Genomic DNA, 56,570 nt, shown 5'->3' on the forward strand with positions numbered 1-56,570 from the left:
GCGACGCTGCCTGCGATCAAATCGGCAGCATGATTGCCTCGGCCGCTCCACTTAAAAATCTCAGAAAACTGTCCGAACGAGTGAGGCCACCTCTATTCCTTCTTTTGTCCGAAGAGTCGCGGTCGTACAACGGGGTAGAGTGGACTGAGACCGGCCACGACCTGGACTTTATTTTCGAGAAGGGCGGGACGGGCTATGGCGTGGAGGTAAAAAACACGCTTGGCTACCTAGACGTAAGTGAGTTTGTGGCCAAGATCCGTATGGCCCGTCACATCGGCGTGCGCCCTGTGTTTGCCGTTCGGGCGCTTCCTAAGACTTGGGCCGAGGTACTAATCCGGGCTGGTGGGTACGCCATGATTATGGGCTTCCAGTTTTATCCATGGACCCACAAGGACTTAGCTGACTCAATTCGCGAGAAGTTGCTCCTACCCGTTGACACTCCCAAACGGATCGAGCTTGGGACAATGCAGCGGTTCGAACGATGGATCGACTCACCGCCTTCCATATCAAGGACGGACAGCGCAAAGGTTAACGCGATGCTGAAAAAGATCGAAGAGGCTCCAGCACGCAAGTAAGGAAACACGTGAATTCTGCTGCCAATTCACATACATGGATGTGCAAGCTATTGTTTTCCAAGGGTTTCCCACGCACCCCCATGAATACATATTGTCTAGTGGCATCCGAGTACTGATCGACGCGATGCCCTTCCTTTGGCGGTGCTTGCCGCTAGGGGTCTGCATGTGAGTGCTTTACATCGTTGTGCCGAACTTGCGATCCGCAGTCCCCCTCACCGCACGGTGGACTCCGCCAGCACACTAGGAAGTCGCGCCAAAACGACAAAGCCGGCACATGGCCGGCTTTGTCGTTGAAGCATAAGATTGCACTTTGTCAGAGAAGCATATCTTTGCACTCAAGGCAAAATTATCCTTCCTGTCTCACTGTCTCAAGCCGATCAAATTCCGTTGGTGGAGCGGAGGAGGATCGAACTCCCGACCTTCGCATTGCGAACGCGACGCTCTCCCAGCTGAGCTACCGCCCCAACAGACAACCATCATACACACGCATTTCCGCGCTTGGCAATAGGGGTTGAATCGCCCCTGAAACCTTACTTTGACGGCGCGCCAGCCAGCACCCATTCGACCACCGAACGCACGTCGGCGTCGCTCATGCGCGGGTGCGCGGGCATCGGAATGGCGCCCCAGACGCCCGAACCGCCCTCCTTCACCTTCTTCGACAGCTTCGCCACGGCCTGCGGATCGGCCTTGTAGCGGGCGGCGATATCCTTGAACGACGGGCCGACAAGCTTGCGGTCGACCGCGTGGCAGCCCATGCACGCGTTGCCGCGCGCGACCTTCAGGCCGTCGCCGACATCCGCGTGCGCGGCGCCCAGCGTCCCCACCACGAGCGCCGCGGCCGCGACGCCCTGCACCATCCACTGTTTCATCTGCTTCATCTGCATGCTCTTCATTGCGACGGGGCCTTCGGGTTACCCGGATGCACGCTCGACGAATTCGAGATCGGCGCGGGCGACTGCAACGGCGTGGATTGCACCGACGCGTCAGGCACGGCGCCCACCGTCGCGGTATCCGCCGGCGCGGCGGCAGCCTGCGCGCCGGATGCGCCGCTCGCGGGCGATGCGTTCTGCAGCGCCTGCGCGTCCTGCGGCTGGATGTACTGGAACACCTTCACGACCTTCTCGACGCCCGGCACCTGGCTGGCCGCTTCCGCGCCGCGATTGCCCTCGTCGACCGTCACGAGCCCCATCAGGTAAAGGTTGCCGCGTTCGCTGACGACCTTGTAGTAGTTCGCCGAGATGCCCTTCGTCGCGATCAGCTCGGACTTCACGCGCCCTTCGAGGTACGAGTCGTTCGCGCGCGACGACAGCGACGACGCCGGCTCGACCGACAGCTCGTTGACGATGCCGTTCACGTTGTTGATGGCGCGCACGATTTCCTCGGCGCGCTGCTTCGACGCATCGTTCGGCACTTCGCCCGTCAGCAGCACGCGGCGGTTGAACACCGTCACGTTCACGTGCGACTGGTCGGGCAGCCCGTTGTTGATCTGCGAAAGCGCCTTGACCTGGATCTCGCGATCCTCGGTCTGCGCGCCGAGCGTACGGCGATCGGTCGCGATCAGCGCGCCGCCGCCGGCCGCTGCGCCCACGACCCCGAGCACACAACCCTGCAGCGACACGGCGAGGCCCGCCGTCAGTGCAGCCAGCAGCGTGGTTCTGACGAGCGTCTGTTTGACGCGGCTTTGATTCATCGACGGCTCTCCTTCGTTCAATCCTCACCCAGCAGCATCGCGTCGATGCCGTCGCACAGGCAGTGGATGGTCAGCAGATGGACTTCGTGGATGCGCGCCGCGCGAACGGCGGGCACGCTGATCGGAATATCGGTATCGGACAGCGCAGCCGCGACCGCATGGCCGTTGCCGCCCGTCAGCGCGACGACGGTCATCTCGCGCTCGTGCGCTTCGTCGATCGCCGCCAGCACGCGCGGCGACGCGCCGGCCGGATCGAGCACCAGCAGGATGTCGCCAGTCTGGCCGAGCACGCGCACCTGCTGCGCGAACAGTTGCTCGGCGGACACCGCGCCCGCGAGGCCGCCCTGCGACGCGTCGGTGGCCAGCGCGATCGCGGGTAGGCCCGGGCGCTCGCGCTCGAAGCCGCCGACGAGCGACACGGCGAGGTAGTGCGCGGCGGCGGCCGACGGGCCGTCACCGCAGGCGACGATCTTGTTGCCGTTCGCCAGCGCGGCGAACATCGCATCGACCGCGGCTGCGATCGGCAGCGACAGCGCGTCGGCCGCTTCGGCGTGAAGCGTGGCGCTGTCGCGGAAATGTTGCTGAATACGTTCGACTGACATCGATTCCTGGTGAACTGGGCGCGTGGCACGCATCGCGCGACATCGTGGGTGCGGCGAGTTTACCGTACTCCGGCGCCCTCTCCGGGGGTCCGGCAAGAACTCTTTACATCTCGTCACAGCTCGCCGCTACGCATCGTCGGCACGAAATGCATCGCGCAGCCACGCGAGCCGGCCGGCCTCGAACGCGACGACGTCGAAGCGGCACGCGGCGCCTGCGCCGTGCCGCGCCCAGAACTGGAGCGCGGCCGCGACCAGACGCCGCCGCTTGCGCCAGCCGACGCTCGCGGCCGCGCCGCCATGCCGGATGCTGCGCCGCGCGCGCACCTCGACGAACACGAGCATGCCGTCGGGCTCGCGCATCACGAGATCGAGCTCGCCGCCGCGCATCGTCACATTCGCCGCGACGAAGACGAGGCCACGGCGTTCGAGAAACTGCCGCGCGCGCTGCTCGAATGCCGCGCCGACCGGTTTGGATCGTGCCGCACCGGAAAAGTTGTCGCCCGCGCGCGGCAAACCGCGCCCGTCATCCGGCCGCGCCGCCTCCGCGTGGCACAATGCCGTCCTTGTTCCGCCTGCGCCGCGATTGCGCGCATTGCCTGCCATGACTGCCCTCCTCGAACTCGCGCATACGCAGCACTACCCGAGCGCCGCGCTCTACGTGGTCGCCACGCCGATCGGCAACACCGCCGACATCACGCTGCGCGCACTGCACGTGCTCGGCCTCGCCGATCGCATCGCGGCCGAAGACACCCGCAACACGGGCCAGCTGCTCGCCCGCTACGGGATCTCGAAGCCGCTCGTCGCCGTGCACGAGCACAACGAACGCGAAGCTGCGCAACGCGTGGTCGAACTGCTGCGCGCCGGCGAACGCGTGGCCTACGTGTCGGACGCCGGCACGCCCGGCATCTCGGACCCCGGCGCGCGGCTCGTCGACGCGGTGCGCGCCGCCGGCTTCGCGGTGATCCCGCTGCCGGGCGCGAGCGCGGCGGTGACCGCGCTGAGCGTGGCCGGCGACTGGGCCGGCGCGTTCACGTTCGCGGGCTTCCTGCCGCCGAAGGCCAAGCAGCGCGCGACCGCGCTGCAGGCGCTGGTATCGCACCCGTATGCACTGGTGTTCTACGAAGCGCCCCACCGGATCACCGAAACCGTCGCCGCGCTTGCCGATGTGTTCGGCCCCGCGCGCCGGCTGCTGATCGCGCGCGAACTCACCAAGCTACACGAGCAGTTGTTCCAGGGCACCCTGGCCGAAGGACAGACCTGGCTCGCCGGCGATGCGAACCGGCAGCGCGGCGAGTTCGTGCTGGTCGTCGAAGGCGCGCCGGCGACGAGCGGCGAAGCCGACGTCACCGCGCACGACGCGCTGCTCAAGCTGCTGCTGGAAGAGGTGCCGGTGAAGAGCGCGGCCAAGCTCGCGGCCGCGCTGACGGGCGCGTCGCGCAACACACTGTATGCGCGAGCGCTTGCGCTGAAGGATGAGCGCTGACGCGCGAGCCGGCCGGCACCGGGAAACCGGCGCCGGCATCGCGCGTCGCTGGAAAGACAAAGGGCTGCCCGAGGGCAGCCCTTTTGCATGAGCGGACGGATCCGCCGCGTTACTTCGTCGAGACCGACGCGAGCATCTCGTCGCGTGCCTCGCGCGCTTCCTGCGGCGACAGCCCTTCGATCTTCACGCGGCCCGTGCCGGCGTGCACGAGGCCGATCAACTTGGCGGCCGCATACGACAGGTCGAGCACGCGGCCGCGCTTGAACGGCCCGCGATCGTTGACCTTCACGACGACCCACTTGCCGGTCGACGCGTTCGTCACCTTGATGTACGACGAAAGCGGCAGCGTGCGGTGCGCGGCAGTGAGCGCGTTCATGTTGAAACGCTCGCCGTTCGCGGTGCGGCGACCGTGGAAATCCCGCCCGTACCAGGAGGCGCGCCCCGTCTGGCGGAAGTCGGACACGTCCTTGGCGTCGATCGGCTCGGCGTCGGCCAGCGACGGCTTCTTCGCGTCCTTGCTGTCGGCAGCCGGCATCGATGCCAGCGCGGAATCGAAATTCAGTTGCTGCTTGTCGTTGTCCGCCTTGGCGGCAGCGGCCGTCTTGTCGACCGCGTTCTTCTGGTCCGCGCTACCGGTGGTCTGGCTGGGTGGCACCGCACAGCCCGTCAACGCAAAAAATAATGCAATGGTCCCGAATCGACTCGGAAATCGTACGTTCATCGACGTGTCGCCTTCTGGTGCGGGCCGCTGCTTCATCACGCTGCTTCACAGCGCAGACACGCGGCCCGGACGGCAAATGCGTGCACGCCCCGCTCGAATGCGAGCAGGCGGCTAGCATGGGCGCGGCTTTCGTCTATGCCGCAACCGTCCTGATTAGCTTTCACGTCTGGCGCAACCTGTCCCCAACAGCCTGACCAGACCCCACATGCCGCCATCGAACATGGCTTCACGTTCGCGCGCGTCGATACGACCAACGCACAGGAACGGCGGCACAGGCCTCATCCGGCGGCGCGGCAGCAGGGCCGCAGGCGGGCGCGCAGCACCCGGCCGGACAAGACGTGAGCACCGAATGCTCGGTGCTGGATACACCGCCGGACTCCCCGGCGGCTGATGCTTGACGGTGATTTCGATGCCCCTTTTAACGGGGCCGAAACACCAGCGAATTGCGTGAAATCCACGCGCAATGGGGCGCATTATACATAAATCAAAACGCCATCTCGAAAAGCGGCCCGGCCGGACCATTGATTCTCTCTATGGCGGTAACAATCGACATGCTCCGGGATTGCCCTGAGACACGCGTCGCGCGATGCGCCACGCGAGCGGCAGGCAGCACGCGCGACCGGTACAATCGCTCCTTTTAGCCGCCGGTGCCTCCATGAAAGTCACGCTCATTCCGGTCACGCCGTTCCAGCAGAACTGCTCGCTGCTCGTCTGCGAAAAGACGGGCCGCGCCGCCGTCGTCGATCCGGGCGGCGACCTCGACCGGATCGAACAGGAAGTCGCGCGACAGAACGTGCAGGTCGAGAAGGTGCTGCTCACGCACGGGCACATCGATCACTGCGCGGGCGCGAAGACGCTCGCGACGCATTACGGCGTACCGATCGAGGGGCCTCAGGAAGAAGAGCGCTTCTGGATCGAGAAGCTGCCGATGCAAAGCGAACGCTTCGGCTTTCCGGCCGCCGACACCTTCGAGCCCGACCGCTGGCTGAACGACGGCGACACCGTGCGGTTCGGCGACGAGACGCTCGAGGTCTATCACTGCCCCGGCCACACGCCCGGCCATGTCGTGTTCTTCAGCCGCGCGCATCGCGTCGCGATCGTCGGCGATGTGCTGTTCGCCGGCTCGATCGGCCGTACCGATTTCCCGCGCGGCAATCACGAGGATCTCGTCCGGTCGATCAAGGAGAAGCTGTGGCCGCTCGGCGACGACGTGACGTTCGTGCCTGGCCACGGCCCGGTGTCGACGTTCGGCGACGAGCGCCGCACGAACCCGTTCGTGTCCGACAAGGTATTCGGATGAACCAGACCGCTATCCCGGAAATCTACGTCAGCACCGATGTCGAGGCCGACGGTCCGATTCCCGGCCCGCACTCGATGCTGAGCTTCGCGTCGGCCGCCTACACCGAGGACAAGCAGCTGATCGCGACGTTCTCGGCCAACCTCGAAACGCTGCCGGGCGCGCAGGCGCACCCGGTGCAGGAAGCGTGGTGGAAGACCGAGCCCGAAGCATGGGCCGCGTGCCGGAAGGATTTGCAAGCGCCCGACGCGGCGCTGCTCGCGTACGTCGACTGGGTCGAGGCGCTGCCCGGCAAGCCGGTGTTCGTCGCGATGCCGGCCGGCTTCGATTTCACGTTCATGTTCTGGTACATGATGCGCTTCGCCGGGCGCTGCCCGTTCTCGTGGTCGGCGCTCGACATCAAGACGCTCGCGTTCGCGATGACGGGCCTGCCGTACCGCAAGGCGATCAAGCCGCGTTTTCCAAAGCATTGGTTCGACGACCATCCGCACACGCACGTCGCGCTCGACGACGCGATCGAGCAAGGCGCGCTGTTCTGCAACATGCTCGCCGACCTGCGCCGCCAGCAGGCCGCGATCGCGGGCCTCGCGGTATCGGACACCGATCGATCGGAAAACGCAGGGGCGGGACAAAACCCCACGGATCCGCGAGCAAATTAGCGAATCTTGCTCAACAACGCGACGCCTGATTGCCTTTCCTTTCCCGGCCCTCTAACATTCAGCGTGTTGTAGTTGCCGCATGGAGGCGCAGGTGACGCTCGATTCCTTTTCGCAAAAAATCCTTCGCCTGTTGCAGCTCGACGCGCGCCGTTCGGTCCAGGAAATCTCGGACCAGGTCGGCCTGTCGAGCACGCCGTGCTGGCGCCGCATCAAGGACATGGAACAGTCGGGCGTGATCCAGCGCTACACGGCGCTGCTCGATCGCGAGAAGCTCGGCCTGCACGTCTGCGCGCTCGCGCACGTGCACCTGACCCGCCACAACGAAGGCGGCGTCGAGCAGTTCGAGCGCGAGATCGCGACCTGCCCGGAAGTCACCGAGTGCTACAGCACGACCGGCGAAGCCGATTACATCCTCAAGATCGTCGCGCCGGACATCAAGGCCTACGACGTGTTCCTGCACGAACGCATCTTCAAGATCCCTGCCGTGTCGCAGGTGCGCACGAGCGTCGTGCTGCGCGAAATCAAGTTCGACACGCAACTGCCGCTGTAACGCACCGGCACGCGCTGGCGGCCGGCCGTCGCGCGTGCCCGCGGCGGGTCACGCCTGCGCGGGCATCGTGCGCGTGAAGCCGATCCGGCGCGCGCCGAACTCGCGCTTCAACGCGTCGGCGTCGAGCCGGCCGGCCAGCGCCGCGTCGGTGTCGTGCGGATCGCAGGCAAGCGTCACGTCGATCTCGAGCCCCGTACTCAGGTAATGCAGGTTGATTGCCGCCGCACGCAGCCCGCGCTGCGCGAGCGCCGCCTCGAGCCGTGCCGCGATCTCGCCGCGCGGCGGCAGCGCGAGCGCGGGACGGCGCGCCGCGTCGTTCTCCGGGTCGACGTGGATCAGCGCATCGAGCACGCGCGAATCGGTCAGCACGCGCGCACGCGCGGTCTCGGCGATGTAGTGCCCTTCGGAGACGGAGATTTTCGGGTCGACCAGGATGTGCGCGTCGACGAGTGCGGCATCGCCCATCTTGCGCGTGCGCAGGTCGTGCACGTCGCGCACGCCGGGCGTCGCCGCGAGCAGCGCGCGGATCTCGGCCGTATCGGTCGTATCGAGCGCACGGTCGGAGAGGTCCTGCAACGCGTCATAGCCGAACGTCCAGCCCATGCGCGCAACCATGAAGCCGACGATCGCCGCCGCGATCGGGTCGAGCAGTTTCACGCCGGCCAGGCTGCCGACGATGCCGATCGCGACGACGAGCGACGATGCGGCATCCGAACGCGCATGCCACGCGTTCGCGACAAGCATCGCCGAGCGCACGCGCCGCGCTTCGCGCAGCATGTAGCGAAACAGCGCCTCTTTCGACACGAGCACCGTCAGCGCGACGACCAGCGCGGAAAAATGTACCGCCGGAATGTTTTCGAGATTAACGAGACGGTCGCCGGCCCGCCAGAGCATGCCGACGCCGACCGCAATCAGGATCGCGCCGAGAAACAGCGATGCGACGGTCTCGTAGCGGCTGTGTCCGTAATTGTGGTCGGCATCCGGCGATGCGCCGCTATGCCGATTCGCAGCCAGCACGACAAAATCCGAGATCAAATCGGAAACCGAATGCACCCCGTCGGCAATCAATGCCTGCGAATGCGCAATCACGCCGACGACGATCTGAAATGTCGCAAGCACGACATTCAGCACAATACTGACGAACGTGCTCTTGCGTGCAACCGCGTGTTTATCTGCGCTCTGCGCGTCGCCGGAAAACGTGGACATGAAATATGGGATATCGGTGTGCGATACCCGATTCTATCAAGGCGCCCCGCGAACCCCGCCAATACCCACAAATTTCTTATTTAAATCAACCGCTTATGCGAACGTGTCGCATTTCCATTCACACCGGATCATTACATTTTCATGACAACTCGATGTGCGTGGCGACCGCTGAAAACAAAAAAGCCGCGCTCCTTAACGGACACGCGGCTCTTTTGAAGAGCAGGTAATTTAAACAAACGTTTAAATTGCGAACTGCTCGCGGTTCTTGCCCGCGATCCAGCGCGGCGGCTTGCCGCGGCCCGACCACGTCGCGCCCGTTTCCGGATCGCGGTATTTCGCGGCAACGCCTGCACGCGGACGGCCAACCTTGCCTGCCTTCGCGCGGCTGAGACCGAGTTCGGCGAGCGAAAAGCCATAGTCGGCAATTTTCTGCTTCACGTCATTCAGCACTTCAGCGTATTCACGCGACTTCGCTTCTTCGATTTGCTTCTCCAGCTTCTCCCGCTGGGCCAGCAGGTCCTTGTAAGAAGACATAGTTTCCCTTTCTATCTGACCAATGGCGCCGGTCTGCAGCCAGCTCACCATTCATGAAATATATGTGCCTCGGATTTTCGAAGGCAGAGATTAGCACAAAAAAGATTTGATAGAAGCGAGATTCATGAAAATCCCGAGCTCAATTGAAATTCACCTGTGTCATTTTGACCGGTCGCGGCCTTTTCTCAAATTTCCACGTTCCTACACAGAGATTAGGACATTAGCCATTTCCTATTAAGTCTATCAACATACGCAATTACCCTGCATTCAAAAAAATCGAAGCTTTCATCAGACGACAGCTTTGCGAAAATCGGATGGCGCGACTCGCCAAACGAACAAGGCGCGGACAAGCCGGCATCCGCGACGTCAGGTCACGTCTCGCGCGCGTGCAATCAGCCGCTCGCGCAATGCGCCCGCATCGGCCAATGGCGTATCGAACGGCGTACGCACGCGGCGGCCGCCATGTCGCCAGTCGGCGCCGTGGCGATCGACACCGAGCAATTCGAGCCCGTCGCGGCGCGCATCGCCTGCATCGTACGTGTCCCATAACGCCCGTTCCTCGTCGAACGCGAGCGGCGGCAGCCCATCGAGATGCGTGCCGTCGACCCAGCCCATGCGCCCGAAACCGCCGATATAGCGCAGCCGCTCGACGTCGAGCGCCCAGAACGTGAAATCGCCGAGCGCGAGATAGCGTGCGGCGTCCGGCTCATAACGACAGTAGCGCGCGGTGACGTGCGGATCGTTGCCGAGCGGCACGAACCGGCCGAGCAGCGTCGCGCGCTCGGCATTCAGCACGTCGCCGCCGGGTGCGTCGACGACGAGGAAGCCCGCGCGCGGATCGGCGGCCAGATTGCGCGTGTGCTCCGCGAGGCCGCTCACGAGGATCACGGGACGATGGCTTGCATCGGGTGCAAACGGGACGACCGTCGGATACGGGAAACCCTGCGGATCGCGCGAATGGGTGGCGAGCGTGCCGAGCGCGCAGCGGTGCAGCAGATGCACGGCGAGAGCGGGATCGATGTTCAAGAGGACTCCTGCGGTCGAAAGGTGGCGCGCCGGGCACGCCATGCGCTTCGATGTTACCCGCGGGCGCGGCTCGCCGCGCATCGGCCGAACGGCCTGTCCGGGCGAACACGGGTCAGCGGGGAATCGCCGGCTCATCGGCCAAACGGCCATCGCCCGGCACGATCGTAAGCGGTTCGATAGAATCGGACGGATCCGACGGGCGCCGCGTGCGTCCGTGCATGACTTTTGATGAGCGTTACCGTGTCCGAATCCTCCTCCCCCGAATCATCGTCCCCGTTCGCCATGCCGCCCGACGCGCATCGCGTGCTGTCGCTTCCGGCCCGCCAGCGGGCGCGCGCGGCGTCGATGGCGCTGTTCTTCGTCGCCGGCATGATGTTCGCGTCGTGGGGCGTGCACGTGCCGACCGTGCGCGACAAGTTCGCGCTGAGCCCCGGGCTGCTGTCGATCGCCCTGTTCGCGGTCGCCGTCGGCTCGATCGCCGCGATGCTGACCATCGCGCGCTGGATCGCGCGCGTGGGCTCGCGCACCGCGTGCCTCGCGGGCGGGCTCGTGATGTCGGCCTGCGCGGCGCTGATCCTCGTCGTGCCCGGCTACCCGATGCTGCTCGCCGTGCTCGCGCTGTTCGGCTTCTCGATGGCGACGCTCGACGTCGCGATGAACGCCGAGGCCAGCGCGGTCGAAATCGCGATCGGCAGGCCGATCATGTCGTCGCTGCACGGCATGTTCAGCATCGGCGGGATGGCAGGCGCGGCCGCCGGCGGCGCGCTGCTGTCGGCCGGCATGGCGCCGGCCGTGCATCTCGCGCTCGCGGCGGCGACCAGCGCGACGGTGCTCGTGGTCGCCAGCCCGGCCGTGCTGCCGCATGTGCCGCACCACGAACACGCGCACGGCGGCGGCAACCGCTGGCGCTCGCCGGCGTTGTGGATGCTCGGCGGCATCGCGCTCGTCGCGCTGATCGCCGAAGGCGCGATGTACGACTGGGCGACGGTCTACATGCGCGACGTCGTCGTGGCGAGCCCCGCGCTCGCCAGCGCCGCCTATGCCGCGTTCTCGGGCGGGATGGCCATCGCGCGCTTCGCGGGCGACGCCGTGCGCGCCCGCTTCGGCGCCCCGCAGCTCGTGTTCGCGAGCGCGTCGCTCGCCTGCGCGGGGATGATCGGCGCGCTGCTGCTGCCGTATCCGGCCACGGTGCTGACCGGCTTCACGCTGATGGGTCTCGGCCTCGCGAACATGATGCCGGTGCTGTTCGCGGCCGCCGCGCGCGTGAAAGGCATCCACGCGGCCGAAGGGCTCGCGCACGTGGCCGGGCTCGCGTATTTCGGCATGCTGTTCGGTCCGGTCGTGATCGGCGCCGTCGCGCAGGCCGCGAACCTGACGATCGGCCTGTCCGTCGTCGCGCTGTGCGCGGCGCTCGTCGCGGCCGTCGCGCCGAAGGTGCTCGCGCGGCTGAAGATCTGACGGGGCGCGGCGGGCGCCGGCCCAAAAAGAAAGCGCGCATGCGTTGCCGCATGCGCGCTTTCACCCCCTTCTGTTGACCGCTTGTCGGGTTACATCTTCACTTCGTCGAGCAGCGACTTCTTGCCGTTCTTGTAGTTGTACAGCGAGATCACGCCGTGCTGCAGGTCGCCCTTCGAGTCGAAGGTCGTCGTGCCGATCACGCCCGAGTAGTTCGTCGACGGCATCGCGGCGAGGATCTTCGCCGGATCCGTCGAGTTCGCGCGCTTCATCGCATCGACGATGATGTACACGGCGTCATACGTGAACGGTGCGTAGATCTGGATCGGCTGGCCGAAGCGCTTCTCGTACTTCGCCTTGAACGCTGCGCCGCCCGCCATCTTCTCGAGCGAAGCACCGGCTTCCGAGCACACCACGTTGTCGGTCGCGTCGCCGGCCAGGTCGGCCAGCTTTTCCGTGCACACGCCGTCGCCCGCGAAGATCTTCGCGCGCAGGCCGAGCTGCTTCGCCTGTTTCGCGAACGGGCCGCCGGTGGCGTCCATGCCGCCGTACATGATCGCGTCCGGATTCTCGCCCTTGATCTTGGTCAGAATCGCGCGGAAGTCGACCGCCTTGTCGTTCGTCGCGTCATGCGACATCACCTTCAGGCCGAGCGCCTTGGCCTTCTTCTCGAACTCGTTCGCGAGACCCTGGCCGTACGCGGTCGAATCGTCGACCACGGCCACGCTCTTGATGCCCTTCGAGTGCGCGTAGTTCGCGAGTGCCGGGCCCTGCTGCGCATCGGTGGCCACCACGCGGTACGTGGTCTTGAAGCCCTGCTGCGTGTAGGCCGGGTTGGTCGCCGACGGCGAGATCTGCACGATGCCTGCATCGCTGTAGATCTTCGAGGCCGGGATCGACGTGCCCGAGTTCAGGTGGCCGACCACCGCGACGACCTTGTCGTCGACGAGCTTCTGCGCGACCTGCGTGGCCTGCCGCGGGTCGGCAGCGTCATCCTGCGGGTCGAGTTGCAGCGTGATTTTCTGGCCGCCGATCACGAGACCCTTGGCGTTGATCTCCTCGACCGCGAGACGCGCACCGTTTTCGTTGTCCTTGCCCAGGTGTGCAATGCCGCCCGTCAAGGGCGCGACGTGGCCGATCTTGACGACTTGATCGGCGGCCGCGTTGCTTGCAGCTGCAACGCACAGCATCGCCGCAGCAGTGATCGGCAGCAGCTTTTGCATCTTGATATTCATGTAAGTCTCCAGTTTCGGTCCCAATAAACGCCATCGCCCGGTGCCCCGCTGCCATCCCTGTGTTTGCAATCACTGGACGATTCGCCGGATGCATCGTTCATGCACTTGGCCTCAAGCACGTGAAAACCGCCGCTTTTAGCAGCCGCCCGCCCGTACTTGCGCGCAAGTGTAGGTGATCAAATTAATTTGTGGGACTTTTTTGGGGTAGTGGTAACACTACCGATATGCGTACTTTGGAATGACGACTCGAACATCGCTGCAAGCCCCGCCTGATAAGGGTTTCCGCTAATTCTCGGCGGCGTGCCGAAAGGGTGTTTCAAAGCAGTCCGGGGGCATTTCGATTCGGTATTTTATGTCTGCGATCATTGAATGAAACGCGCGCGACAACGCGCGTTTCATCGTCCGACATGAACGATTCAGGCCGCCGCCGCACGCCATTCGGCATCGAGCGCGTCAACGAGCTGCGAGGTCGTCAGCGCGTCGCCGCGCCGTCGCGCGAGCGGTGCGCCCTGCCCGGCCCACAGCGACAGGTAGTCGCCATTGTTGGCGCGTGCGGCGGCCTGGCGCAGCGGCTGCGTCAGCGCGTTCTGCACCGGGTACGGCGCGACGTCGGCCATGCGCTCGCCGAGCCGCGCCATCAGCGTGTTACGCAGCCCGCGCGCGTGGCGGCCGGTGATCGCGCGCGTGACCTGCGTCGACGTATCGGCGCTCGCGAGCAGGCGCGCCTTCCAGTCCGCCGCGATCGCGCTTTCCGTGCAGGTGAGAAACGCGGTGCCGAGCTGTGCGCCTTGCGCGCCGAGTGCGAGCGCGGCCGCGATCCCGCGGCCGTCCATGATGCCGCCCGCGGCAAGCACGGGCAGGCCGGTCGCGTCGACCAGTTGCGGCACGAGCGCGAGCGTACCGATCAGCGCGTCATCGGCGGAACCGATGAACGTGCCGCGATGGCCACCCGCCTCCGCGCCTTGCGCGGACAGCGCGTCGGCGCCGGCCGCCCGCCATGCGAGCCCCTCGGCCACGTGCGTCGCCGTGCCGATCACGTAGGTGCCGGCGGCCTTCAGGCGCGCGACGTCGGCGGCATCGAGCACGCCGAACGTGAAGCTCGCCACGGGCACGCGCAACGCCACGAGTGCATCGAGCTGCGCGCGAAAGTCGGGAGCGTAGCGCGCGGGCGCCGTGCCCGGCGGCAATCCGAGCGCCGCGTTCAGCGGGTCGATCGCGGCCAATGCGCGGGTGACGGTCGCCGCGTCGGGCGCGGCGTCCGGCAGCACGAACAGGTTGATCGCGAACGGGCGATCGGTCGCCGCGCGAATGGCGTCGACTTCGGACGCGAGGCGCTCGGGCGCGAACGCGCCGGCGCCGAGACTGCCGAGCGCGCCGGCATTCGAGGCGGCGGCGACCATCGCGGTCGTGGTCGCGCCGACCATCGGCGCCTGCACGAGCGGCAGGCGCAGGCCGAAGCGTTCGGAAAAGGGGGTGGACAACAAACGGGCAGACATGGCGAATCCTTCGATGACGATGCGCGAAAGCGCTTTGTAAAGGCCGGCACATCGACTCTATCGAAGTGGCGCAGCGCCGAAAAATGAATAATCGAGATCGAAACGATCGCTGCGCGAGAAGCGGGCGCGTACCCTGCAATGACACGGGATCGGTGGCACACTCTAGGGCCTGTTCCACCCCGGGAGGCGCATCGCGCACCCCGTTCGCCAGGAGTTCAGAACGTGACTGCCCAATGGATCGACATCCCCACCGGTAACGACAGCTTCGGCGGCTATCTCGCACTGCCCAAGCGCGGCAAAGGCCCTGCCGTCATCATCATCCAGGAGATCTTCGGCGTGAACTCGCACATCCGCGCGGTCGCCGACCAGTACGCCTCCGACGGCTTCGTCGCGCTCGCGCCGGACGTGTTCTGGCGCACGCAGCCGCGCGTCGAGCTGACCTACGAAGGCGCGGATCGCGACAAAGGCATCGAACTGATGAAAAAGACCGACGTGGGTCTCGCGGTCGCGGACATCGGTGCGGCCGCCGATGCGTTGCGCGCGCGCCCCGAAGTGGCCGGCAAGATCGCCGCGATCGGTTACTGCTTCGGTGGTCAGCTCGCGTACCGCGCGGCCGCGACCGGCAAGATCGATGCGGCCGTGGCTTACTACGGCGGCGGCATCCAGAACGCGCTCGACCTCGCCGGCAAGGTCACGCAGCCGATCCTGTTCCACTACGCGGAAAACGACCACGGAATCCCGCTCACGGCCGTCGAACAGGTGAAGGCGGCATTCGCCGGCCACGGCCATGCGTCGTTCCATGTGTATCCGGGCGCCGAGCACGGCTTCAACTGCACGGACCGCGCGTCGTACAACCAGCGCGCGTCGGCGCTCGCGCACGGCCGCACGCTGACCTTCCTCGCCGAGCACCTCTAAAAACGGCCGGCCGCGGGCCCGCGCACCGGGCCCGCGTTATGCTGCCGTCATCGCCACGGGTCACAACGGGGGTGACTGCGATGCACTCGGACTATCTCGCGCATGACGCGATCGGCCTCGCCACGCTGGTACGCGAACGCAAGGCGAGCCCGCGCGAACTGCTCGACGCCGCGATCGGCCAGGCCGAAGCGGTCAACAGCGCGATCAACGCGATCGTGCTGCAGGACTACGAAGCCGCACGCCAGCGTGCGGCCGCCACACCCGACGGCGGCGCCGACGCGCCGTTCGCCGGCGTCCCCTATCTCGTGAAGGATCTCGGCGCGGCGGTCGCCGGGCTGCCGCTGTCGATGGGCAGCCGGCACTACCGGTATTTCGTGCCCGCCGACGATTCGCCGGTGATCGCGCGAAGCCGCGCGGCCGGTCTCAACGTGTTCGGCAAGACCAACACGTCGGAGATCGGCCAAATGCCGTACACGGAACCCGAGCTGTTCGGCGCGTGCCGCAACCCGTGGAGTCTCGATCACACGCCCGGCGGCTCGAGCGGCGGCGCGGCGGCGGCCGTCGCGGCCGGCATCGTGCCGATCGCGCATGCGTCCGACGGCGGCGGCTCGATCCGCATTCCGGCATCGTGCTGCGGGCTGTTCGGACTGAAGCCGAGCCGCAACCCGGTACTCGTCGACCTGCCTTCGAACGGCGAGCTGGTCGTCCAGCATGCGGTCACGCGCAGCGTGCGCGACAGCGCGCTGCTGCTCGACGTGACGACCGGCCAGACCTTGCCGGCCGGCTCGCCCGGCACGTTCCTCGGCGAGCTCGACACGCCGCCCGGCCCGCTGCGGATCGGCCTCGTGCTCGACCCGATGCTCGCGCCGGCGCTCGCCGACGACACGCGCGCGGCGCTCGACGACGCGGCCGCGCTGCTCGAATCGCTCGGCCACCATGTCGAGCCGGCGACGCTGCACGTCAACTACGCGCGCGCGGCCGAAACCTTCCTCACGCTATGGGCGACGATCGCCGAGGAGATGGTGCTCGGCGCGCGCGCGCTGACCGGCCGCACGCCGAAGCGCGGCGAATTCGAGGCCGCGACGTGGGCGATGGCCGTGGTCGGCCGGCGCCTCGCGCGCACGCGCCTGCCGGACGTGCTCGAATGGCAGCGCCAGCTTACGGTGCAGGTGGCCGGCCTCGTGTCGCGCTACGACGCGATCCTGTGCGCGTCGCTCGCGGGCCCGCCGGTGAAGATCGGCGAGTTGCAGCCGACGCCGTTCGAATCGGCGCAGATGAAGGTGCTCGCCGCGCTGCCGGTGAAGCCGCTGCTGAAGGAAATGCTCGCGAAGTCGTCGGAAAAGGCGTTCAAGTGGGCCGGCTGCACCGAGCTGTTCAACCTGACCGGCCAGCCGGCGATGTCGGTGCCGCTCTACTGGAACGCGCGCGGGCTGCCGATCGGCGTGCAGTTTGCCGCGCGCCACACCGACGACGGGCTGCTGCTCAGGCTCGCCCGGCAGCTCGAACAGGCGCGGCCGTGGTTCGACCGCCGCCCGCCGCTGATGCAGGCGCAGCGCTGACGCACGCGGCCCCGCGCTGCGGGCCTCGAAAAAAAGCCCCGCCGGCACAAACCGGCGGGGCTTTTCCACCTGCAATCGCGTGAGCGCGCTTACACGACGAGCCGTTCGCAGATCGTCCGCGTCGCGGCCGCCGTGTTCAGCGTATAGAAGTGCAGCCCGGGCACGCCCGCGTCGACCAGACGCTGGCACAGGCTCGTGACGACGTCCGCGCCGAACGCACGGATCGACTCGCGATCGTCGCCGAAGCTCTCGAGCCGGCGCGCGACCCAGCGCGGCACTTCGGCGCCGCACATCTCGGAGAAGCGCATCAGCTGCGAGAAGTTCGTGATCGGCATGATGCCCGGCACGATCGGCACGTCCACGCCCAGCTTGCGCGCATCGTCGACGAAGCGGAAATACGCGTCGGCGTTGAAGAAGTATTGCGTGATCGCGGAATTCGCGCCGGCTTTCACCTTGCGCGCGAAATTCTCGAGATCGGCCGCAGGCGTTCGCGCTTGCGGATGGTACTCGGGATAGCCGGCGACCTCGATGTGGAACCAGTCGCCATGCTCGGCGCGGATGAAGCTGACGAGCTCGGACGCATAGCGCAGCTCGCCGACCGCGCCCATCCCGGACGGCAGGTCGCCGCGCAGCGCGACGATATGCCGGATGCCGTACGAGCGGTACTGGTCGAGGATCGCACGCAGGCTGTCGCGCGACGAGCCGATGCACGACAGGTGCGGCGCGGCCTCGAGGCCGTCCTTCTGCATGTCGAGCACGGTATCGAGCGTGCCCTGCTGCGTCGAGCCGCCGGCGCCGAACGTCACGGAGACGAATTTCGGCTTCAGCGGCAGCAGTTGCGCACGCGTGGCGCGCAGCTTCTCGACGCCTTCCGCCGTCTTCGGCGGGAAGAATTCAAACGAGAGTTCGATCGGTTTCATGATTCGGTGGGAACAGGCTCAGGCCTCAGCCGATGTCGCGCTGACCGAAGATCAGCGCGGACAGCAGCCACGACACGATGCTGTACAGGATCGAACCGAAGAACGCGGACCAGAAGCCCGACACCTCGAAGCCCTTCAGCAGCGACGACGCGAACCAGAAGCACAACGCGTTCACGACGAGGATGAACACCCCGAGCGTGACGATCGTGACGGGCAGCGTCAGCAGGATCAGCACCGGGCGGATCACCGTGTTGATCAGGCCGAGCACGACCGCCACGATCAGCGCCGTGCCGAAGCTCTTGATGTGGATCGACGGCACGAGGTACGTGATGATCAGCAGCGCGAGCGCGTTGATGACCCAGGTGAGGATGACGCTCATGGAGTGCTCCGGTTCGGTTGTCGATCGGTACGATCAGTAGCCGCCGCCGGTTGCCGCGGGTGCCCGAAGGCGCGCCGCGGCAACCGGCGATCCGGCGCCGTGCCGCCGTACCGCGGGCACGTCGGCGACGCGCGCACGGCACCGCGGCAGCGGCGCATCGGATCAGTAGCGGTAGTGGTTCGGCTTGAACGGGCCATCCTTCTGCACACCGATGTACGACGCCTGCTCGTCCGACAGCACGGACAGGTTCGCGCCGATGCGCGCGAGGTGCAGGCGCGCGACCTTTTCATCGAGGTGCTTCGGCAGCACGTACACCTTGTTCTCGTACTCGCCGCCGCGCACGAACAGCTCGATCTGCGCGAGCGTCTGGTTCGCGAACGAGTTCGACATCACGAACGACGGGTGGCCGGTCGCGCAGCCGAGGTTCACGAGGCGCCCTTCCGCCAGCAGGATCACGCGCTTGCCGTCCGGGAAGATGATGTGGTCGACCTGCGGCTTGATGTTTTCCCACTGGTACTGGCGGGTCGACGCGACGTCGATTTCCGAGTCGAAGTGACCGATGTTGCAGACGATCGCGTTGTGGCGCATCGCCTTCATGTGATCGTGGTTGATCACGTGGTAGTTGCCGGTCGCCGTCACGAAGATGTCGGCCTTGTCGGCCGCGTATTCCATCGTCACGACGCGGTAGCCTTCCATCGCCGCCTGCAGCGCGCAGATCGGGTCGATTTCGGTGACCCACACGGTCGCGCCCAGGCCGCGCAGCGACTGCGCGCAGCCCTTGCCCACGTCGCCGTAGCCCGCGACGACCGCGACCTTGCCCGCGATCATCACGTCGGTCGCGCGCTTGATGCCGTCGACCAGCGATTCACGGCAGCCGTACAGGTTGTCGAACTTCGACTTCGTGACCGAATCGTTCACGTTGAACGCCGGGAACGGCAGGCGGCCGTCCTTTTCCATCTGGTACAGGCGGTGCACGCCGGTCGTGGTTTCTTCGGTCACGCCCTTGATGTGCGCGAGGCGCGTCGAGTACCAGGTCGGGTCCGCGTCGAGGTGCTTCGCGATCGACTTGTACAGCGCGACTTCTTCCTCGTTGGTCGGCTTCGCGATTACCGAACGGTCCTTCTCGGCCTTCGCGCCGAGGATCAGCAGCAGCGTTGCGTCGCCGCCGTCGTCCAGGATCATGTTCGCGAATTCGCCGTTCGGCCATTCGAAGATGCGGTGCGAGAACTCCCAGTATTCGTCGAGCGATTCGCCCTTGAACGCGAACACCGGCGTGCCGGCTTCGACGATCGCGGCAGCCGCATGGTCCTGCGTCGAGAAAATGTTGCACGAGGCCCAGCGGACGTCCGCGCCGAGCGCCTTCAGCGTCTCGATCAGCACGCCCGTCTGGATCGTCATGTGCAGCGAACCGGCGATGCGCGCGCCCTTCAGCGGCTGCTGCGCCTTGTATTCGTCACGGATCTGCACGAGGCCCGGCATTTCGGTCTCGGCGATATTCAGTTCCTTGCGGCCCCAGCCGGCCAGCGCCATGTCGGCGACGACGTAATCGTTGGAAGCTTTGGAATCGATCATGGCGTTCATCACGCCCTCCTTTCTAAAAAGTTTCTAGATTGGTGACGTGAGCGCCGTTCAGGAAGCGGAACCGGCGCGGTTGTGCCGCGCGGCTGCTTGGTGAAGCCTTCCGAGCCTGGCGGACGCAGGATGGTCCGTCGCAACGCTCCTCGGAAAGCGGAGAGGATTGTAGCAAATCGGCGCGCAGAATGCGCAAGCGCGGCGCACACACGGCGCAAGCGCGCGACGGCGGCGTGCGCTGCCGTCAGGAAAGGGTCAGGACTCCGCGCCGACCCACGCCTGTTCGCGCAGCCGCGCGCGCAGGCGCGCGACGGCCTGGCTGTGCAGCTGGCACACGCGCGATTCGCTCACTTCGAGCACGGCGCCGATCTCGCGCAGATTCAGACCCCGTTCGTAGTACAGCGACATCAGCAGCTTCTCGCGCTCCGGCAGCCGCTCGATCGCCTCGACGAGCGCTTCGCGCAGGTGCTCGTCGAGCAGCGCCGACAGCGGATCGGCGTGATCGACGCGGTAGCGGTCGAGGAACGGCTCATCGTCGGCCGCACGGTCGAAATCCTCGTAGTAGATCAGTTGGCTGCCGTGCAGGTCCTGCAGCATCCCCTGGTATTCGTCGAGCGGCATGTTCAGGTGCTGCGCGATCTCGGTCTCGCTCGCCGAGCGGCCGAGATGCTGCTCGACCTGGTGCACCGCGTGCTCGACCTCGCGCGACGTCTTGCGCAGGCTGCGCGGCAGCCAGTCGTTGCTGCGCAGCTCGTCGAGCATCGCGCCGCGGATGCGCTGCGTCGCGTAGGTCTCGAACTGCGCGCCCTGGTCTTCCTTGTAGCGGCCGGCCGCGTCCATCAGGCCGATCATGCCGGCCTGGATCAGGTCGTCGAGGTCGACGCTCGCCGGCATCTTCGCGACGAGCTGCAGCCCGAGGCGTCGCACGAGCGGCGCATATTGCGCGAGCACGTCGGCCTGAGACATCTTTCCTTGAGCGTTGTACATCATGGCTCTCTCCTTCCGGTGGCCCTCACGCGGCGTGTGCCGCGCCCGCCTCATACGACGGCTTGCCGCCCGCGTGCACGGCGCGGCCCGCACCCGAATGCGGACGCATCGGCCAGTACAGCAGGTCGGCGGCAATCTGCCGGTAGTCGCGCGCGGCAGCCGACGACGGGAACGCGTCGACCACGACACGCATCAGCTCGCGTGCGTGCTCGACGAGCGGATCGGCGCTCACGCAGCCCGCGTCGGCGATCGACACCGTCAGGTAGCGGCTCGCGACGCCCGCGAGGTTGTCGAACGCGACCTTCGCGTCCGCGTGGCTGCCGACGTGATTGGTCAGCACGCGGAACTGCGCGAGCGCATGCGCGAAATGCAGCCGCTTCATGCACGCGTACGCCTCGGTGATCGCCTGCGCGGCGACCCGCGTGACGATCAGCACGTCGTGCGCTTCACGTGCGAGCGTCGAGAACGAACCGTCGGCGCCGAGCTGCGCGTCGACGAGGACGATGTCGGCCGGCCCGTCGATGAAATCGCTCAGTTGCGCATCGGTGTAGCCGGTGCGTGCGAGCCGCGCCGCGCCGCACAGGCCGAAGCCGGCCGCGACCCGCGTGCGTTCGCCGTCGCGCAGCCACGCGCCCGCCAGCGTCGCGCTGGCCGAATGCACGTCGGCACGCTCGTCGACGACGAGCACATCCTTGCCGAGCGACGCGAGCGCCGCCGCCAGGTTCACGACGGTGGACGTGCAGCCGACACCCGCCGGCCCGCCCGTCACCGCGACGATGCGCGACGCGCGCCCGGCCAGCAGGCGCCGCAGCCCTTCGGCCTGGTCGATGTTTCGTTTATCCAAATCGCACCTCGTGCAGCTCGGCGGTGGAACGTGCGGTCAGTGCGGAGAGCAGCGTCGGCATGTCCTCGTCTTGCGGCACGAAGGGCGAGCCGTCGCGCGGTACACAGAACGCGCTCTTCAGCAGGAATTTGGTCGACGCGACGTACAGGTTCTCCGGCACCTTCTGGCCGGTCGACACGTAATGGATCGGCAGCTTGTAGCGGATCACCGTGTCGAGCACGCCGCCGAGGTGGGTCGCCTCGTCGAGCTTCGTGAGGATGCAGCCGGCCAGGTCCGGATGCTCGCCCGCGCTGCGGTACGCCTGCACGACTTCGTTGAGCGTGTCGCCGTGGCTCGTCGCGTTGAGCAGCAGCAGGCGCTGCACCGGCGCGTTCGCCCCGTGCAGCATCGCGATCTGGTCGGATACCGCGCGGTCGCGCTGGCTCATGCCGATCGTGTCGATCAGCACGATGTGCTTGTTGCGCAGCTCGGACAGCGCGAGCGCGAGGTCGCCCGCATCCTTCACCGCGTGCACGGGCACGCCGAGGATCTTGCCGAAGATGCGCAGCTGCTCGTGGCCGCCGATCCGGTAGCTGTCGGTGGTCAGCAGCGCGACCTTGCTCGCGCCGAAGCGCATCACGCAGCGTGCGGCCAGCTTCGCGGTGGTGGTCGTCTTGCCGACGCCCGTCGGCCCCATCAGCGCGAACACGCCGCCGCGCTCCATCAGCGCATCCTCGCTTTCGAGCACCGGCAGGTTCGACGCGAGCACCGACTGCGCCCATGCGGCGGCCTGTTCGAAGGTCTGCGCGCCGTCGCCGGCCGGCATGTTGTCGACCAGCATCCGCACGAGCTGCGCGGAGAAACCGGCCGCGAACAGGTGCTTCGTCAGCGCGCCATGCACGGCGCTGCGGCGCTGGCGGTCGTGCCACAACAGGCTGTCGAACTGTTCTTCCATCATCCCGCGCAGTTCGCCGAGCTCCTGCATCACCGTATCGTTGACGATCCGCTCGATGCGCGACTTCACTGCGTCGGCCACCGCGGCCGCGGTGTCGGCGGACAGGCGCGTGCGCTCGGCCGCCTTCGCGGCATACGCCGCGCTCGCGCTCGTGTCGCGCGCGCGGGCGGCGGCGGCCGGCATCCGGCGTTCGGCGTCGCGCACGATGTCGCGCGCCCAGTCGGGCGGCGTCGCGCTCGCGGCGGCCTGCGGGGCAGGCGCGCTCGCCTGCGGCGCGGCGGGCGCCGCCTGCGCACGCGCCATCAGCGCGTCGCGCTGTTGCGTCAGGCGCTTCGCGTGCTCGACGAGCCACGGTGCGGGTTCAGAGGCCGCGGCCGGGGCGGCCGAAAGCGGCGCTGCCGCAGCCGGCGCGTCGTCCTCGATCGCCGACGGTTGCGCCGCCGCGTCGTCTGCCTCGGCGCTGGCGCCGAACACCGACGAGAACACGTCCGGCAGCCCGCCTTCGCCTGCCGCATACGGATTGACCGTCGGGCGCGCGAGCGCCGCACCCGGGCGCGACACGATGCCCGGCACAGCGGCGGCCGGCACGGATTCCGGCACGCGCGGCGCGGCGCTGCGCGGGCGCGCCGCAGCCGGCGGCGTCACGGCGGCCAGGTCCGAATCTGCAAGCGCAACGATTTCCACGCTGCCGTCATCGAGCGTGCGGTTCGACAGCACGACCGCGTCGGCGCCGAGCGCCTCGCGCACGAGACGAAGTGCGTCGCGGCTCGTTGCGCCGGTGAATTTGCGAATGTTCAAGCGGAACCCCCGATGACGTTAACGACTTTGATCGTGCGTGTGTCCGGCACTTCGGCGTACGACAGCACTTTCAATTGCGGCAGGCTGCGGCGCAGGAAACGCGCGAGCATCGCGCGCAGCGCGTGCTGCACCAGCAGCACGGGCGGCAGCCCGAGATTCTGTTGACGCAGCATCGCCTGTTGCGTGCCGGTCAGAAGGTTGTGCGCGAGGCCGGGTTCGAGGCCCGGGTTCGCGCCGGTGGCGAGCGCCTGCGACAGCACGCGCTCGAGATTCGAGTCGAGGCCCATCACCTGCATCTCGCCTGCGCCCGGATACCACTGCTGCGTGATCGCGCGGCCGAGCGCCAGCCGCACGGCGGCCGTGATCTCGAACGCATCGCCGCGGCCCGCGTGTTCGGACACGGCCTCGAGGATCGTGCGCATGTCGCGGATCGGCACGCCTTCCTCGAGCAGGTTCTGCAGCACCTTCTGCAGCGTCGTCAGCGAGATCGTCTTCGGGATGAGGTCCTCGACGAGCGACGGCGCGTCCTTGCCGGTGCGCTCGACGAGCGACTGCACTTCCTGGCGGCCGAGCAGCTCGGCTGCGTGCTGGACGACCAGATGATTCAGGTGCGTCGCGACGACCGTGCTCGCGTCGACCACCGTGTAGCCGTACACCTGCGCCTGTTCGCGCATCGCGACGTCGATCCACACGGCCGGCAGCCCGAACGCGGGATCCTGCGTGACGGCGCCCGGCAGCGCGGCCGTCACCTGGCCGGGGTTGATCGCGAGCCACTGGCCCGGGAACACTTCGCCGACGCCGATCTCGACGCCCTTCAGCGCGATCCGGTACGCGTTCGGCCGCAGCTCGAGGTTGTCGCGGATATGGATCACCGGCGGCAGGAAGCCGATTTCCTGCGCGAATTTCTTGCGGATGCTCTTGATGCGCTTGAGCAGTTCGCCGTCGCTGTTCTTGTCGACGAGCGGGATCAGCCGGTAACCGACTTCCAGCCCGAGCGGGTCGATCAGCTGCACGTCGTCCCAGGTCGCCTCATGGCTGTCCGACGGCAGCGCCGCGGGCGGCGCGATGTCGGTCAGGTCGCCGGCCGCCTTGCGGGCCGCCGCGCGCTTGGTCTGCGTGCGGGCCAGCCAGATCGCGCCGCCGCCGAGCGCGAGGAACGCGAAGTGTGGCATGCCGGGGATCAGCCCCATCAGCCCGATGATCGCGCCGGTGATGTTCAGCACGCGCGGGTTCGTGAACAGCTGGCCGGTGATCTGCGTGCCGATGTCCTCGTCGGTCGCGACGCGCGACACGATCACGCCCGCCGCGGTCGAGATCACGAGCGACGGGATCTGCGCGACGAGGCCGTCGCCGATCGTCAGCAGCGTGTAGTTCGTGCCGGCCGCGGCGAACGTCATGTCGTGCTGGACCATCCCGACGATCAGCCCGCCGATCACGTTGATCGCCATGATGATCAGGCCGGCGATCGCGTCGCCGCGCACGAACTTCGACGCGCCGTCCATCGACCCGTAGAACTCGGCTTCCTGCGACACGGCCAGGCGGCGCTTGCGGGCCTGCTCTTCGTTGATGAGGCCCGCGTTCAGGTCGGCGTCGATCGCCATCTGCTTGCCGGGCATCGCATCGAGCGTGAAGCGCGCGGACACTTCGGCGATCCGCCCCGCGCCCTTCGTGATCACCATGAAGTTGATGATCATCAGGATCACGAACACGACGATACCGACCGCGAAGTTGCCGCCGACGAGGAAGTGGCCGAATGCCTCGATCACCTGGCCGGCCGCGTCCGGGCCCGTGTGGCCTTCGAGCAGCACGACGCGCGTCGACGCGACGTTCAGCGACAGGCGCAGCAGCGTCGAGAACAGCAGCACGCTCGGGAACGCCGCGAAGTCGAGCGGCTTCATCGTGTACATGCTGACGAGCAGCACCATCACGGACAGCGCGATGTTGAACGTGAACAGCAGATCCAGCAGCAGCGGGGGCAGCGGCAGGATCATCATCCCCAGGATCATGCAGATGAGGATCGGGCCCGCGAGCGCGCGCAGGTTGGTGCCCGCGAACGGGTTCGGGCGCTTCGCGAACAGGCCGGTCGGGGTGCTCATGCCGCACCTGCCTTGCCGAGCGTGTCTTCGGCTTCCTCGCGTTCGTCTTCGGCGGGCACCGACGCGCCCTTGTCGAGGTCGGCCGGCACCGCCAGATCGACCGGCGCCGCCGGGAACGCGCCGCCTTCCGAACGGAAGCGCTTGAGCTGGTAGACCCACGCGAGCACTTCGGCGACGGCCGAGTACAGCGAGCCGGGAATCTCGCGTTCGAGTTCGACGTTGTGATACAGCGCACGCGCGAGCGGCGGCGCTTCGAGCAGCGGCACGTTGTGCTCGGCCGCGAGTTCGCGGATGCGCGCGGCGACGAGGTTCACGCCCTTCGCGACGACCTTCGGCGCGCGCATCTCGCCGTCCGTGTATTGCAGCGCGACGGCGAAGTGCGTCGGGTTCGTCACGACCACGTCGGCCTTCGGCACGGCCGCCATCATCCGGCGGCGCGCGATCGCGCGCTGCTGCTGGCGGATGCGCCCCTTCACGTGCGGATCGCCTTCGTTCTCGCGATGCTCGCGCTTCACTTCTTCCTTCGTCATGCGCAACTTCTTGTTGTACTGCCAGATTTGGTAAGGCACATCGAGTGCGGCGACCACCAGCATCCCGGCGACCGTCGTGCCGCAGCACACGGCGACCAGGTGCAGCGCATCGGGCAGCGCCGCGCCGAGCGGCTGCGTCGCGAGGCCGAGCAGCTCGTCCTTGCTGCGCCAGATCGCGATGCCGCCGATCCCGCCGACGACCAGCGTCTTCGCGAGCGACATCCCGAGCTGGATCGGCCCCTGGATCGAGAAGATCCGGCCGAGGCCCGAGATCGGGTTGAGGCGGTCGAACTTCAGCTCGAAGGTCTTCGACGAGATCAGCCAGCCGCCGAGCGCCATCGGCGCGAGCAGCGCGGCGACGCCGGTGAGCGCGAGGATCGGCAGCAGCGCGGCGAAGCCTTCGAAGCTCGCGCTGCCGGCCGCCGACAGCATCCGGTTCGTGTCGAACGCGGTCGCGCGATCGAACGTGAACGCGCCGCGCAGCATCGCCTGCAGATGCCCGCCCGACGGGCCCGCGAGCAGCCAGGCGCCATAGAACCCGGCCGCGAGCAGCGCGAACGAAGCCAGCTCGCGCGAACGCGCGACCTGCCCCTCCTCGCGCGCCTTCTCGCGGCGCCTGGGAGTGGCGGCTTCGGTCTTGTCGAGATCGCTCTCGTCTGCCACGTGGCCTCCAGTCGGGTACGGCGGAATGCCGCTTTCCAGTGACACCGATTATTCATGGAGGCGTCAAACGCCGATCGGTCGAGCAAAGCCGGGAAAGGGGGGTATTTCGGGGAATCGGGCGAGCCGGCGCGAACGGGCCTGGAAGGGGGACGGAACGGTGTGCGGCGCGGCCGGACAACGTGTCGATCGGTGCGATCGCGGGGGTCGGCTCCGGACGGAGCGGCGACGGCGTGAAGCGGGGAAAAGGCGCGGAAAGGGAGAGTCGGTGAAACGGCTTGGCGGGTGCGAACCGTGCCCCGACGCGACGGCGTCGCGCGTCGGGGCAGGCGTCGGTCAGGCTGCCGCGACCGGATCCTCGCCGAAGCGGTTCGGACCTTCGGTGCCGCGCGAGCACATCCACACGAGCAGCAGGATGCCGCCGACGATCGGAATCAGCGCGAGCAGCAGAAACCAGCCCGAGCGGCCCGTATCGTGCAGCCGGCGCACGCTGACCGCGATGCTCGGAATGATCAGCGCCAGCGAAACCAGGCAGATCACGGCGAGCAGCAGCAGCGTGATCAGGCCCGCGTCGCGGCCCACCGCGCCGATGATCTGCGCGGCGATCGACAGCGCACAGGTCAGCAGCGCGAAATACCAGTATTCGGCACGGCGCGCACGGCCTTCGAATGTCGCGTATTTATTGAGTACGGAACGAACGGCTTCTGAAAAATTCATCTTATTACCCTCCTGTTTTATATAGACGACCCCGGAAACAACGCCGGCATTATATGTTTGAATTTCGGCGGACTCCATCTGTTTTTACATACCGGGTAGTGCGCGCACCCGGCCGCATCGCCGCCAGAACGCCGCCCACACGGCACGGGAACGGCTGCAACAGCGGAATGCGACACCGTCGACTTGCATGCCGCGTCATTTCAATAATCCTGAATACCTGACAGAAACTGAAGCCCGGGATAATCCGGCATTTGATTACATCAAAATGAAATCCGGGTGCGATCGATAATCGGCAAAAGTGTGCCGTATTCGATTAACCGGCCGGCATTACGCAGATGTGCAAAGCGCGCGACCCTTCGCCATTCCCGATTCCGGTCGAACCGCACCCTGCTCCGTCTTCCGCTGGTTCCGCGGCTGTCGCGCGCCTGCGCGCTGACAGCCGGCTGCGCCGCCCGGCGCACGGACGCCTGACGCGCCGCACCCCGGCACGATCGCCCTACACCATGCGTGGAACGGATCGACGCAAACCCTGCGCGCGCAGCCCGCGCGCGGCGGCGCGCCGGTCGAACCCGTCGTGCCGCGCCCCGCGTCCGGATAAAAAAAGGGGGCGACCGCTCGCCCCCTTGTTCCTGCGTCCCGCCGTGCCGCGTCAGAACGCGACGAAAGGCGCCGCGCCGCCGCTCGCGGTGTTGTCCATCCCGAAGTAGATCGTCTTGCCGTAGAAATGCGGCATCCCGATGTCGAGCCAGCTGGACGAACCGAACGGACCCGCGATGTCGTTGAACGCGAACGTCGACGGGTTCGAGAACAGCGAATCCGCATTCGTGACGGGCATCGATACCGTGCCGCTCACGCCGTTCTGGCCGGTCAGCGTCGCCGAATAGGTGGTCGACGCCGGCGGGCAGTAGAACTGCGTGTTCTTCGAACAGACCGTCTGCGACGAATCGTTGAAGAAGTACGCATTCGAACCCGTATCGAAGAACGCAGTCATGTTGCGCCCGAGGAACGCCGCGTTGACGTCGCCCGCCGTGGTCGACGTCATCACGGTCTTCCCGGTCAGGTCGGGCAGGCCGAACGTCAGCGTCCCGGTTGCGCTCGCCTGTCCGTTACTCGAGATGGTCGGCATGCTCACGCTCACCCCGCTGCTGTCGGCGAAATGATGCACGGGGTTGGCCACCTGCTGCGCCACCGGCACGAGCGCAATCGTGCAGTTCGCGTTGTCGCCGTTCGGGCACGCGTAGTAGTTGTTGTTCGTCGACGTGGACGTCGCGCAGGTCGTACCGCAGTCGACCGGCGCCGGCCCGATGCCGAGGATCCCGTTCGCGCCGAGCGCGCTCGCCGTGTTGGCCGACGCGCCGCCGTTCGTGCACGAGCTCGGCACGTTCGTCGTGCCGAGGTCGCCGATGATCTGCACGGGCAGCGAGCTCGCCTGCTCGGAGCCGATCGACAGGTCGACCGTGCGCACCGAACCCCACGTATAGCTCGACACGAACTTGCCGCACTCGGCGACCGGCGCGCCGCCGCTCGTCACCTGCGGGAGGCTGCCAAGCACGCCCGACACGGCGCTGCCGACGAGCCGCAGCCCGTAGGACGCGGTATCGACAAGCACGTTGGTGACCACCTGGCAGTTCGACGTGCCCGGCGCACAGACCTTCAGGCTGATGGTCGGGATGTTGATCACGTTCGCGACGCCGGCGTTGACGGTGATGACGGCCGTGTTCCCGGAATTGCCGTCCGAGCCGCCGTTACCGTTGTTGCCGTTGCTGCCCGAACTGCTGCCGCCACCGTCGCCGCCGCCGCATGCCGTCACGAGGACGGCCGTCGCCGCCGCGAGGCCCAGCACGCCGAGCCAGCGCTTGAATGTACGAGGAATTCTCAAGATCGCTCTCCCGCTGTCACTGGATGTCGGTGCCGGTCAGGCCGGCAGGCAGCGCCGCCGGCAGCCACGCCTGGCCCGAGAAGGCGCCCATGTGGCCGCCGGTCCGGATCACGAGGCCGCTCGTGTCGACGGACACGGGCGCGCGCCAGCCGCGCGCCTTGTGTGCCGCCTGGACGCCTGCGGTGTACTGCGGGAAATAGCTGCCGAGCAGCGAGGCGAGATCCGGCATCGTCGGCCCTTGCCACGCGAGGCCGAACACGCTGCCGGCCGCCGACGTGTATTCGTGGATGACGGTGCCCGATCCGAGCGTGATCTCGCGGACGGTATAGGCGGCCGTGCTCGTCTGCACGCCGTCTGCCGAACGCATTGCGCGCTGCAATGCGCGCACGGTTGCGGCCTGATCGTCCGCCGGCGGCGACATCGGCGCGCCGCCCAGTTCCGCGTATGCGTGGACGCTCCACAGCACACCCATTGCAGCCGTCGCATGCGCGACAGCCCAGCCCAAGCGTTTCAGCTTCACGTTCCCCCCCAAGGGACTGGCTTCGTTGCCAGTCGCGCGGCCATCGGGCCCGCGCCACCTGCCAACAGATGAAATCGTACGAATGACACTACGTTGCTACTGATGCGTAGTATGCCTGCTGAGGGTGTCGAAGTGTCAATTTGACGCAGGACCGCCCTGGGCCTCGGTGCGGCGGGCGCGGAAAGCAGTATGGGGAACGCGGCCGGGTCAGAAGCCCAGGCTGGCGAGCAGGTCGTCGACCTGCCCCTGGTCCTGGACCACGTCGGTCTTGCCTTCCGGCGCGATCTGCGGGCCGTTCAGCAGCGACTCGGGGCTGCCGGTCGAACTCATCTGCTCGGCCGCGAACGCAGCCGCGGTGGCCGCGAACTGCTCGCGCCGCTCAGGCGCGATGTTCTCGACGAGCACGGTGAGCAGTTGCTGTTCGATCAGGTAGACCATGTCCATGATCTTCTTGATCACCTGCCCGGTCAGGTCCTGAAAATCCTGCGCGAGCATGATCTCGAGCAGTTGCGCGCTGGTCGCCGACGTCGATTCGGGCAGCGTGCGCAGGAACGTGCGCGTATCGTCCATCAGCGCGCGCACTTCCGCGTGCTCGATCGGTGCCGCGTACCACTGCGCCCAGCGCGCGTCGAGCGCCTCGGCCTCGTTCTGGATGCGCGCCTGCATCGGCTTCGCGACCTCGATCGCGTTCAGCACGCGCACGGCGGCCTGCTCGGTCATCGTCGCGACGTAGCGCAGCCGGTCGCGCGCATCGGGTACGGCTTCCGCCGCCCGCTCGACGTGCTTGTCGAGCCCGAGCTCGCGCATCGAATCGCGCAGCGTGCGTGTGACATGGCCGATACGCGCGAGGATGCGGTCGCTCGCGAAACCGGCGCCTTCGGCGTGGCCGTCGGCGCTGAACCCCGCACCCGTCAGCGCGGCATGAGTCGGCTCGTTCACGTCAGCTCCCGGCCTTCGCCATCTTGTCGATGATCTTGTTCAGCTTCTCGTCGAGCGTCGCCGCCGTGAACGGTTTCACGACGTAGCCGCTCGCGCCGGCCTGCGCGGCCGCGATGATGTTCTCCTTCTTCGACTCGGCCGTGACCATCAGCACCGGCAGGTGCGTGAGCGTCGCGTCCGCGCGGATTTCCTTCAGCATCGCGAGGCCGTCGAGGTTCGGCATGTTCCAGTCGGAGATCACGAAGTCGAAACCGCCGCCGCGCAGCCGCGCAAGGCCGGCCGCGCCGTCCTCGGCCTCGTCGACGTTCGAGTAGCCCAGTTCCTTGAGCAGGTTGCGGACGATCCGGCGCATCGTCGGGAAATCGTCCACCACCAGGATTTTCATGCTCTTGTCCATCGTCGTTCCTTTCCAGATTCGTTTCCGTCGGGACGCGTATCGTGGCACGCGCCCCGTGACATTCCATTCAAACGCGCTGCACGCGGTCGCCCATCGTCGCCAGGCGCGCCATCACGCGGCGGCTCATCTCGGCGAGCGACACGATCTCGTCCGCGCCGCCCAGCGCGATCGCCTCGCGCGGCATCCCGAACACGATGCAGCTCGCTTCATCCTGCGCGAACGTGTGAGCGCCCGAGCGTTTCATTTCCAGCAGGCCGGCCGCGCCGTCGCGGCCCATCCCGGTCAGGATCACCCCGATCGCGTTCTTGCCCGCGTGCGTCGCCGCCGATCGGAACAGCACGTCGACCGACGGGCGGTGCCGGTTCACCGGCGGCTCGTCCGACAGTTGCGCAATATAGTTCGCCCCGCTTCTCGCAAGCAACAGGTGCGCGTGGCCCGGCGCGATATACGCGTGGCCCGGCAGCACGCGCTCGCCGTGCTCCGCCTCCTTCACCGCGATCCGGCACAGGCCGTTCAGCCGCTGCGCGAACGACTTCGTGAAGCCGGGCGGCATGTGCTGCGCGATCAGCACGGCCGGCGCATCCGGCGGCAGCGGCGTCAGCACTTCGCGGATCGCCTCGGTGCCGCCCGTCGACGCGCCGATGATGATCAGCTTCTCGGTACTGACGAGCGGGTTGTTGATCATCGGCGCGGCCGGGTGGCTGTCCGCCGCGCGCGCGACGGCCTGCGGCTGCGGCGCCTGGCGCACGCGCGCACGCGACGCCGCGCGGATCTTGTCGGCGAGCTTTTCCGCATAGTCGAGCATCCCGTCGCGAATCCCGACGCGCGGCTTCGTGACGAAATCGACGGCGCCGAGTTCGAGCGCGCGCAGCGTGATTTCCGAGCCGCGCTCGGTCAGCGACGACACCATCACGACCGGCATCGGCCGCAGGCGCATCAGCTTCTCGAGGAAGTCGAGCCCGTCCATGCGCGGCATTTCGACGTCGAGCGTGAGCACGTCGGGGTTGTGCTGCTTGATGAGCTCGCGCGCGACGAGCGGATCGGGCGCGGTCGCGACCACCGTCATGTCGGGCTGGCTGTTGATGATCTCGGTCATCAGGCTGCGGATCAGCGCCGAATCGTCGACGCACAACACTTTGATCTTCTGCACTGCGGTCATGCCTCCTGCTTTCTTGATAGGTTCGCCGCCCGCACGCCGCCGGCCGGCGCCGCGCTGCGCGCCCCGAACAGCTCGATGCGCGGCCGCGCCGGCTGCGGCGGGGCCGGGCGCTTCGCCGCGAACAGCTCGACCTGCGGACGCGGCCGTGCGGCGCGGGCGCGATCGGCCTCGCGGGCGAGCGCGGCTTCGCGCTCGGTGACGCCCGGCACCTGCAGCCGCAGCTTCTTCACCATCGCGCGCCCGCTGTTCGCCATGAACGCGACCTTGCGCGGGTGCACGCCCTGCAGGTCTTCCGCCGTGATGCGGATGCGTTCGAGCGCCAGGTAGCGGCGCACGAAATCCGCGTTGCGGTCGCCGATGTTGATCGTCGTCATCCCGGCCAGCACGGCGGCGCCCCCGAACACCTTCGCCTCGAAGCGTTCGCGGCGCCCGCCGGCCTTGATCATCTCGTTGATCAGCACTTCCATCGCATACGCACCGTAGCGCATCGATTCCGACGCGGCTGCGCCCGGATCCGCGCCGTCGTCGGGCAACATGAAGTGGTTCATCCCGCCGATGCCCGCGTACGGGTCGTGCAGGCACGCGGCGACGCACGAGCCGAGCACGGTCATCAGCACCATGTCCTCGGACGTCGTGTAGAACTCGTTCGGCAACAGCTTCACGCCGGGACGGCCGAAGTGGTTGTCGAAGTAGCGATTGGTTGCGATCGGCAGGGCGCTCATCCGCGCTCTCCAAAGGCGGGCGCGGCGCCCGCGGCCCGCGCACGCACCGGCGACGGCATCGCGGGCGCCTGCGCGCCACGCGGCCGCGCGCCCAGTGCGGCGTCGCGGGTCAGTTCATACACCGTCTGCCCGCGCAGCCGGAACGCCTGCGTGACATACGTGAAATTTTCCGAATGGCCGGCGAACAGCAGCCCGCCCGGCTTGACCAGCGGCTCGAAGCGCGACAGCACCTGCCCCTGGGTCGGCTTGTCGAAATAGATCATCACGTTGCGGCAGAAGATCGCGTCGAACGGCTTCGCGATCCCGTAGTCCGCATCGGTCAGGTTCAGCTGCTCGAAGCGGATCATCGCGCGCAGCTCGGGGCGCACCTTCACGCGGCCGGACTGCGCTCCCGTGCCCTTCAGGAAGAAGCGCTTCAGCCGCTCGGGCGACAGGTGCTTGACCTGGTCGTACGTGTAGATGCCGGACTCCGCCTTCGCGAGCACCTGCGTGTCGAGATCGGTCGCGAGGATCGACGCGCCGCGCGCGGCCGATTCGCCGAGCGCCTCGATCAGCGTGATCGCGATCGAGTACGGCTCCTCGCCGGTCGACGCCGCCGAGCACCAGACCGATACCGGCGCCGGCCGCCCCTTCACGAAATCCGACAGGATCGGGAAATGGTGCGACTCGCGGAAGAACGCGGTCAGGTTCGTGGTCAGCGCATTGGTGAACGCTTCCCACTCGAGCGGATCGTCTTCCTGCTCGAGCAGGTCGAGGTAGTCGCGGAACGTGTCGAGGCCGCGTGCCCGCAAGCGGCGCGCGAGACGGCTGTACGCCATGTCGCGCTTGTGCTCGGACAGCGAGATTCCCGCGCGTTGATGGATCAGCGCGCGAATGCGTGCGAAATCCGCGCTCGTGAACGCGAAGTCACGCCCCGGCTCGCCCGCGCGAGGCGAGGCATCCGGTACATCGGGTCGAAACGGCGCGCGCGCGTGCGGCATGGTTTAGAAGGTCTCCCAATCATCGTCGGACGTGCCGGCCGTGGCCGCCGCCGGCTTCTCGCCGTTCAGCGCGGGGCGCACGAGCGCGGGCTTCGCGGCCGGCTTGTCGGCCGGCGCGGCGGTTTTCGCGAGACGCGGCCCATAGCCGCCCGCGGCCGTGCCGCGGGAAGCCGGCGCATCCTTGTGCGCGTGCGCGCCCGTATCGGCCGCACGCTTCGGCTCATGGCCCGCTCCCGACGCAGCCGCCGCGGCGGCACGCGGCGCCGACGCGGCGCGCCGTGCCGGTTGTGCGGCAGCCTGCGGGGCCGGCAGCGCGGCGGCCGGCGCCGCATCGAAACGCGGCTCCGACGTCAGCGCCGGCACGGCCGCAGGCTCATGCGCAACCGGCCGCGCGACTCCGCGCGACGGCGCGAGCACGATGCCGCCCGACACGCGCCAGCCCGACACGATCGCCTTCATCTGGCGCGTCTGCTCCTCGAGCGACGCGGCCGCGGCGGCCGCCTGCTCGACGAGCGCCGCGTTCTGCTGCGTGACCGAATCCATCTGGCCAACCGCGCGATTGACCTGCTCGATGCCGGTCGACTGTTCGTCCGACGCGGCGCTGATCTCGCCCATGATGTCGGTCACGCGGCGCACGGCCTGCACGATCTCGTCCATCGTCGAGCCGGCACGCGCGACGAGCGCCGACCCGCTTTCGACCTTCTCGGCCGAATCGCCGATCAGCTGCTTGATTTCCTTCGCGGCGCTCGCGCTGCGCTGCGCGAGCGAGCGCACCTCGCCCGCGACCACCGCGAAGCCGCGGCCCTGTTCGCCCGCGCGGGCAGCTTCGACCGCCGCGTTCAGCGCGAGGATGTTGGTCTGGAACGCGATGCCTTCGATCGTGCCGATGATGTCGACGACCTTGCCCGAGCTCGCCGCGATGTCCTGCATCGTCGACACGACCTGGCCGACCACGTCGCCGCCCTGCGTCGCGATGTCCGATGCGTTCACCGCGAGCTGGCTGGCCTGCCGCGCGTTCTCCGCGTTCTGCCGCACGGTGCCCGTCAGCTGCTCCATGCTCGACGCGGTTTCCTGCAGCGATGCGGCCTGCTCCTCGGTACGCTGCGACAGGTCGATGTTGCCGGTCGCGATCTCGCGCGCGCCGACGTCGATCGATTCGGTGCCGCGATGCACGGCCTGCACCATCGTCGTGACGGCGTCCTGCATCCGCTTGATGCCGCCGAACAGGCGGCCGATCTCGTTCGTGCTGAACACGTTCACCGGCTGCGTGAGGTCGCCGCCGGCGATGCGCTCGAAGTGCGCGATCGCGTCCTCGAGCGGCTGCACGATCAGCCCGCGCAGCGCGAAGCGGATCGCGATCACGACGACGAACGCGATCGCGATGCCGGCCGCGATCAGCCCGATCATCAGCGAGATCTGCGATTGCGTCGCGGTCTGGCGATCTTCCGCGCGCTTCTGCAGCGAGGCGACCACCGCCGACGCGGCCTGGTCGTACGCGACGAACAACGGGCTGATCTTGGTATCGGCCACAGCGTGGTACGCGGCCATGTCGCCCGCGCGCGCGGCCGCGAACTCGGGCTCGACGCCTTCCTTCACGATCGTCGTGTAGCGGGTGGTCAGGTCGTCGACGAGCGCCTGCTCGACGCCGAGCTTCGACGTCGACTGGAACGCCTGCCAGTTCTGGTTCGACTTCGCGTACAGCTCCTGCGCGCGATCGAGCACCTTGGCCGCCTCGGCCGTGTTGCCGGCTTCCGTCAGCGAACGGAAGCGGTCGAGCGACACACGCGCACGCAGCAGGTACGACGACGTGTCGTCGAGCGTATGGATCGCCGGCAGGTCGACGTGCGCGATCTCGTCGAGCGAGCGGCTCGCGTGATTCAGCGCGTACAGGCCGAGCCCGCCGACGGCTGCGGCCAGCGCCACCAGGATGAGTCCGACCGCCGTGAGCGTCGTGCGGATCGACCAGTTATGCAACATTGCAGATTCTCCCTAGATTCCTGCGCGCGCGGCGCGCTTACCCGCCGAGCGTCTCGATCAGCGCCATTTCACGGCTCGACATCAGCTTCTCGATGTCCATCAGGATCAGCATCCGGCCGTCGACCGTGCCGAGGCCCGTCAGGTACTCGGTCGTCAGCGTCGCGCCGAATTCCGGCGCCGGCATGATCTGGTCGGTCTGCAGCGTCAGCACGTCCGACACGCCGTCGACCACCATCCCGACCACGCGGTGCGCGACGTTCAGGATGATCACGACGGTCTGGTGGTCGTACTCGACGCGGCCGAGATGGAACTTGATCCGCATGTCGACGATCGGCACGATGATCCCGCGCAGGTTGATCACGCCCTTGATGAATTCCGGCGCGTTCGCGATGCGCGTGACGCTGTCGTAGCCGCGGATTTCCTGCACCTTCAGGATGTCGATCCCGTACTCCTCGTCGCCGAGCGTGAACACGAGGAATTCCTGGCCCGTCGCGTCGCCTTGTTCCGCATCGCGGCGGCTCGTTGCCGCGTTCGCCGCGGCCGGATTGATCATTTGGACTTCAGCAGACACGTTTGCCCCCAATCGGTTGAATGGCGAGTGACATCAGAACATCGCGAGCTCGGCGCCGGCACGGGCGCCGTGCGTCGCACGGGTTTCACGGTTCAGCGCCGCGACGTCGACGATCAACGCGACGCTGCCGTCGCCGAGAATCGTCGCCGCCGAGATGCCGTGCACCTTGCGGTAATTGGTTTCGAGGTTCTTCACGACCACCTGCTGCTGGCCGACCAGCTCGTCGATCAGCATCGCGAAACGGCGCCCCTCGGTTTCCATGATCGTGACGATTCCTTGCGTCGGGTCGGTGCGCGCGTCGTCGACCGAGAACACCTCGTGCAGCGCGACCAACGGCAGGTATTCGCCGCGCACGCGCACCACGCGTTCGCCGTTGCCGACCGTGTAGATGTCGTCGTTCGACGGCTGCAGCGACTCCATCACGAAGTTCAGCGGCAGGATGAAGATCTCGTTGCCGACCTTCACCGACATCCCGTCGAGGATCGCGAGCGTGAGCGGCAGCACGATCCGCGTGGTGGTGCCGCGGCCGGCCTGCGACGAGATCTCGACGTGGCCGCCCATCGACTGGATGTTGCGCTTCACGACGTCCATCCCGACGCCGCGGCCCGACACGTCGGTCACCGTCTCGGCCGTCGAGAAGCCCGGCGCGAAAATCAGTTGCCAGACTTCGTCGTCGCTGATGTTGTCGGACACCTGCATGCCCTGTTTCGCGGCCTTCGCGAGGATTCGCTCGCGGTTCAGGCCCGCGCCGTCGTCGCTCACCTCGATCACGATGTTGCCGCCGTGATGCGCGGCCGACAGCACGAGCTGGCCGACCGCGTCCTTGCCGGCGGCCACGCGCTTGTCGACCGTCTCGATCCCGTGGTCGAGGCTGTTGCGCACGAGGTGGGTCAGCGGATCGATGATCCGTTCGATCAGGCTCTTGTCGAGTTCGGTCGCCTGGCCGAACGTGACGAGCTCGACCTGCTTGCCGAGCTTGCCGGCGAGGTCGCGCACGAGACGCGGGAAGCGGCTGAACACGTAGTCCATCGGCATCATGCGGATCGACATCACGGCTTCCTGCAGGTCGCGCGCGTTGCGCTCGAGTTGCGCCATGCCGTTGAACAGGCGGTCGTGCAGCGCCGGATCGAACGCGCTCGCGGTTTCCGCGAGCATCGCCTGCGTGATCACGAGCTCGCCGACCAGGTTGATCAGCTGATCGACCTTCTCGACGCCGACGCGAATCGAGCTGCCTTCGGCGCCCGATGCGGCAGCGGCGGCCGGGCGGGCGCGCTTGTCGTCGTGATGCGCGGCGGCCTGCGGCGCGTGGTCGGCGTGCGCTTGCTGGGCCGGCTGCTGCGCTTGCGCGGCAGCGGCGGGCGCGGGCGCGGCCGGCGCCGGTGCGGGCGGTTGCGGCGCCGCGGCCTGCGGCGCGAAACCCTCGGCGCGCACCGGTTGCGCGGCGGCGGCCGGTTCTGCCGCCGGTGCCGCGGCTTCCGCTGCGGCAGCCGGCGCGGCCGGCGCCGTGCCGCGCCCGGCGCGGATCTGGCTTTCGTCGATCACGAAGCAGCACACGGCGACGATGTCGTCGGACGGCACGTCCGATTCGACCCACAGCGTCAGGTCGGCGCCGGCTTCCTCGCGGCCCACGATCCGGCCGAGGTTGCCGAGCTCTTCGGTGAGCAGTTCGCGATCCTTCGCATCGACGCCCACGAGCGTGATCTTCAGGTGCGGGCCGCCTTCGCCCGCATCGGCGTCGGCCGCCGGATGCGCGGCCGCGACGGCCTGCTCGATCACGTGGTCGGGCACGCGATCGTCGCTGGCGGCCGGTGCCACGGCCGGTGCAGCCGGTGCGACGGCGACGGCGGCCGGCGCCACGGGCGCAGCCGCGGCGTCAGCCGGCGCACCTGCGCCGCTCTCGGCCTTCAGCCGTTCGAGCTTCGCGCAGATCGTCGCGGCGGCGGCCGCGTCCGGTTCGGCGCTCGCGCGGTAGTCGACGAGCTGGTCGGACAGCACGTCCTTCGTCTCCAGGAACGCGTCGACCATTTCCTTGGTCAGCGTCAGCTCATGGTTGCGCGCGCGGTCGAGCAGCGATTCGAGGATGTGCGTCGTATCGGTCAGCGCGGAAAAGCCGAACGTCGCCGCGCCGCCCTTGATCGAATGCGCGGCGCGGAAGATCGCGGCCAGATCCTCGGGGTCGGGCGAGCCGACGTCGAGGTTCAGCAGCAACTGCTCCATCTGCGCGAGCAGCTCGTCCGCTTCGTCGAAAAATGTCTGGTAGAACTGAGTGATGTCGAGAGTCATGCCCGGTCCCGGGTTGAATGCGTCGCGTGAATGTCAGGAGGCGGCCGGCTCGGACAGCGTCGCGACCAGGTCGACCAGCACGGCGGGGTCGATCGGCTTTTCGATCCAGCCGGTCGCGCCCGCCTCGCGTGCGGCGTCCTTGAACGCGTCGCTGCCTTCCGTCGTCAGCACGAGAATCGGCGTTTCCGTATAGGCGGTCAGCTTGCGCAGCGCGGCGATCACTTCGAGCCCGCTCTTGCGCGGCATGTTCTGGTCGGTCAGCACCAGGTCGTACGGCACGGTGGCCGCCAGGTCGAAGCCGGCCTCGCCGTCCGGCGCCACCGTCACGTCGTAGCCGGCCTGCACGAGCGTTGCCTGCAGCAGCGCACGCATGGTCGCGGAGTCGTCGATGGCGAGAATGGTTCGGATCATGTCTGTCTCGGAATCGTGTAAACGTCAGGGTTTCGGCACGGCGACGGCGGACGCCGCGAGCGCCGGGCGCGCGGCCGGCGCCGGGGCCAGCTGCTGCGCGAGCTGCTGCGAGCCGGCCGCATCCGCCGACAGCGTCGTGGTCGTCGCATCGTCGCGCATCAGCGCCTCTTCGGATTTGCGGTTCAGCACGATCACGCTGATCCGGCGGTTTTCCGGATCGAGCGGGTCGGCCTTGTTCAGGTTCTGCGTCGACGCGAGGCCGAGCACGCGCAGCACTTTCGCCTCGTCCATGCCGCCGGCGATCAGCTCGCGGCGCGACGCGTTCGCGCGGTCGGCCGACAGCTCCCAGTTGCTGTAGCCGCCCTCGCCGCCCGCGTACGGCACGGCGTCGGTGTGGCCCTGGACGATGATCCGGTTCGGCACGTCGTTCAGCGTCTTGCCGATCTCGCGCAGGATGTCGCGCATGTACGGCTCGACGTTGTCGCTCGACATCGCGAACATCGGCCGCTTCTGCGTATCGACGATCTCGATGCGCAGCCCCATCAGCGTGGAATCGATGCGGATCTGCTGCTTGAACTGGCGCAGCGTCGGGTTGGCCTCGATCGCTGCCATCAGCTTGATCTGCAGGTCGTGCAGGCGCGCCTGCTCGAGCCGGTCCTGCGCGCCTTGCGCCTGCGACCGGGAATGCTCGTCGCCCATCTTTGCGAGGCGTTCGGCGAGCTGCGTCGTGCCGTCGGTGCGGCGCAGCGTGCCGGCGTCGACGCTCGACAGATCGCGGCCGCCGCCGTTGATGATGCTGGAATCCTGCGAGCTGCGGTCGCCGCTGCCGAACAGCGCGGCCTTCAGCGGCGTGTTGAAGTATTCGGCGATCCCCTTCAGCTGCACCGGCGTGACCGAGCTCAGCAGCCACATCAGCAGGAAGAACGCCATCATCGCGGTCATGAAGTCCGCGTACGCGAGCTTCCATGCGCCGCCGTGGTGGCCCTTCTTCGCCGGGGCCACCCGCTTGACGACGATTGCGCGATCCTTGCTCTTGCTCATGGTGCGCTCCGCGTCACTTCGCCTTCACGCGGCGCACATGCTCTTCGAGCTCGGAGAACGACGGGCGCTCGGTCGAGAACAGCACCTTGCGGCCGAACTCGACCGCGATCGCCGGCGCATAGCCGTTCAGCGTCGCGAGGATCGTCACCTTGATGCACTGGAACATCTTGGTCGACTCGGCGACGCGCTGCTCCGCGAGGCTCGCGAGCGGCCCGATCAGCCCGTACGACAGCAAGATCCCGAGGAACGTGCCGACCAGCGCCTGCGCGATCATCGCGCCGAGCACCGCGGGCGGCTTGTCGGCGGATGCCATCGTGTGCACGACGCCCATCACGGCCGCGACGATACCGAACGCCGGCATCGCGTCGCCGACGCGCATCAGGGCATGCGCGGGGCCTTCGCCTTCCGCGTGGTGCGTCTCGATCTCCTCGTCCATCAGGCTTTCGATCTCGAACGCGTTCATGTTGCCGCCCACCATCAGGCGCAGGTAGTCGGTCAGGAATTCGACAATGTGATGATCGGCGAGGATCTTCGGGTATTGCGTGAAGATCGGGCTCTTTTCCGGATCGTCGATGTCGGCCTCGAGCGTGAGCGTGCCTTCCTTGCGTGCCTTCGCGAGCAGCACGTAAAGAAGCGCCATCAGCTCCATGTAGACATCCTTCGTGTATTTCGAACCCTTGAAGAGCGTCGGCAGCACGCGCAGCGTGGCCTTGATGGTCTTGCCGCCGTTGCCGAGGATGAACGCGCCGACGCCCGCGCCCACGATCATCAGGATCTCGACGGGCTGGATCAAGGCGCCCAGATGCCCGCCTGCCAGCGCATAACCGCCGAAGACGGACAACAGCGTCACGAGTGTTCCCACGATAATCAGCACTGCCTGTCCCTCACGAATGACCGGCGGGGAGACCGCCGTTAAACAGGTTTACGGCAGTCGGCAGGAAAACTTTCGCGGGCGGCCAGGCGGCATCCCGACGGTGTTTACCAGCAATTTGCAGACGATTCGCGCCACCCGGCGCGGCCTGGGCGCCCCGCCCGGCCCGGCCCTGCCCGGCGCTCAGGCCGCGGCGGCGGCCAGTTCGGCGCGCGCGGCGGCGGCCTTGCGGGTCTTGCCCGCGCGCGACGGCGGCTGGCAGAGGCCGCAGACGAAACCTTGATGCGGATCATGCGCATGCGCGACGAAGTGGCCGCCGCAGCGCGTGCACGGGGTCATCTGCAGCATCCCCGAATCGAAGAAGCGCACGAGCGTCCACGCGCGCGTGAGGCTCAGCACGGCCTCGTCGCCGGACAGGTTCACGTGCTCCTGATAGAGCCGGTACGCCTTCACGATCGACTGGATCGACTCGCAGCGGCCGTGGTCCTGCATGAACCGGTAGATGTTGTAGAACAGCGACGAGTGGATGTTCGGCTGCCACGTCATGAACCAGTCGGTCGAGAACGGCAGCATCCCCTTCGGCGGCGACACGCCCTTCAGTTCCTTGTACAGCTTGATCAGACGGTCCCGCGACAGGCTCGTCTCCGCTTCCAGCAGCTGCAGCCGGGCGCCCAGCTCGATCAGTTCGATGGCGAGAGTGATTTCCTTCACCTCGATCACGACGCTTTTGCTTGCCATGGTGATAACCGTCCGCTTGACGTTATTCGGATGGATGGCCAATACGCTGCCCACCGGCGCGGCACGCCGGGACAAACGCAAGGCGGGATGGATCAGCGGACGCCTTCGACCTGCTGCCCGGCCATCAGGATGGCCGAGTGGGCGTGCGCGACGACATCGCTGCGGCCCTTGTCGGCGAGCGACGACAGCAGCGCGTGATCATCGAAGCGGAAGCGGCACAGCATCTGGTTGGACGCAGCCAGTTTCACAGTCTGCGCGAGCGTGAGGTTGGCGAGCACGTCGGCGAGTTCCTGGGAGATGCCCATGCGGAACATGCCCATCGCCCGGTCTTCCCGCAGCAGGCGTTGCGCAAGGAGGAGGTACGACAGGTTGACCTCTTTGATCTCACTGAGCATTTCGCTGGTAGCGCTCATGATTCCCCCGTTAAAGAGCTTTGCTTTGGCCATTCGTGTTATGAAAACGTTTGCTCGATCAGAGCGCTCTTGGCGCACAGTCGGCTCGTTTATAGTCTTACAGGGCGAATTTTGGCCAAACGGCATTTATGCCGGTATCAGCGAAGTGACGTATGCCATGCAGGATTTGTCTGTAAACCGTGTAGGAATTTTTCCGACAAGGCGAATTGAAAGGAGCAATCGGGAAAGCGAATGGCGGCGGGGTTTCGGCTGCGATGCGTCCGATGGCCTCCGGGCGGTGACGGAAGGCTTGCCGGCAAGGCTGCCGACAATCGGATCGGTAAAAATTATAGTGGTTTTTCACAATGGCGCAACAATAGTTGCTTCTATCTCCATTTTTGTTTCCACGCCCTTTTTCTCGTGGTTTTCGCGTATTTCATCGTGTAACAAGCCTTAAGTGTTTGAAAAAACACTCGAATCCCTCGGGGCGGTATCGATAATGGACTCCGATGGGCAGCGGCGCGAGCCGTGCCGGCCCGCCCCGCAGCTTGCCTTCCGGCGCCCCGCGCACCCCGCAGGGCACGGCCACGTACCGCCAACCGCGTGCGTCGGCGAGTTCCGCAACCTTGCACGGGATCCGCACCGGCGCCGCCGCGCCCCGGATCGACACTGGAGAACACCCATGCGAATTGCCCAGATCGCGCCGCTTTACGAAGCCGTTCCGCCGAAACTCTACGGCGGCACCGAGCGTGTCGTGTCCTACCTCACCGAGGCGCTCGTCGAACTCGGCCACGACGTGACGCTGTTCGCCAGCGGCGACTCCGTCACGTCGGCCCGACTCGAGGCGGCCTGGCCGCGCGCACTGCGGCTCGACCCGTCGATCCGCGATTCGATGGCGCCCCATATGCGGCTCATCGAAAAGGTCGCCCGGGTCGCGCACGAATTCGACGTGCTGCACTTCCACCTCGACTACCTGCCGTTCCCGCTGATGTCGCGCCTCGACACGCCGTACGTGACGACGCTGCACGGCCGCCTCGACCTGCCGGAGCTGCAGCCGGTGTTCGACGCGTTCCCGGACGCGCCGGTCGTATCGATCTCGAACAACCAGCGCAAGCCGCTGCCGCAGGCCGCGTGGGCCGGCACCGTCTATCACGGGCTGCCCGACACGCTGCTCACGCCGCAACCGGGCGTGAAGCCCGAATACCTCGCGTTCCTCGGCCGGATCTGCCCGGAAAAGCGCGTCGACACCGCGATCCGGATCGCCGCGCAAAGCGGGCTGCCGCTGAAGATCGCCGCGAAGGTCGACAAGGCCGACGCCGACTATTTCAAGGAAGCGATCGAGCCGCTGCTCGGCCAGGCACACGTCGAATTCATCGGCGAGATCAACGAGGCGCAGAAGCCCGCGTTCCTGTCCGGCGCGAAGGCGCTGCTGTTCCCGATCGACTGGCCGGAGCCGTTCGGCCTCGTGATGATCGAGGCGATGGCCTGCGGCACGCCGGTCGTCGCGTTCAACCGCGGCTCGGTGCCGGAAGTGATCGAGGACGGCGTCACGGGCTTCATCGTCGAGGACGTTCAAGGCGCGGTCGGCGCGCTGCACCGGATCGACAGCCTGTCGCGCACCGCCATCCGCGAACGTTTCGACACGCGCTTCAGCGCGAAGGCAATGGCGCAGCGCTATGTCGACACTTACGAATCGCTGTGCACGGGAACCCGTCAACCGGCATTGCGCCGGGTCGCCGGCGCCTGACACGGAATTCCGCGAGGAAATATTCCGTAATCAAATCCGCGCCGAAATCGCGCGCAAAACAAAAGAGCCGCATCTCGATGCGGCTCTTTTGTTTGGGCTTTCGGTCATTCGATCAGGAAACGATCGCGGTTTTTACCGACGATCCAATTCGGCGGCTTGCCTCGCCCGCTCCAGGTCGCGCCCGACTTCGGATCGCGGTATTTCGGAGGCAGCGGCGCCTTCTTCGGCGGGCGTCCGCGCTTCGCTCGCTCCGCGAAGCCCAGATCCTGGGCAGTCAGCCCGTATTCGGCGATTTTTTGCTGGACTTCCGCAATCACCGCCGCCACTTCCTGGCGGCGCACATCGTCCGCCTGAGCCTGCAGATCGGCGATCTGCGCCTTGAGTTTCGCGTATTGAGACATTTTTCGACTCCCCTTTTGATGATGCGGCCCCGGCGAATCCGACCGGGACACCAACATCCGTTACGTCATCCGCACTGCCGCCCTACCCTTCGAAATTAATGCTGTCATCTTTAACCGATTCGACTATATCGAGAATGCGGACTTATTCTAATAAAAGGCATTCGTCGGCCATTCAAATTTAACAATCGTTGACCCTCCCCGCCCCGAATCATTTCCTATAATCCAGACCAATTCCGGGTGATGCTTTAAATCCGTCGCGTCGCCCGGTCGTCTTCAATCCACTTGTCCACTTGAACGAGGTCCTTACATGAATCTTTCTCAGCGTCTCGCTGCAGAGGTATTCGGCACGTTCTGGCTGGTGCTCGGCGGGTGCGGAAGCGCCGTGCTGGCCGCCGCCTTTCCGGGCCTCGGCATCGGCTTTGCCGGCGTCGCACTTGCCTTCGGCCTGACTGTGCTGACGATGGCATTCGCAATTGGCCACATTTCGGGCTGCCACCTGAATCCGGCGGTGAGCGTCGGCCTGACGGTCGCCGGCCGCTTCCCCGCACGCGATCTCGTGCCGTATATCGTGGCGCAGGTGGTCGGCGCGACGCTCGGCGCATTCGTGCTGTACCTGATCGCAAGCGGCAAACCGGGCTTCGACGTCGTCGGCAGCGGCTTTGCGACGAACGGCTTCGGCGAGCGCTCGCCCGGCCACTACGCGCTCGGCGCGGCGTTCATTTGCGAAGTCGTGATGACGGGCTTCTTCCTGTTCGTGATCCTGGGCGCCACCGACAAGCGCGCACCGGCCGGCTTTGCGCCGATCGCGATCGGCCTTTGCCTGACGCTGATTCACCTGATCTCGATTCCTGTCACCAACACGTCGGTGAACCCCGCCCGCTCGACCGGCCCCGCACTGTTCGTGGGCGGCGAAGCGATCGGCCAGCTCTGGCTGTTCTGGGTGGCGCCGATCATCGGCGCGGCACTCGCCGGGATCATCTACCCGCTGGTCGCGGGGCGTGACAACGCCGTCGACCGGCTGCCGGTATCCGCTCGCACAAGCGAATAAAACACTACGGGGTCAAGCGAGCAGAGCAGCGAGCCTCACGCTGTCCAAGAAGATCGAGGCAGGTCATTTCGACGGGCGCCACTGGCGCCCGTTTTTCATTGGCGCCCCGGCAGGACGCTCAGGATGCGGCGACGTTGTCTTCGAGCGAGAACAGCGTGCGCAGGTGGCGGGCGACGCCCGCGTCGAAGTTGTTGCCGATCCGCGGGATGTGCGGGAGCCGCGCGACCAGGTCGGGGTTCGCGTTGTTCATCATGAACGCGTGGCCGGCGGTTTCGAGCAGGTCGATATCGTTCATGTTGTCGCCGAACGCGATGCAGTGGCCGGTGTCGACGCCGAGCCGCGCGAGCACCGAGCGCAGCGCACGGCCCTTCGACACGTTCGCGGTCATCACTTCGAGGCAGTCGGGCAGCGAATACGTGACGTACAGCGCATCGCCGAAGCGCACGCGCATCTGCTCGGCGACGACCGCCAGATCGGCCGGATCGCCGATGTACAGCACCTTCGCGATATCCGTGCCGTCGTGCGCGGGCATGTCGATCACGTCGTAGCGGAAGCCCGAATCCTGGTGGAATTCGAGCAGGTGCGGCGCATCGCGGTCGATCAGCCAGCCCTGGTCGGTGAACAGGTTGACGATCACGCGGCCGTGCGCGCCGACGACGTCCGGCTGCACGAGGCCACGGACGATCGCCGGATCGATGTCCTGCGCGTGGATCGTCGTGTCGTCCGGCGCATGCACGCGCGCACCGTTCGACGTGATCAGGTACGGCCGGATCCCGAGCACGTCGCGAATGCCGGCGACGTCCGCGTAATGGCGCCCGGTGGCGATCACGAACTGCAGGCCGTCGCGGTCGAGCCGGCGGACGGTGTCGATCGTGTACCGATCCAGCTGGTGGTCGCTGTTCAGCAGGGTACCGTCGAGATCGGTGGCGATGACTTTGTACATGGGACGGAAGAATGGCGCTCAGGGCTCTGCGGAACGGCCATTTTAACGTCGTGCCCGGTTGCCCGCCGGATGGCTCCCGGTCGATCGCCGCCAGCGGCCCGGCTGCGGTGCGCCTTCGATCACCGTCGCAACGCTTTCAGCCGCCTTCCGCCGCCCGCAGCGCCTGCAGCGCGAGCCGCAGCGCGCCGTGCGCGGAATCGTCGAGCGGCGCGCGCAGCCGCGCGGCATGGCGCGCCGGCACGGCCGGTGCGAGTGCGTCCGCCAATCCGCCACACAGCGCGACCGGCAGCGCCTGCCGCGGATCGAGCGCGTCGATCATCTTGCCGATCTCTTCGCCCGCCTGCGCGATCAGCGCGCCCGCGACCGGATGCGAACGGTGCGCGAGGACGATCGGCGCAAGCCGCGCGTAGGTCGTCTGGTTCGCATCGCACGACCACTGGACGAGCGCGTCGCGATCCTGCGCGCCCGTTTCCGCGAGCAGCGCATCGGCGAACGCATCGCGCGGCGCGCGGCCGTCGAGCGCCTGCTGTGCATACGCGAGCGCTCGCATGCCGAGCCATGCGCCGCTCGCCTCGTCGCCGGACGGAAAGCCGAAGCCGCCCGCAATCCGGCATGCGCCGGCCGCGTCGAGCGCCGCCGCGATGCTGCCGGTGCCGAGCGCGACGATCAACCCCGGCGCGCCGCCGTGTGCGCCGACGACGGTTGTATAGGCGTCGCTCTCGACCGCGAGCGCGCCGAGCGGCGCCTGCGCGCGGAATGCGGCGAGCCACGCCGCATTGTTGACGCCCGCGAGCCCGCACCCGAGCGCGCACTGCGACCAGTCGAACGCGAAGCCGGCCTGCGTAAACGCGTCCGCGCAGGCCGCGCCGATCGACGCCCATGCGCGCTCGATGCCGAGCCCGAGCCCTGACGGGCCGCCGCGCCCCTGCGCGAGCTCGCGCCCGTGCCGGTCGGCCAGCACCGCGCGCGTGCCCGTGCCGCCGCCGTCGATGCCGATCGTAAAAAGTAATGCCGCCATGCCTTGATCCCGCTGATTCGAACAGGCGCCAAGCTTAACCGGATCGGCGCCGCGCGCCCATCGGCCGTTCGGCAGGCTGTTCCGCGAAAGGGGCTTCCGCTATGCTGACGCGATCGAATCGACACTGAATACGAGGCAGACGATGTCGCAGCGGTGCAACTGGGTGAAGACGGAAGCGGATGCTCACTATCACGATACCGAGTGGGGCGTGCCCTCGCACGACGATCGCCACCTGTTCGAAATGCTGATCCTGGAAGGCGCACAGGCCGGGTTGTCGTGGTCGACGATCCTGAACAAGCGCGCCGGCTATCGCGAAGCCTTTGCGGATTTCGATGTCGATGCCGTCGCGCGCTTCACGCCGAAGCGCATCGAAAAGCTGCTGGAGAATCCCGGCATCGTGCGCAACCGCGCGAAGGTCGAGTCGGCGGTCACCAATGCGCGCGCCGTGCAGCGCATCCGCGAAGAGCACGGTTCGCTCGCCGCGTTCCTGTGGTCGTTCGTCGGCGATACGCCCGTGCAGAATGCATGGCAGTCGTACCGCGACGCGCCCGCGTCGACCGAACAGTCCGACGCGCTCAGCAAGGCGTTGAAGGCTTACGGCTGCAAGTTCGTCGGTTCGACGATCTGCTACGCGCTGATGCAGGCCACCGGCATGGTCAACGATCACGAGGTCGGCTGCCCGTGCCACGCGCAATGCGCGGCGCTCGGCGGCAAGCAGCCCGCACGCCGGCGCAAGGCGGGCTGACGGCACGAAAGCGCACCGGAGCCGCGGCGGCCCCGGGATTTTCCCGAACCCCAAAAGCAAAACGGCGGAGCGGCTTCTTTCGAAGCACGCTCCGCCGTTTCGCGGCGAACCGTAAGACGCTCTTAGTGGAGCTTCTTCGGCAGCATCTGGCTGCGCAGACGCTTGTGCAGGCGCTTGACGGCTGCTGCCTTCTTGCGCTTGCGGACTGCGGTCGGCTTTTCGTAGGACTGGCGTTCGCGCAGTTCAGCGATCAGGCCATTTTTTTCGATAGCACGGCGAAAGCGGCGAATCGCCACTTCGAACGGCTCGTTTTCTTTCAGAAGAATCGTCGTCATGTCGTTCCTAAATTGCTTAAACGGTCAAAAACGTAGCGGCCAAGCGCCACGCACCGGCCAACCGAGCGTCCCCACAAACAGGCGAAACGAGCGGAAATACGGCCTCGGAGGCCGGAAAAGAGAGGCGGAAAGCATCGCGAGTACGCTTCACAGCCGCGTGCAGCGCCGCGTTTGACTGCCAGCAGACATGCCGAAAACGGCAGAGGCTTGACAGAAATCTCAATTCAGCCCGCCATCATAGCAGGGAATCACAGATAAAACCACCCTTTTGTCGATCGCGTGCTCACAGGCGAACGACTGCTTGGCCGGGCCGCTCTCTGGCCCCATCCATCCGGCGTCACGCCGGAGTCCGTCCGAAATGACAAAGAAGGATAAAAAATCGGGCCGAATCTCCATGCACCCCTCAAGTTTTGTTTTGGTGCGCCGAAATCCTGCTCTGAGGCGGCCAGCAATGAACGAGTGCTTCCGCCGACGCCAAAACGGCTTTCCAGGGCTTTCGGCTTAAACAGGAGATTTTCCATGCTCGGAATTAACAGCAACATCAACTCGCTGGTTGCACAGCAGAACCTCAACGGCTCGCAAGACGCCCTGTCGCAGGCAATCACCCGCCTGTCGTCGGGCAAGCGCATCAACAGCGCAGCGGACGATGCAGCCGGTCTCGCGATCTCGACCCGGATGCAGACGCAGATCAACGGTCTGAACCAGGGCGTGTCGAACGCCAACGACGGCGTGTCGATGATTCAAACGGCATCGAGCGCACTGTCGTCGCTGACGAACAGCCTGCAGCGTATCCGCCAGCTGGCCGTCCAGGCGTCGACGGGCACGATGTCGTCGTCCGACCAGGCAGCACTGCAGCAGGAAGTCTCGCAACAGATCCAGGAAGTGAACCGTATCGCGTCGCAAACGACGTACAACGGCACGAGCATTCTCAACGGCTCGGCAGGCATCGTGTCGTTCCAGGTCGGCGCGAACGTCGGCCAGACGATCTCGCTGGACCTGAGCCAGAGCATGTCGGCCGCGAAGATCGGCGGCGGCCTGGTGCAAGCAGGCCAGACGGTTGGCACGGTCACGGGCCTGTCGCTCACGGCAGCCGGCGCGTACACGTCGTCCGGCGCGACGCTCACGGCGATCAACGTGGTCTCCGATGGCCAAGGCGGCTACACGTTCTCCGACCAGAACGGCCAGGCTGTCTCCGCAGCAACCGCACAGGCCGTGTTCGGCGCCAACGCAACGGCCGGTACGGGTACGGCAGTCGGCGCGCTGGCACTGCAAGCCGGCGCCACCGGCGCGGGCACCACCGCTGCACAGCTGACGTCGATCAACAATGCGATCGCGCAGATCAACGCCGTCAACACCCCGGCCACCGTGTCGAACCTCAACATCAGCACGGTCAGCGGCGCGAACGTCGCGATGGTGTCGATCGACAACGCGCTGCAGACGGTGAACAACCTGCAGGCACAGCTGGGCGCGGCGCAAAACCGCTTCACGGCAATCGCCACGTCGCAGCAGGCTGAATCGACCGACCTGTCGTCGGCACAGTCGCAGATCACCGACGCGAACTTCGCGCAGGAAACGGCGAACATGTCGAAGAACCAGGTGCTGCAACAAGCTGGCATCTCGGTGCTGGCACAGGCAAACTCGCTGCCGCAGCAGGTCCTGAAGCTCCTGCAGTAATCGAGTAGCAACCCGCGGCCGGACCACGCATAATGCGCGGCCCGGCCGCAAGCGCTTGGCGCGCGGGGCTCCGCCCCGCCACCAGGTCTTCATCCCGCAATTCACGGATCACCCGCCGCACGGAGCACTACGATGTCGACGATCAATTCCGCCGTCACCACCGCCAACAGCTCGGCCAACAGCGCGCTGCAGCAGGCCGCCCAATCGATCATCAGCGGCGCGACCGGCAACTCGTCGATGGACGTCAACTCGCTCGTGACGGCACTCGTCAATGCGAAGACCGCCGGCCAGACCGCCGCGCTCACCGCGCAGCAGACCAGCGACAACACCCAGATTTCCGCGTACGGCGCCCTTTCGGCGGCGCTGAGCGCACTCCAGGCCGGCATCACGACACTGTCGAACGGCACGCTGCAGAACACCTTCACCGCCAACATGAGCGGCACCGGCATCACCGCATCCGCAGGCGCGGGCGCCGTCGCCGGCAACTATTCGATCGGCGTCACGCAGATCGCGACGGCGCAGTCGCTGTCGTCGGCCGCGTTCGGCGCATCGACCGCACTGGGCACCGGCACGATGACGCTGTCGCTCGGCAGCCAGTCGTTCACGGTCAACGTGGACAACACCAACAACACGCTGTCCGGCATCGCCTCCGCGATCAACAGCGCGACCGGCAACCCGGGCATCGTCGCGTCGGTCGTCAACGGCAGCGACGGCGCGCACCTCGTGCTCAGCTCGACGCCCACCGGCGCGGCGAACACGATCAGCGTCGCGCTCAGCGGCGTGACCAACGACAACGGCCTGTCCAGCCTCGGCGTCACGTCGTCGGCCAGCACGACGGGCGGCCAGTCGGGCTATACGTCCGCGAACAGCAACGCCGCATGGTCGCAAAGCACGCCCGCGCAGGACGCCGCGTTCACGGTCAACGGCATCGCCGCGACGAGCGCGAGCAACACCGTGACGAGCGCGATCAGCGGCGTCACGCTGAACCTGACCTCGGCCGCCGTCAGCACGACACAGACGCAGACGCAGACGCTGACGATCGCCGCCAACACGCAATCCCAGGCGTCCACGATCAACAACTTCGTGACGCTCTACAACACGCTCGTCACGACGATGGGCTCGCTGTCGAGCTACTCGGCGACCGCGTCGTCGCAAGGCCCGCTGCTCGGCGACTCGACGCTGAACACGATCCAGAACGCGCTTGCGTCGGTCGTCGCGAACGGCGTGACCAGCAACGGCACGACGGTCACCCTCGCGTCGATCGGCGTCACGCTGCAGGCCGACGGCACGCTGCAGGTCGACAACACGGCGCTCACCAACGCACTGCAGAGCAACCCGACGGGCGTCGCGGCGCTGTTCAACTCGACGAACGGGATCGGCCAGCAGCTGACGACGGACATCACGAACTATACGCAGACAGGCGGGATGATCGACGTCCGCACGACGGCGCTCAACAACGACCTGACGAGCGTCTCGCAGCAGCAGTCGAACCTGTCGGATTATGTGGCACAGCTGACCAGCCAGTACCAGGCACAGTTCACCGCGCTCAACACGCTGATGGCGACGATGAACACCAATTCGGAGTACCTGACGCAGTTGTTCGGCGGAGCGAACAGTGCCGGCGCGCTGTCAAGCAACAAGAGCTGAGCGCCGGCCGGACAGGAGAGCGACGATGGAACAGACCGAACTGATTGCCCGGCTCGACGCGCTTACCGACGCGATCGAACATGCGGCCGCGATGGCCGACTGGATCGAGGCGGCACGCCTCGTCGACGTGCGCGCCCCGCTCGTCGCGTCGCTTGCGGCCGACCAGCCGCCGGCCGGCATCGCCACGATCCGCCGGATGCAGGCCAGCAACGACCGCATCTTCGCCGACGCGCAACGCGCGCAGCAGGAGCTGTCCGAGGAATACCACGCGGCAATGGGCCGCGTGCAGGCGGTCACCCAGTACCAACGCGTCGCGAGCCGCTGACGCACCCGACGCCGCGCCCAACCACCGCGCGCACCAACCCGACAACAAGAACTACACGCTGATGTGAGAGCGTGCTCGTTCGCCTCCGCCCGCCTCGTGCGGGCATTTTTTTTGGGGCATTCGGCACGGCGCCCGCCCACCGCGACGCACGCCCCCAATCGACGGAATTGGCCGAGCTTTTGGCGCCATCTCGCACATTCGGCGCGACCGCACGTTGCCGATAATGGCGAACATCGAACAAACGCGTCTTTCGCCATGCTCCCACTCGAATCGTCCGACCGCGACCCGCTCAGCCCGGAGCAGCAGTTCGAGCAAGATATCGCGCTCGTCATGCAGAATGCCATCGAACGCCAGCACGCCCGCGCATTCGACGAGGCGAAAGCGCTGTACGAAGCCGTTCTCGACGCCGTCCCCGAACATGTGGAGGCGAACTACAACCTCGCGGTGCTGCTGGTCGACGCCGGCCGGCCGGCCGACGCGATTCCCCGCTTCGAGGTCGCGCTCGGCGCGAATCCGGGCAACGGCCCGTGCTGGGGCGGCTACATCAACGCGCTGTACCGCGCGGGCCAGCTGCAGGCGGCGTGGATCGCCGTCGAAATGGCTCAGCAACGCGGCGTGCACGGCCCCGCACTGGACGGCCTGATCGCACAAATGGCCACGCCCAACGCCACGTTCCCCACGGCGCCCGCCGCGGGCCCGGCCGGCCCGGCCAGCATCACCCTGAATATTTCGTCCCAGCCTCGGCCCCGCCCAGACGAAGCCGCCAAAAGCGACGTACCCGCCGAACCTGCGCGCAAGGCGTCGTTGCACAAGCTGCAGAAGCACGCCGCGCTCTTCGACAAGAAGCGGTCGGCGGAAGCGCTCGCGCTCGCTCGCCAGCTCGTCGCCGACTATCCGGAAGACGGTGCGAGCCTGCGCGCGCTGGCGGTCTCGCTGTACCGGGACCTGCAATACGTCGAGATGATCGACATCGCCTATCGCGCACTCGAACGCCTGCCAGACGACATCATGCTGCGGACGCTGCTCGCGGATACGCTGCGCCTCATGACCCGGCTCCAGGAAGCAGAAACCCAGTGCCGCCTGGTCATTGCCGCACAACCGGCGAACGTGGAGGCGCACCGCATTCTCGGCATCGTGCTACATGGACTGCGACGTCATCAGGAAGCCGTCGCTGCGTGCCGGCGTGCCGTGGAACTCGCGCCGCGCGCGGCATCGGCGAACGGCTCGCTCGGTTTCGTGCTGCTGGAACAGGGCGCCGCGCAGGAGGCGGTTCCGTGGCTCCGGCGCACCATCGAAATCGACCCGAACGACAGCGTGTCGCACAGTTCGCTGCTGTTCGGCCTGATTCACGACGACACGAACCCGCCGGAGATGCTGCTCAAGGAACATCGCGCGTTCGGCAAACGGCACGAAAAGCACGCACTGCCCAAAAAATACGCCAATTCGCGCGATCCCGAACGCCCGCTGCGGATCGGCTTCGTGTCCGGCGACCTGCTGAACCACGCGGTTTCCAACTATCTGATTCCCGTCATCGAGCACCTGAGCCTCGACCCGAATCTGTCGCTGCACTTCTACTACAACTACGTGATCGACGATCACGTCACCGCCAAGCTGCGCGCGCACGCCACCACGTGGCGAACCGTGACGATGCAGACGGACGCCGCGCTCGCCGAACAGATCCGCCACGATCAGATCGACATCCTGATCGACCTGTCCGGCCACACCGGCCGCAACCGCCTCGTCGCGTTCGCGCGCAAACCCGCGCCGCTGCAGGCGTCGTGGATCGGCTACCCGGGCACGACCGGCATGAGCACGATCGACTACTACCTGAGCGACGGCATCGTCACGCCGGCCGGCGAGCTGGACGACCAGTTCGTCGAGAAGCTCGTGCGCATGCCCGCGCTCGCGCCGTACGCGCCGCCGGCGAACTGTCCGCCCGTCAACGGCTTGCCGGCGGTGCGCAACGGCTACGTCACCTATGGCAGCTTCAACCGGCTCAACAAGCTGCGTCAGGACGTGATCGCGCTGTGGGCCGAGGTTCTGCGCGCCAAACCCGACGCCCGGATGGTGATCGGCGCGATCGAGCAGGACCGCGACAGCGACACGATCGCCGGCTGGTTCGCGGCCGAGGGCATCGATCCCGCGCGCCTGACGTTCCAGCCGCGCAGGTCCATCCCCGTCTATCTGCAGCAGCATCACCGCGTCGACATCTGCCTGGACACGTTCCCGTACGCCGGCTCGACGACGACGCTCAACGCACTGTGGATGGGCGTGCCGACCGTGACGCTCGCCGGCCGGTCGATCCCGACCCGCGGTTCCGCGAGCTGGCTCAAGCGCGTCGGCCTCGACGCCTTCATCACGCACGACAAGGATGAATTCGTCCGCAAGGCCATCGCGCTCGCCGACGATCCCGACACGCTGCAGACGCTGCGCAGCGGCCTGCGCGAGCGCTGCCTCGCGTCGGCGCCGTTCCATCCGGAAGTCGTCGCGCAAGGGCTGTCGGTCGCCTTGCGGATGATGTGGCGGCGCTGGTGCGCGGGCGATGCGCCGGTCTCGTTCGATGCGGTCCTGCCCGACCCGTCGACCTCGGCGCCGGTCGAACAGGCGGCCGGGTAACCGGCGCGGCGGACGCCGCTTGTCACGGCCGGCCCGGCGAGCGAGCGGCGGCATTTCCGGGAATTGACTCGCAAACCGCCCGCTGCTTGAGCGATCGTGCGGGTATCGCGCGCGCTAGAGTGTTTTCACGATCACCGGTGCGCGCATTCGCGCCCGCAACGTACGACTTCGGGACAGGATCATGGACAAGCTCATACCCGTCACACAGCCCTACATGCCTCCGCTCGACGAGTTTCTCCCGTATCTGAACCAGATCTGGGAGAGCAAGGTCGTCACCAACGGCGGCCGCTTTCATGCGGAGCTCGAACGATCGCTCTGCGAATTCCTGGGCGTCGAGCACATTTCGCTGTTTTCCAACGCGACGCTCGCGCTGATCACCGCATTGCAGGCGATGAAAATCACCGGCGAGGTCATCACGACGCCGTTCAGCTTCGTCGCCACCACGCATGCGCTGCACTGGAACGGCATTCGCCCCGTGTTCGTCGACATCGACCCGGTGACGATGAACCTCGATCCCGCGCGCATCGAAGCGGCAATCACGCCGCAGACGACCGCGATCCTGCCCGTGCACGTCTACGGCTACCCGTGCGACGTCGACGCGATCGAGCGGATCGCCGATACCTACGGCCTGCGCGTGCTCTACGACGCCGCACACGCGTTCGGCGTGCGCCGCCACGGCCGCTCGGTGCTCGAATACGGCGACATGTCGGTGCTCAGTTTTCACGGCACCAAGATCTTCAATACGTTCGAGGGCGGCGCCCTCATCAGCCGCGACGCGAAGACGAAGCGCCGCATCGATCACCTGAAGAACTTCGGCTTCGTCGATGAAGTGACGGTGATCGGCCCCGGCATCAACGGCAAGATGAACGAGGTGCAGGCGGCATTCGGCCTGCTGCAGCTCGAACACATGGACCGGATCGCGGGCGGCCGCGCGCGCGTGGACGAACGCTATCGGGCAGCGCTGCAGAACGTGCCGGGCCTGCTGCTGCCGCCGGTTCCCGAGCACAGTACCCGCAATCACTCGTACTTTCCGGTGCGTATCACCCGCGATTTCCCGGTGACGCGCGACGCGGTCTACGATGCGCTGCGCGCACACAACATCGCGGCGCGCCGCTACTTCTACCCGCTGATCAGCGAGTTCCCGACCTATCGCGGGCTGCCGTCGGCGGCCCGCTCGAACCTGCCCGTCGCCAGCGACATCTCGCATCAGGTGCTGTGCCTGCCGATCTATCCGGCGCTCACCGCACGCGACCAGGATCGGATCATCGACATCGTGCTGGCCGAGGCAGGTCTGACGCAACATGCGAGCTGAACGCCGGCTGGCCGTCATGCAGCCGTACTTCTTTCCGTACGTCGGCTACTTCCAGTTGATGGCCAGCGTCGACACGTTCGTCGTGTTCGACGACGTGAACTTCATCAATCGCGGCTGGATCAATCGCAACCGCATCAACGTCAACGGCGCGCCGCACATGATCACCATGCCGCTCAGGCAGGCGAGCCAGAACCGGCGGATCTGCGACATCGACGTGGCGGACGATGCAACATGGCGCCCCCGGATCCTGCGCACGATCCACCAGAGCTACGCACGCTCGCCGCATTTCGCGCGCGTATTTCCGCTCGTCGAACGGATCGTGATGCACGATGCGTCCAACCTCGCCGATTACCTGCTGCACGGCCTGATCGCACTGCGCGACCACCTGCGGCTCGACACGACGATCGTCGCGACGTCGCGACGCTACGAAAATGCCGAC

General features: G+C 66.9%; 56 protein-coding genes, 1 tRNA gene and 1 riboswitch (1 of these 58 running past the window's edge). Of the genes, 18 read left to right on the plus strand and 39 right to left on the minus strand.

Annotated elements, in window-relative coordinates; translation table 11 throughout:
• Window positions 1–575: hypothetical protein (locus HWX36_RS34605; protein WP_208457839.1), on the plus strand; the 575-nt coding region annotated here is incomplete at its 5' end.
• Between the two features lie 388 nt (window positions 576–963).
• Here the strand turns inward: HWX36_RS34605 and HWX36_RS34610 are convergent.
• The 5 genes from HWX36_RS34610 to HWX36_RS34630 form a co-directional block, all read right to left on the minus strand.
• Window positions 964–1,039, minus strand: a tRNA-Ala gene (locus HWX36_RS34610).
• Between the two features lie 66 nt (window positions 1,040–1,105).
• Window positions 1,106–1,468, minus strand: a complete 363-nt coding sequence (locus tag HWX36_RS34615) for a c-type cytochrome (RefSeq protein WP_175958246.1) — start codon at window positions 1,466–1,468, stop codon at window positions 1,106–1,108.
• The gene (locus HWX36_RS34620; protein WP_175958247.1) at window positions 1,465–2,265 is read right to left on the minus strand and encodes a BON domain-containing protein; all 801 of its coding nucleotides are present in this window, start codon (window positions 2,263–2,265) and stop codon (window positions 1,465–1,467) included. The genes HWX36_RS34615 and HWX36_RS34620 overlap by 4 nt, the downstream gene beginning before the upstream one ends.
• 17 nt (window positions 2,266–2,282) lie before the next feature.
• On the minus strand, window positions 2,283–2,867 hold the full coding sequence (locus tag HWX36_RS34625; RefSeq protein WP_175958248.1) for an SIS domain-containing protein: 585 nt from the start codon (window positions 2,865–2,867) through the stop codon (window positions 2,283–2,285).
• A gap of 126 nt (window positions 2,868–2,993) precedes the next feature.
• Window positions 2,994–3,422, minus strand: coding sequence for a YraN family protein (locus HWX36_RS34630; protein ID WP_175958291.1), 429 nt, complete (start codon window positions 3,420–3,422; stop codon window positions 2,994–2,996).
• A 46-nt stretch (window positions 3,423–3,468) separates the two neighbouring features.
• Here HWX36_RS34630 and rsmI point away from each other — a divergent pair, with 46 nt between their 5' ends.
• Window positions 3,469–4,350: a 16S rRNA (cytidine(1402)-2'-O)-methyltransferase gene (gene rsmI, locus HWX36_RS34635; protein ID WP_175958249.1), complete on the plus strand. Its 882-nt coding sequence runs from the start codon at window positions 3,469–3,471 to the stop codon at window positions 4,348–4,350.
• A 109-nt stretch (window positions 4,351–4,459) separates the two neighbouring features.
• On the opposite strand, the gene HWX36_RS34640 is transcribed toward rsmI, so the two are convergent.
• On the minus strand, window positions 4,460–5,071 hold the full coding sequence (locus HWX36_RS34640) for a septal ring lytic transglycosylase RlpA family protein (RefSeq protein ID WP_175958250.1): 612 nt from the start codon (window positions 5,069–5,071) through the stop codon (window positions 4,460–4,462).
• A gap of 655 nt (window positions 5,072–5,726) precedes the next feature.
• Here HWX36_RS34640 and HWX36_RS34645 point away from each other — a divergent pair.
• The 3 genes from HWX36_RS34645 to HWX36_RS34655 all read left to right on the plus strand — a co-directional run bounded on the left by HWX36_RS34645 (window position 5,727) and on the right by HWX36_RS34655 (window position 7,577).
• Window positions 5,727–6,371, plus strand: coding sequence for an MBL fold metallo-hydrolase (locus HWX36_RS34645; RefSeq protein ID WP_175958251.1), 645 nt, complete (start codon window positions 5,727–5,729; stop codon window positions 6,369–6,371).
• Window positions 6,368–7,027, plus strand: coding sequence for an exonuclease (locus tag HWX36_RS34650; RefSeq protein ID WP_175958252.1), 660 nt, complete (start codon window positions 6,368–6,370; stop codon window positions 7,025–7,027). Before HWX36_RS34645 ends, HWX36_RS34650 begins: the two co-directional genes overlap by 4 nt.
• A gap of 79 nt (window positions 7,028–7,106) precedes the next feature.
• Window positions 7,107–7,577 (plus strand): Lrp/AsnC family transcriptional regulator, encoded by a 471-nt coding sequence (locus HWX36_RS34655; protein WP_006477376.1) that lies wholly within the window; start codon window positions 7,107–7,109, stop codon window positions 7,575–7,577.
• Between the two features lie 48 nt (window positions 7,578–7,625).
• Here HWX36_RS34655 and HWX36_RS34660 read toward each other — a convergent pair whose 3' ends face one another.
• From HWX36_RS34660 to HWX36_RS34670, 3 genes are all read right to left on the minus strand, one after another.
• Window positions 7,626–8,783, minus strand: a complete 1,158-nt coding sequence (locus HWX36_RS34660) for a cation diffusion facilitator family transporter (RefSeq protein ID WP_175958253.1) — start codon at window positions 8,781–8,783, stop codon at window positions 7,626–7,628.
• Window positions 8,784–9,023: 240 nt separating this feature from the next.
• Window positions 9,024–9,317 carry an H-NS histone family protein gene (locus HWX36_RS34665; RefSeq protein WP_006491875.1) on the minus strand — a complete coding sequence of 98 codons (294 nt, stop codon included), beginning with the start codon at window positions 9,315–9,317 and terminating at the stop codon, window positions 9,024–9,026.
• Between the two features lie 366 nt (window positions 9,318–9,683).
• A complete protein-coding gene (locus tag HWX36_RS34670) occupies window positions 9,684–10,343 on the minus strand; it encodes a pyridoxamine 5'-phosphate oxidase family protein (RefSeq protein WP_175958254.1) in 660 nt (219 codons plus the stop codon).
• A gap of 282 nt (window positions 10,344–10,625) precedes the next feature.
• Here HWX36_RS34670 and HWX36_RS34675 point away from each other — a divergent pair, with 282 nt between their 5' ends.
• On the plus strand, window positions 10,626–11,801 hold the full coding sequence (locus HWX36_RS34675; RefSeq protein WP_279613413.1) for an MFS transporter: 1,176 nt from the start codon (window positions 10,626–10,628) through the stop codon (window positions 11,799–11,801).
• Window positions 11,802–11,890: 89 nt separating this feature from the next.
• Here HWX36_RS34675 and HWX36_RS34680 read toward each other — a convergent pair whose 3' ends face one another.
• Window positions 11,891–13,033 (minus strand): branched-chain amino acid ABC transporter substrate-binding protein, encoded by a 1,143-nt coding sequence (locus HWX36_RS34680; protein ID WP_175958256.1) that lies wholly within the window; start codon window positions 13,031–13,033, stop codon window positions 11,891–11,893.
• A gap of 416 nt (window positions 13,034–13,449) precedes the next feature.
• Complete coding sequence (locus tag HWX36_RS34685) at window positions 13,450–14,529, minus strand: nitronate monooxygenase (protein ID WP_175958257.1); 1,080 nt, start codon at window positions 14,527–14,529, stop codon at window positions 13,450–13,452.
• Between the two features lie 222 nt (window positions 14,530–14,751).
• Between HWX36_RS34685 and HWX36_RS34690 the strand changes: the two genes are divergently transcribed.
• Complete coding sequence (locus HWX36_RS34690) at window positions 14,752–15,444, plus strand: dienelactone hydrolase family protein (protein WP_175958258.1); 693 nt, start codon at window positions 14,752–14,754, stop codon at window positions 15,442–15,444.
• An 80-nt stretch (window positions 15,445–15,524) separates the two neighbouring features.
• Entirely contained in the window at window positions 15,525–17,003 is a 1,479-nt protein-coding gene (locus tag HWX36_RS34695; protein WP_175958259.1) for an amidase family protein, read from the plus strand.
• A gap of 89 nt (window positions 17,004–17,092) precedes the next feature.
• On the opposite strand, the gene metF is transcribed toward HWX36_RS34695, so the two are convergent.
• From metF to flhD, 24 genes are all read right to left on the minus strand, one after another.
• A complete protein-coding gene (gene metF / locus HWX36_RS34700; protein ID WP_175958260.1) occupies window positions 17,093–17,923 on the minus strand; it encodes a methylenetetrahydrofolate reductase [NAD(P)H] in 831 nt (276 codons plus the stop codon).
• A 25-nt stretch (window positions 17,924–17,948) separates the two neighbouring features.
• Window positions 17,949–18,302: a phage holin family protein gene (locus tag HWX36_RS34705; protein WP_011882923.1), complete on the minus strand. Its 354-nt coding sequence runs from the start codon at window positions 18,300–18,302 to the stop codon at window positions 17,949–17,951.
• 162 nt (window positions 18,303–18,464) lie between these two features.
• Complete coding sequence (gene ahcY / locus HWX36_RS34710) at window positions 18,465–19,883, minus strand: adenosylhomocysteinase (protein ID WP_175958261.1); 1,419 nt, start codon at window positions 19,881–19,883, stop codon at window positions 18,465–18,467.
• A 32-nt stretch (window positions 19,884–19,915) separates the two neighbouring features.
• A riboswitch (S-adenosyl-L-homocysteine riboswitch) is annotated at window positions 19,916–20,031 on the minus strand.
• A 98-nt stretch (window positions 20,032–20,129) separates the two neighbouring features.
• A complete protein-coding gene (locus tag HWX36_RS34715) occupies window positions 20,130–20,864 on the minus strand; it encodes an RNA polymerase sigma factor FliA (RefSeq protein ID WP_006484033.1) in 735 nt (244 codons plus the stop codon).
• A 22-nt stretch (window positions 20,865–20,886) separates the two neighbouring features.
• Window positions 20,887–21,705, minus strand: a complete 819-nt coding sequence (locus HWX36_RS34720; RefSeq protein ID WP_175958262.1) for a MinD/ParA family protein — start codon at window positions 21,703–21,705, stop codon at window positions 20,887–20,889.
• Complete coding sequence (flhF, locus tag HWX36_RS34725; RefSeq protein WP_175958263.1) at window positions 21,698–23,437, minus strand: flagellar biosynthesis protein FlhF; 1,740 nt, start codon at window positions 23,435–23,437, stop codon at window positions 21,698–21,700. Before flhF ends, HWX36_RS34720 begins: the two co-directional genes overlap by 8 nt.
• Window positions 23,434–25,533: a flagellar biosynthesis protein FlhA gene (gene flhA, locus HWX36_RS34730; protein WP_175958264.1), complete on the minus strand. Its 2,100-nt coding sequence runs from the start codon at window positions 25,531–25,533 to the stop codon at window positions 23,434–23,436. Before flhA ends, flhF begins: the two co-directional genes overlap by 4 nt.
• Complete coding sequence (gene flhB, locus HWX36_RS34735; RefSeq protein WP_175958265.1) at window positions 25,530–26,726, minus strand: flagellar biosynthesis protein FlhB; 1,197 nt, start codon at window positions 26,724–26,726, stop codon at window positions 25,530–25,532. Before flhB ends, flhA begins: the two co-directional genes overlap by 4 nt.
• A 333-nt stretch (window positions 26,727–27,059) precedes the next feature.
• Window positions 27,060–27,440, minus strand: coding sequence for a DUF805 domain-containing protein (locus HWX36_RS34740; protein WP_175958292.1), 381 nt, complete (start codon window positions 27,438–27,440; stop codon window positions 27,060–27,062).
• Between the two features lie 649 nt (window positions 27,441–28,089).
• Window positions 28,090–29,319 (minus strand): DUF3443 family protein, encoded by a 1,230-nt coding sequence (locus tag HWX36_RS34745; protein WP_175958266.1) that lies wholly within the window; start codon window positions 29,317–29,319, stop codon window positions 28,090–28,092.
• 16 nt (window positions 29,320–29,335) lie between these two features.
• Window positions 29,336–29,839 (minus strand): DUF2844 domain-containing protein, encoded by a 504-nt coding sequence (locus HWX36_RS34750; RefSeq protein WP_175958267.1) that lies wholly within the window; start codon window positions 29,837–29,839, stop codon window positions 29,336–29,338.
• Window positions 29,840–30,046: 207 nt separating this feature from the next.
• Window positions 30,047–30,778, minus strand: coding sequence for a protein phosphatase CheZ (gene cheZ, locus HWX36_RS34755; RefSeq protein ID WP_175958268.1), 732 nt, complete (start codon window positions 30,776–30,778; stop codon window positions 30,047–30,049).
• A 1-nt stretch (window position 30,779) separates the two neighbouring features.
• Window positions 30,780–31,175 carry a chemotaxis response regulator CheY gene (gene cheY / locus HWX36_RS34760; protein ID WP_011350601.1) on the minus strand — a complete coding sequence of 132 codons (396 nt, stop codon included), beginning with the start codon at window positions 31,173–31,175 and terminating at the stop codon, window positions 30,780–30,782.
• A gap of 67 nt (window positions 31,176–31,242) precedes the next feature.
• Complete coding sequence (locus tag HWX36_RS34765; RefSeq protein WP_175958269.1) at window positions 31,243–32,334, minus strand: chemotaxis response regulator protein-glutamate methylesterase; 1,092 nt, start codon at window positions 32,332–32,334, stop codon at window positions 31,243–31,245.
• A complete protein-coding gene (cheD, locus tag HWX36_RS34770) occupies window positions 32,331–33,056 on the minus strand; it encodes a chemoreceptor glutamine deamidase CheD (protein WP_175958270.1) in 726 nt (241 codons plus the stop codon). Before cheD ends, HWX36_RS34765 begins: the two co-directional genes overlap by 4 nt.
• On the minus strand, window positions 33,053–34,036 hold the full coding sequence (locus HWX36_RS34775; protein WP_175958271.1) for a CheR family methyltransferase: 984 nt from the start codon (window positions 34,034–34,036) through the stop codon (window positions 33,053–33,055). The genes cheD and HWX36_RS34775 overlap by 4 nt, the downstream gene beginning before the upstream one ends.
• A gap of 3 nt (window positions 34,037–34,039) precedes the next feature.
• The gene (locus tag HWX36_RS34780) at window positions 34,040–36,013 is read right to left on the minus strand and encodes a methyl-accepting chemotaxis protein (RefSeq protein ID WP_175958272.1); all 1,974 of its coding nucleotides are present in this window, start codon (window positions 36,011–36,013) and stop codon (window positions 34,040–34,042) included.
• A 37-nt stretch (window positions 36,014–36,050) separates the two neighbouring features.
• Window positions 36,051–36,566, minus strand: a complete 516-nt coding sequence (gene cheW / locus HWX36_RS34785) for a chemotaxis protein CheW (protein ID WP_043185043.1) — start codon at window positions 36,564–36,566, stop codon at window positions 36,051–36,053.
• A 51-nt stretch (window positions 36,567–36,617) separates the two neighbouring features.
• Window positions 36,618–38,867 (minus strand): chemotaxis protein CheA, encoded by a 2,250-nt coding sequence (gene cheA / locus HWX36_RS34790; RefSeq protein WP_175958273.1) that lies wholly within the window; start codon window positions 38,865–38,867, stop codon window positions 36,618–36,620.
• A gap of 33 nt (window positions 38,868–38,900) precedes the next feature.
• Complete coding sequence (locus HWX36_RS34795) at window positions 38,901–39,278, minus strand: response regulator (protein WP_175958274.1); 378 nt, start codon at window positions 39,276–39,278, stop codon at window positions 38,901–38,903.
• Between the two features lie 24 nt (window positions 39,279–39,302).
• Window positions 39,303–40,319, minus strand: coding sequence for a flagellar motor protein MotB (motB, locus tag HWX36_RS34800; protein WP_175958275.1), 1,017 nt, complete (start codon window positions 40,317–40,319; stop codon window positions 39,303–39,305).
• 13 nt (window positions 40,320–40,332) lie between these two features.
• Entirely contained in the window at window positions 40,333–41,193 is an 861-nt protein-coding gene (motA, locus tag HWX36_RS34805; protein ID WP_011350592.1) for a flagellar motor stator protein MotA, read from the minus strand.
• Between the two features lie 180 nt (window positions 41,194–41,373).
• Window positions 41,374–41,928 carry a flagellar transcriptional regulator FlhC gene (gene flhC, locus HWX36_RS34810; protein ID WP_175958276.1) on the minus strand — a complete coding sequence of 185 codons (555 nt, stop codon included), beginning with the start codon at window positions 41,926–41,928 and terminating at the stop codon, window positions 41,374–41,376.
• A 92-nt stretch (window positions 41,929–42,020) separates the two neighbouring features.
• A complete protein-coding gene (gene flhD, locus HWX36_RS34815; protein ID WP_279613412.1) occupies window positions 42,021–42,341 on the minus strand; it encodes a flagellar transcriptional regulator FlhD in 321 nt (106 codons plus the stop codon).
• On the opposite strand from flhD, the gene HWX36_RS37475 reads away from it, so the two are divergent.
• Together HWX36_RS37475 and HWX36_RS34820 are read left to right on the plus strand one after the other, a co-directional pair.
• On the plus strand, window positions 42,340–42,777 hold the full coding sequence (locus tag HWX36_RS37475; protein WP_244136603.1) for a hypothetical protein: 438 nt from the start codon (window positions 42,340–42,342) through the stop codon (window positions 42,775–42,777). The genes flhD and HWX36_RS37475 overlap by 2 nt on opposite strands.
• Before the next feature lie 225 nt (window positions 42,778–43,002).
• Window positions 43,003–44,067, plus strand: coding sequence for a glycosyltransferase family 4 protein (locus HWX36_RS34820; RefSeq protein WP_175958278.1), 1,065 nt, complete (start codon window positions 43,003–43,005; stop codon window positions 44,065–44,067).
• 104 nt (window positions 44,068–44,171) lie between these two features.
• Here the strand turns inward: HWX36_RS34820 and HWX36_RS34825 are convergent, their stop codons facing one another.
• The gene (locus HWX36_RS34825; protein ID WP_021162849.1) at window positions 44,172–44,468 is read right to left on the minus strand and encodes an H-NS histone family protein; all 297 of its coding nucleotides are present in this window, start codon (window positions 44,466–44,468) and stop codon (window positions 44,172–44,174) included.
• Between the two features lie 307 nt (window positions 44,469–44,775).
• Here HWX36_RS34825 and aqpZ point away from each other — a divergent pair, with 307 nt between their 5' ends.
• The gene (gene aqpZ / locus HWX36_RS34830; protein WP_175958279.1) at window positions 44,776–45,516 is read left to right on the plus strand and encodes an aquaporin Z; all 741 of its coding nucleotides are present in this window, start codon (window positions 44,776–44,778) and stop codon (window positions 45,514–45,516) included.
• Between the two features lie 118 nt (window positions 45,517–45,634).
• Here aqpZ and HWX36_RS34835 read toward each other — a convergent pair whose 3' ends face one another.
• Together HWX36_RS34835 and HWX36_RS34840 are read right to left on the minus strand one after the other, a co-directional pair.
• On the minus strand, window positions 45,635–46,459 hold the full coding sequence (locus HWX36_RS34835) for a Cof-type HAD-IIB family hydrolase (RefSeq protein WP_175958280.1): 825 nt from the start codon (window positions 46,457–46,459) through the stop codon (window positions 45,635–45,637).
• Between the two features lie 136 nt (window positions 46,460–46,595).
• Window positions 46,596–47,477: a BadF/BadG/BcrA/BcrD ATPase family protein gene (locus tag HWX36_RS34840; RefSeq protein ID WP_175958281.1), complete on the minus strand. Its 882-nt coding sequence runs from the start codon at window positions 47,475–47,477 to the stop codon at window positions 46,596–46,598.
• Window positions 47,478–47,619: 142 nt separating this feature from the next.
• On the opposite strand from HWX36_RS34840, the gene HWX36_RS34845 reads away from it, so the two are divergent.
• The gene (locus HWX36_RS34845; protein ID WP_175958282.1) at window positions 47,620–48,222 is read left to right on the plus strand and encodes a DNA-3-methyladenine glycosylase I; all 603 of its coding nucleotides are present in this window, start codon (window positions 47,620–47,622) and stop codon (window positions 48,220–48,222) included.
• Window positions 48,223–48,344: 122 nt separating this feature from the next.
• Here HWX36_RS34845 and rpsU read toward each other — a convergent pair whose 3' ends face one another.
• On the minus strand, window positions 48,345–48,557 hold the full coding sequence (gene rpsU, locus HWX36_RS34850; RefSeq protein WP_006401410.1) for a 30S ribosomal protein S21: 213 nt from the start codon (window positions 48,555–48,557) through the stop codon (window positions 48,345–48,347).
• A 519-nt stretch (window positions 48,558–49,076) separates the two neighbouring features.
• Here rpsU and HWX36_RS34855 point away from each other — a divergent pair.
• From HWX36_RS34855 to HWX36_RS34880, 6 genes are all read left to right on the plus strand, one after another.
• The gene (locus HWX36_RS34855) at window positions 49,077–50,231 is read left to right on the plus strand and encodes a flagellin (RefSeq protein ID WP_175958283.1); all 1,155 of its coding nucleotides are present in this window, start codon (window positions 49,077–49,079) and stop codon (window positions 50,229–50,231) included.
• A gap of 132 nt (window positions 50,232–50,363) precedes the next feature.
• Window positions 50,364–51,878 carry a flagellar filament capping protein FliD gene (gene fliD, locus HWX36_RS34860; RefSeq protein ID WP_175958284.1) on the plus strand — a complete coding sequence of 505 codons (1,515 nt, stop codon included), beginning with the start codon at window positions 50,364–50,366 and terminating at the stop codon, window positions 51,876–51,878.
• A 25-nt stretch (window positions 51,879–51,903) separates the two neighbouring features.
• Entirely contained in the window at window positions 51,904–52,203 is a 300-nt protein-coding gene (fliT, locus tag HWX36_RS34865; protein ID WP_175958285.1) for a flagellar protein FliT, read from the plus strand.
• Between the two features lie 255 nt (window positions 52,204–52,458).
• The gene (locus tag HWX36_RS34870) at window positions 52,459–54,819 is read left to right on the plus strand and encodes a tetratricopeptide repeat protein (RefSeq protein ID WP_175958286.1); all 2,361 of its coding nucleotides are present in this window, start codon (window positions 52,459–52,461) and stop codon (window positions 54,817–54,819) included.
• Window positions 54,820–55,000: 181 nt separating this feature from the next.
• Window positions 55,001–56,131, plus strand: a complete 1,131-nt coding sequence (locus HWX36_RS34875; protein WP_175958287.1) for a DegT/DnrJ/EryC1/StrS family aminotransferase — start codon at window positions 55,001–55,003, stop codon at window positions 56,129–56,131.
• A protein-coding gene (locus HWX36_RS34880; RefSeq protein WP_175958288.1) for a WbqC family protein crosses the window boundary here: on the plus strand, window positions 56,121–56,570 show its 5' portion. 261 nt of this gene lie beyond the right edge of the window; only the first 450 of its 711 coding nucleotides appear in the window; the start codon lies at window positions 56,121–56,123; the stop codon falls past the right edge of the window. The genes HWX36_RS34875 and HWX36_RS34880 overlap by 11 nt, the downstream gene beginning before the upstream one ends.

The sequence above is a fragment of the Burkholderia sp. BCC0405 genome (assembly GCF_902833075.1).
GTDB lineage: Bacteria > Pseudomonadota > Gammaproteobacteria > Burkholderiales > Burkholderiaceae > Burkholderia.

Coding starts and splice junctions, on each gene's coding strand:
- HWX36_RS34615 (WP_175958246.1), bottom strand. CDS start 1,468: ATGAAGAGCATGCAGATGAAGCAGATGAAACAGTGGATGGTGCAGGGC.
- HWX36_RS34620 (WP_175958247.1), bottom strand. CDS start 2,265: ATGAATCAAAGCCGCGTCAAACAGACGCTCGTCAGAACCACGCTGCTG.
- HWX36_RS34625 (WP_175958248.1), bottom strand. CDS start 2,867: ATGTCAGTCGAACGTATTCAGCAACATTTCCGCGACAGCGCCACGCTT.
- rsmI (WP_175958249.1), top strand. CDS start 3,469: ATGACTGCCCTCCTCGAACTCGCGCATACGCAGCACTACCCGAGCGCC.
- HWX36_RS34640 (WP_175958250.1), bottom strand. CDS start 5,071: ATGAACGTACGATTTCCGAGTCGATTCGGGACCATTGCATTATTTTTT.
- HWX36_RS34645 (WP_175958251.1), top strand. CDS start 5,727: ATGAAAGTCACGCTCATTCCGGTCACGCCGTTCCAGCAGAACTGCTCG.
- HWX36_RS34650 (WP_175958252.1), top strand. CDS start 6,368: ATGAACCAGACCGCTATCCCGGAAATCTACGTCAGCACCGATGTCGAG.
- HWX36_RS34655 (WP_006477376.1), top strand. CDS start 7,107: ATGGAGGCGCAGGTGACGCTCGATTCCTTTTCGCAAAAAATCCTTCGC.
- HWX36_RS34660 (WP_175958253.1), bottom strand. CDS start 8,783: ATGTCCACGTTTTCCGGCGACGCGCAGAGCGCAGATAAACACGCGGTT.
- HWX36_RS34665 (WP_006491875.1), bottom strand. CDS start 9,317: ATGTCTTCTTACAAGGACCTGCTGGCCCAGCGGGAGAAGCTGGAGAAG.
- HWX36_RS34675 (WP_279613413.1), top strand. CDS start 10,626: ATGCCGCCCGACGCGCATCGCGTGCTGTCGCTTCCGGCCCGCCAGCGG.
- HWX36_RS34680 (WP_175958256.1), bottom strand. CDS start 13,033: ATGAATATCAAGATGCAAAAGCTGCTGCCGATCACTGCTGCGGCGATG.
- HWX36_RS34685 (WP_175958257.1), bottom strand. CDS start 14,529: ATGTCTGCCCGTTTGTTGTCCACCCCCTTTTCCGAACGCTTCGGCCTG.
- HWX36_RS34695 (WP_175958259.1), top strand. CDS start 15,525: ATGCACTCGGACTATCTCGCGCATGACGCGATCGGCCTCGCCACGCTG.
- metF (WP_175958260.1), bottom strand. CDS start 17,923: ATGAAACCGATCGAACTCTCGTTTGAATTCTTCCCGCCGAAGACGGCG.
- HWX36_RS34705 (WP_011882923.1), bottom strand. CDS start 18,302: ATGAGCGTCATCCTCACCTGGGTCATCAACGCGCTCGCGCTGCTGATC.
- ahcY (WP_175958261.1), bottom strand. CDS start 19,883: ATGAACGCCATGATCGATTCCAAAGCTTCCAACGATTACGTCGTCGCC.
- HWX36_RS34715 (WP_006484033.1), bottom strand. CDS start 20,864: ATGATGTACAACGCTCAAGGAAAGATGTCTCAGGCCGACGTGCTCGCG.
- flhA (WP_175958264.1), bottom strand. CDS start 25,533: ATGAGCACCCCGACCGGCCTGTTCGCGAAGCGCCCGAACCCGTTCGCG.
- HWX36_RS34740 (WP_175958292.1), bottom strand. CDS start 27,440: ATGAATTTTTCAGAAGCCGTTCGTTCCGTACTCAATAAATACGCGACA.
- cheY (WP_011350601.1), bottom strand. CDS start 31,175: ATGGACAAGAGCATGAAAATCCTGGTGGTGGACGATTTCCCGACGATG.
- HWX36_RS34765 (WP_175958269.1), bottom strand. CDS start 32,334: ATGACCGCAGTGCAGAAGATCAAAGTGTTGTGCGTCGACGATTCGGCG.
- cheD (WP_175958270.1), bottom strand. CDS start 33,056: ATGAGCGCCCTGCCGATCGCAACCAATCGCTACTTCGACAACCACTTC.
- HWX36_RS34775 (WP_175958271.1), bottom strand. CDS start 34,036: ATGCCGCACGCGCGCGCGCCGTTTCGACCCGATGTACCGGATGCCTCG.
- HWX36_RS34780 (WP_175958272.1), bottom strand. CDS start 36,013: ATGTTGCATAACTGGTCGATCCGCACGACGCTCACGGCGGTCGGACTC.
- cheW (WP_043185043.1), bottom strand. CDS start 36,566: ATGATCAATCCGGCCGCGGCGAACGCGGCAACGAGCCGCCGCGATGCG.
- cheA (WP_175958273.1), bottom strand. CDS start 38,867: ATGACTCTCGACATCACTCAGTTCTACCAGACATTTTTCGACGAAGCG.
- HWX36_RS34795 (WP_175958274.1), bottom strand. CDS start 39,278: ATGATCCGAACCATTCTCGCCATCGACGACTCCGCGACCATGCGTGCG.
- motB (WP_175958275.1), bottom strand. CDS start 40,319: ATGAGCAAGAGCAAGGATCGCGCAATCGTCGTCAAGCGGGTGGCCCCG.
- flhC (WP_175958276.1), bottom strand. CDS start 41,928: ATGGCAAGCAAAAGCGTCGTGATCGAGGTGAAGGAAATCACTCTCGCC.
- HWX36_RS37475 (WP_244136603.1), top strand. CDS start 42,340: ATGATTCCCCCGTTAAAGAGCTTTGCTTTGGCCATTCGTGTTATGAAA.
- flhD (WP_279613412.1), bottom strand. CDS start 42,341: ATGAGCGCTACCAGCGAAATGCTCAGTGAGATCAAAGAGGTCAACCTG.
- HWX36_RS34820 (WP_175958278.1), top strand. CDS start 43,003: ATGCGAATTGCCCAGATCGCGCCGCTTTACGAAGCCGTTCCGCCGAAA.
- HWX36_RS34825 (WP_021162849.1), bottom strand. CDS start 44,468: ATGTCTCAATACGCGAAACTCAAGGCGCAGATCGCCGATCTGCAGGCT.
- aqpZ (WP_175958279.1), top strand. CDS start 44,776: ATGAATCTTTCTCAGCGTCTCGCTGCAGAGGTATTCGGCACGTTCTGG.
- HWX36_RS34835 (WP_175958280.1), bottom strand. CDS start 46,459: ATGTACAAAGTCATCGCCACCGATCTCGACGGTACCCTGCTGAACAGC.
- HWX36_RS34840 (WP_175958281.1), bottom strand. CDS start 47,477: ATGGCGGCATTACTTTTTACGATCGGCATCGACGGCGGCGGCACGGGC.
- HWX36_RS34845 (WP_175958282.1), top strand. CDS start 47,620: ATGTCGCAGCGGTGCAACTGGGTGAAGACGGAAGCGGATGCTCACTAT.
- rpsU (WP_006401410.1), bottom strand. CDS start 48,557: ATGACGACGATTCTTCTGAAAGAAAACGAGCCGTTCGAAGTGGCGATT.
- HWX36_RS34855 (WP_175958283.1), top strand. CDS start 49,077: ATGCTCGGAATTAACAGCAACATCAACTCGCTGGTTGCACAGCAGAAC.
- fliD (WP_175958284.1), top strand. CDS start 50,364: ATGTCGACGATCAATTCCGCCGTCACCACCGCCAACAGCTCGGCCAAC.
- fliT (WP_175958285.1), top strand. CDS start 51,904: ATGGAACAGACCGAACTGATTGCCCGGCTCGACGCGCTTACCGACGCG.
- HWX36_RS34870 (WP_175958286.1), top strand. CDS start 52,459: ATGCTCCCACTCGAATCGTCCGACCGCGACCCGCTCAGCCCGGAGCAG.
- HWX36_RS34875 (WP_175958287.1), top strand. CDS start 55,001: ATGGACAAGCTCATACCCGTCACACAGCCCTACATGCCTCCGCTCGAC.